This window comes from Pseudomonas sp. xss_4, assembly GCF_043104125.1.
In the GTDB taxonomy this organism is placed as follows: Bacteria; Pseudomonadota; Gammaproteobacteria; order Pseudomonadales; family Pseudomonadaceae; genus Aquipseudomonas; species Aquipseudomonas parafulva_B.
Genome location: NZ_JBICKJ010000091.1, coordinates 1 through 57,671, shown reverse-complemented (window position 1 = coordinate 57,671; position 57,671 = coordinate 1). Strand labels below are relative to the sequence as shown.

The 57,671-nt window shown below is 56.3% G+C and carries 39 protein-coding genes and 1 pseudogene (1 of these 40 running past the window's edge); 22 read left to right on the top strand and 18 right to left on the bottom strand.

The window, feature by feature from the left end; genetic code table 11:
- On the bottom strand, positions 1-2,259 hold the beginning of the coding sequence (locus ACF8GB_RS20275; protein ID WP_392527547.1) for a dermonecrotic toxin domain-containing protein. It extends 2,421 nt beyond the left edge of the window; 2,259 of the gene's 4,680 nt are visible here — the first part of the coding sequence; its start codon is at positions 2,257-2,259; its stop codon lies off the left edge, out of view.
- A gap of 250 nt (positions 2,260-2,509) precedes the next feature.
- Here ACF8GB_RS20275 and ihfB point away from each other — a divergent pair, with 250 nt between their 5' ends.
- The 12 genes from ihfB to ACF8GB_RS20215 all read left to right on the top strand — a co-directional run bounded on the left by ihfB (position 2,510) and on the right by ACF8GB_RS20215 (position 20,021).
- Positions 2,510-2,806 carry an integration host factor subunit beta gene (gene ihfB, locus ACF8GB_RS20270; RefSeq protein WP_056807345.1) on the top strand — a complete coding sequence of 99 codons (297 nt, stop codon included), beginning with the start codon at positions 2,510-2,512 and terminating at the stop codon, positions 2,804-2,806.
- A gap of 18 nt (positions 2,807-2,824) precedes the next feature.
- On the top strand, positions 2,825-3,088 hold the full coding sequence (locus ACF8GB_RS20265) for a lipopolysaccharide assembly protein LapA domain-containing protein (protein ID WP_078478149.1): 264 nt from the start codon (positions 2,825-2,827) through the stop codon (positions 3,086-3,088).
- A gap of 101 nt (positions 3,089-3,189) precedes the next feature.
- Positions 3,190-4,626: an MBL fold metallo-hydrolase RNA specificity domain-containing protein gene (locus tag ACF8GB_RS20260; protein ID WP_392527546.1), complete on the top strand. Its 1,437-nt coding sequence runs from the start codon at positions 3,190-3,192 to the stop codon at positions 4,624-4,626.
- Between the two features lie 255 nt (positions 4,627-4,881).
- A complete protein-coding gene (locus ACF8GB_RS20255; protein WP_392527545.1) occupies positions 4,882-7,446 on the top strand; it encodes an acyltransferase family protein in 2,565 nt (854 codons plus the stop codon).
- Positions 7,447-7,684: 238 nt separating this feature from the next.
- The gene (locus tag ACF8GB_RS20250) at positions 7,685-9,127 is read left to right on the top strand and encodes a mannose-1-phosphate guanylyltransferase/mannose-6-phosphate isomerase (RefSeq protein WP_058638473.1); all 1,443 of its coding nucleotides are present in this window, start codon (positions 7,685-7,687) and stop codon (positions 9,125-9,127) included.
- A gap of 123 nt (positions 9,128-9,250) precedes the next feature.
- A complete protein-coding gene (locus ACF8GB_RS20245) occupies positions 9,251-10,612 on the top strand; it encodes a phosphomannomutase (protein ID WP_392515651.1) in 1,362 nt (453 codons plus the stop codon).
- An 8-nt stretch (positions 10,613-10,620) separates the two neighbouring features.
- Positions 10,621-11,817 carry a glycosyltransferase family 4 protein gene (locus ACF8GB_RS20240; protein WP_392475495.1) on the top strand — a complete coding sequence of 399 codons (1,197 nt, stop codon included), beginning with the start codon at positions 10,621-10,623 and terminating at the stop codon, positions 11,815-11,817.
- 108 nt (positions 11,818-11,925) lie between these two features.
- Positions 11,926-12,726: an ABC transporter permease gene (locus ACF8GB_RS20235; RefSeq protein WP_144967191.1), complete on the top strand. Its 801-nt coding sequence runs from the start codon at positions 11,926-11,928 to the stop codon at positions 12,724-12,726.
- A gap of 1 nt (position 12,727) precedes the next feature.
- On the top strand, positions 12,728-13,936 hold the full coding sequence (locus ACF8GB_RS20230) for an ABC transporter ATP-binding protein (protein WP_392475494.1): 1,209 nt from the start codon (positions 12,728-12,730) through the stop codon (positions 13,934-13,936).
- Positions 13,937-14,115: 179 nt separating this feature from the next.
- Positions 14,116-15,501 (top strand): methyltransferase domain-containing protein, encoded by a 1,386-nt coding sequence (locus ACF8GB_RS20225; RefSeq protein ID WP_392527544.1) that lies wholly within the window; start codon positions 14,116-14,118, stop codon positions 15,499-15,501.
- Positions 15,502-15,519: 18 nt separating this feature from the next.
- Positions 15,520-18,405, top strand: a complete 2,886-nt coding sequence (locus ACF8GB_RS20220) for a glycosyltransferase family 4 protein (RefSeq protein WP_392527543.1) — start codon at positions 15,520-15,522, stop codon at positions 18,403-18,405.
- Entirely contained in the window at positions 18,402-20,021 is a 1,620-nt protein-coding gene (locus ACF8GB_RS20215; protein WP_392515649.1) for a glycosyltransferase family 4 protein, read from the top strand. Before ACF8GB_RS20220 ends, ACF8GB_RS20215 begins: the two co-directional genes overlap by 4 nt.
- Before the next feature lie 42 nt (positions 20,022-20,063).
- Here ACF8GB_RS20215 and ACF8GB_RS20210 read toward each other — a convergent pair whose 3' ends face one another.
- The 17 genes and pseudogenes from ACF8GB_RS20210 to ACF8GB_RS20130 form a co-directional block, all read right to left on the bottom strand.
- On the bottom strand, positions 20,064-21,008 hold the full coding sequence (locus tag ACF8GB_RS20210) for an NAD-dependent epimerase/dehydratase family protein (RefSeq protein WP_392475490.1): 945 nt from the start codon (positions 21,006-21,008) through the stop codon (positions 20,064-20,066).
- Between the two features lie 341 nt (positions 21,009-21,349).
- Positions 21,350-21,592 (bottom strand): DUF3077 domain-containing protein, encoded by a 243-nt coding sequence (locus ACF8GB_RS20205; protein WP_392527542.1) that lies wholly within the window; start codon positions 21,590-21,592, stop codon positions 21,350-21,352.
- Between the two features lie 32 nt (positions 21,593-21,624).
- A pseudogene (gene tnpC / locus ACF8GB_RS20200) lies at positions 21,625-23,176 on the bottom strand (IS66 family transposase).
- An 18-nt stretch (positions 23,177-23,194) separates the two neighbouring features.
- Positions 23,195-23,554, bottom strand: a complete 360-nt coding sequence (tnpB, locus tag ACF8GB_RS20195) for an IS66 family insertion sequence element accessory protein TnpB (protein WP_392527540.1) — start codon at positions 23,552-23,554, stop codon at positions 23,195-23,197.
- A gap of 304 nt (positions 23,555-23,858) precedes the next feature.
- The gene (rfbC, locus tag ACF8GB_RS20190) at positions 23,859-24,407 is read right to left on the bottom strand and encodes a dTDP-4-dehydrorhamnose 3,5-epimerase (protein WP_167339957.1); all 549 of its coding nucleotides are present in this window, start codon (positions 24,405-24,407) and stop codon (positions 23,859-23,861) included.
- Entirely contained in the window at positions 24,407-25,297 is an 891-nt protein-coding gene (gene rfbA / locus ACF8GB_RS20185; protein WP_392527539.1) for a glucose-1-phosphate thymidylyltransferase RfbA, read from the bottom strand. The genes rfbC and rfbA overlap by 1 nt, the downstream gene beginning before the upstream one ends.
- Positions 25,294-26,199, bottom strand: a complete 906-nt coding sequence (gene rfbD, locus ACF8GB_RS20180; RefSeq protein WP_392527538.1) for a dTDP-4-dehydrorhamnose reductase — start codon at positions 26,197-26,199, stop codon at positions 25,294-25,296. Before rfbD ends, rfbA begins: the two co-directional genes overlap by 4 nt.
- Entirely contained in the window at positions 26,196-27,302 is a 1,107-nt protein-coding gene (gene rfbB, locus ACF8GB_RS20175) for a dTDP-glucose 4,6-dehydratase (RefSeq protein ID WP_392527537.1), read from the bottom strand. Before rfbB ends, rfbD begins: the two co-directional genes overlap by 4 nt.
- Positions 27,303-27,343: 41 nt before the next feature.
- Positions 27,344-28,393 carry a glycosyltransferase gene (locus tag ACF8GB_RS20170; RefSeq protein ID WP_392527536.1) on the bottom strand — a complete coding sequence of 350 codons (1,050 nt, stop codon included), beginning with the start codon at positions 28,391-28,393 and terminating at the stop codon, positions 27,344-27,346.
- Between the two features lie 8 nt (positions 28,394-28,401).
- Positions 28,402-32,178 carry a glycosyltransferase gene (locus ACF8GB_RS20165; RefSeq protein WP_392527535.1) on the bottom strand — a complete coding sequence of 1,259 codons (3,777 nt, stop codon included), beginning with the start codon at positions 32,176-32,178 and terminating at the stop codon, positions 28,402-28,404.
- A complete protein-coding gene (locus ACF8GB_RS20160; protein WP_392527534.1) occupies positions 32,175-33,557 on the bottom strand; it encodes a BNR repeat-containing protein in 1,383 nt (460 codons plus the stop codon). Before ACF8GB_RS20160 ends, ACF8GB_RS20165 begins: the two co-directional genes overlap by 4 nt.
- An 88-nt stretch (positions 33,558-33,645) precedes the next feature.
- Positions 33,646-34,935 (bottom strand): hypothetical protein, encoded by a 1,290-nt coding sequence (locus tag ACF8GB_RS20155; protein WP_392527533.1) that lies wholly within the window; start codon positions 34,933-34,935, stop codon positions 33,646-33,648.
- Between the two features lie 69 nt (positions 34,936-35,004).
- Positions 35,005-36,171: a nucleotide sugar dehydrogenase gene (locus tag ACF8GB_RS20150; RefSeq protein ID WP_392527532.1), complete on the bottom strand. Its 1,167-nt coding sequence runs from the start codon at positions 36,169-36,171 to the stop codon at positions 35,005-35,007.
- Between the two features lie 33 nt (positions 36,172-36,204).
- Positions 36,205-38,595, bottom strand: coding sequence for a glycosyltransferase (locus ACF8GB_RS20145; RefSeq protein ID WP_392527531.1), 2,391 nt, complete (start codon positions 38,593-38,595; stop codon positions 36,205-36,207).
- On the bottom strand, positions 38,592-41,063 hold the full coding sequence (locus tag ACF8GB_RS20140; RefSeq protein WP_392527584.1) for a glycosyltransferase: 2,472 nt from the start codon (positions 41,061-41,063) through the stop codon (positions 38,592-38,594). The genes ACF8GB_RS20145 and ACF8GB_RS20140 overlap by 4 nt, the downstream gene beginning before the upstream one ends.
- A gap of 145 nt (positions 41,064-41,208) precedes the next feature.
- Complete coding sequence (locus ACF8GB_RS20135; protein WP_392527530.1) at positions 41,209-42,654, bottom strand: DUF4214 domain-containing protein; 1,446 nt, start codon at positions 42,652-42,654, stop codon at positions 41,209-41,211.
- A gap of 17 nt (positions 42,655-42,671) precedes the next feature.
- On the bottom strand, positions 42,672-43,553 hold the full coding sequence (locus ACF8GB_RS20130) for a hypothetical protein (RefSeq protein ID WP_392527583.1): 882 nt from the start codon (positions 43,551-43,553) through the stop codon (positions 42,672-42,674).
- 519 nt (positions 43,554-44,072) lie between these two features.
- On the opposite strand from ACF8GB_RS20130, the gene ACF8GB_RS20125 reads away from it, so the two are divergent.
- The 10 genes from ACF8GB_RS20125 to ACF8GB_RS20080 all read left to right on the top strand — a co-directional run bounded on the left by ACF8GB_RS20125 (position 44,073) and on the right by ACF8GB_RS20080 (position 57,519).
- A complete protein-coding gene (locus ACF8GB_RS20125) occupies positions 44,073-45,884 on the top strand; it encodes a type I secretion system permease/ATPase (protein WP_392527529.1) in 1,812 nt (603 codons plus the stop codon).
- A gap of 12 nt (positions 45,885-45,896) precedes the next feature.
- Entirely contained in the window at positions 45,897-47,222 is a 1,326-nt protein-coding gene (locus ACF8GB_RS20120) for an HlyD family type I secretion periplasmic adaptor subunit (RefSeq protein WP_392527527.1), read from the top strand.
- Complete coding sequence (locus ACF8GB_RS20115) at positions 47,219-48,634, top strand: TolC family outer membrane protein (protein WP_196121775.1); 1,416 nt, start codon at positions 47,219-47,221, stop codon at positions 48,632-48,634. The genes ACF8GB_RS20120 and ACF8GB_RS20115 overlap by 4 nt, the downstream gene beginning before the upstream one ends.
- 543 nt (positions 48,635-49,177) lie before the next feature.
- Positions 49,178-50,209, top strand: a complete 1,032-nt coding sequence (gene gmd, locus ACF8GB_RS20110) for a GDP-mannose 4,6-dehydratase (protein WP_058605499.1) — start codon at positions 49,178-49,180, stop codon at positions 50,207-50,209.
- Entirely contained in the window at positions 50,209-51,105 is an 897-nt protein-coding gene (locus ACF8GB_RS20105; protein ID WP_392527526.1) for a GDP-mannose 4,6-dehydratase, read from the top strand. Before gmd ends, ACF8GB_RS20105 begins: the two co-directional genes overlap by 1 nt.
- On the top strand, positions 51,102-52,244 hold the full coding sequence (locus tag ACF8GB_RS20100; protein WP_058638450.1) for a glycosyltransferase family 1 protein: 1,143 nt from the start codon (positions 51,102-51,104) through the stop codon (positions 52,242-52,244). The genes ACF8GB_RS20105 and ACF8GB_RS20100 overlap by 4 nt, the downstream gene beginning before the upstream one ends.
- Positions 52,241-53,350, top strand: a complete 1,110-nt coding sequence (locus ACF8GB_RS20095) for a glycosyltransferase family 4 protein (RefSeq protein ID WP_058638449.1) — start codon at positions 52,241-52,243, stop codon at positions 53,348-53,350. Before ACF8GB_RS20100 ends, ACF8GB_RS20095 begins: the two co-directional genes overlap by 4 nt.
- Positions 53,351-53,425: 75 nt before the next feature.
- Positions 53,426-54,397 (top strand): UDP-glucose 4-epimerase family protein, encoded by a 972-nt coding sequence (locus ACF8GB_RS20090; protein ID WP_392527525.1) that lies wholly within the window; start codon positions 53,426-53,428, stop codon positions 54,395-54,397.
- Entirely contained in the window at positions 54,394-55,398 is a 1,005-nt protein-coding gene (locus tag ACF8GB_RS20085; protein WP_078478171.1) for a glycosyltransferase family 4 protein, read from the top strand. The genes ACF8GB_RS20090 and ACF8GB_RS20085 overlap by 4 nt, the downstream gene beginning before the upstream one ends.
- 102 nt (positions 55,399-55,500) lie before the next feature.
- Positions 55,501-57,519, top strand: a complete 2,019-nt coding sequence (locus ACF8GB_RS20080) for a nucleoside-diphosphate sugar epimerase/dehydratase (RefSeq protein WP_078478172.1) — start codon at positions 55,501-55,503, stop codon at positions 57,517-57,519.
- Positions 57,520-57,671: the final 152 nt, after the last annotated feature.

Sequence of the window (57,671 nt, the reverse complement as noted above, 5' to 3'; positions counted from 1 at the left end):
CATCATCAATGTGTTGTTAAGCAGATCCACCACAGCTTGGGTTCGATCCGTAGCGCTGCCTTCAAGCAGCAATTTCAGGTCTTCGGCTACGGCACTTATACCGATGTACAGCAAGGCAATCGAAGAGATCGGCCCCGGTAGCACGGGGGCGGCGATGTTCAGCAACTGCCAGGCGAACGTCTTGATGGACTGCCAGCGTACCTCGCTGTTACTCATGGCACTGCGGTCGGCCAGTTCGAGCAGCATCGAGCGCTTGGCCTCGAACAGGTTCGCATCGATGTCATGCGTCCAGAACGTCAGTGCGAGCTCAACAGGGGCTGGTTTGTCCAGGGGAGCGTATGGGTCGAACACCCAGTGCGGCAGGTGAGGCTCCTTGAAACCACCGTTGTCGTACACGGCGCGGTGCGTTTGGTCGAGCCATGCCAGCACGCCTGCCTGCACGCGGCCGGGTTGGGCGATCTCCTGCATGAGGGCTTGCCGGTTCTTGAATTGTTTGAGCGCACCTTTGTACATCGGGCAATACAGCAACAGCTCGCCGCTATCGGCCACTTGAATGACGAAGAAACCGTGCGCCTTGTCGACCCACTGCGAGTCGGGCGAGCGCTTGAAGGCCAGGGGCGCGATGGCCAACGCTTGCTCATTGCTGGCTGGTACACGGCAAAAGCTGGCCACCGCCGCATAGCTACTTGGGTCAATATGCCCGATACAAAGCGCGTAGGCGGCATCGAGCATCAGGCCCATCCGCCATTGCGCCGCAAAGGCGTTGAGGTGGGAGGCTTTGTACTGTTCATCCCCAAGCAACCCATCGAGGTAGCGCGGATAGTTGCCGCCTATATCAACAATGGCAACCAATTGGCGCAAGTACTCGGGGTCAAGCCAGGCAGGGATCTCTTCATGAGTGCGATGGGCTACAGCTGCCACAGGGCTCGCGCCGGTTGCCTCAAGGCGACCGATGGCGTACTCGGTCAACGTCAGTGTCTTGCTTTCTATCAGCTGCCCGAAACCCAGCCCATGGCCGTCATTGGCATAGGTATTGACGGTAAGAATCAGGTCATCCGCGTCGTAGGCGCCGTCTGCAGGATGATCGGCCAGCATCTGTTCACGCAACGTGTGCCGTGCGTAGGTATGCAGGTCGTCCGGTTCTGTGGGGCACTGGGCATTGCCCTGGGAAGCTTGTAACACACAGACGTCCAGCAGCGCCTGCAGATAGCGGCTCTGCCCGTTGAAGTCGGCGTTCAAGAGCTTCTCAGGCAACTCTATGGCCAGCTTTTGAATGGGCAGATCGGCCAATTGGGCGAAGAACGGCGAGGGGTCGACCACGGCCTGGTAGGCCGAGGCCAACTCATCTACCGTGTTCAGATCGCTCAACCGTACGCGGTTCAATCGCGACAACAGGATTTCGAGCAGCACGCTGGACAACAAGGCAAACGCGTTGCCGTCGGCTTCGTAAAGCGCCCACGAAAAACCGTCGTCGGTCTCCGTCAGCCTGTGTTGCGTCTGCAGGTAGGCACCAAAAGCGTCTAGTGAACTGAAGCCTTTCACACCGCCTGCGCTCGTGCACCAGAGTGTCACGTTGGCCACTTCGCTACTGGCGCTCACCAGCAGCCCAGGCAGCAGTTCACGGGTGCTGCCTTGGTCGAGGCGCCGATGTATGCGTACGGCGTGCACAGCGAAACCTTCAGTTCTTTCGAGAAGCAGATCGTTCAAGCACCGGCGCTCATCGGCGGTCAATGTCTGATCGGTCAGCCCACTCAGAAGCCCAGCGCGAAGCACCTGTTGAACCCAAGTGTCGTGATCATTGCCGTTGCCTGCATTCCAGTAATCGATCTGAGCCTGTTCAAAGCACGTATGAAGGGTCGGTAGAAACGCGTTGAATGCGTCGTTCAGCGTGCCGGGGTCGACGAGGTCATCATCGGCTGTTTCGCACGCGTCGGGGATGGCAAAAAAACGAAGCGGTGGTTTAAGGCTGAAGCGGTCCTGGCTGGCAAAGTCCACCGGCGCATTATCAAGAAAGTGTTGCAGTACAACGTCGACAAGCGGGGTGACTGTCCAGTAGCCGTCAATGTGCCAGCGAAGAAATTTCAGTGGCTCAGCACACTTCATGTCGGGGCGGTGAACAGCCACCTTGGGGTAATGCGCGATGATAAGGTTCATCAGTTGCTCACCTACCACCTGGCGCAAGGTGGGGCGGCTTGCAAAGCGCAGGGCGACGGCACGATTGAGGTCATGTGCAGGTGGAGAGGGGAGGGCAGAGGGCATGCGTGGAGCTCCTTGTGGGTTCTTTCCACAATGTTCCAAGCGTGCCACGGCACTCGGTGCTATCTATATGCTGCACATCGGTCCCAGGCCTTTGGCTGCGCCCAGGCACGACGCGTTGCTGTCCACTCTTGCCCGGCAGGCTGGACCAACATTCTTCGAATAAGTCAAGAACCGACCTGTTCAAATCCCTCGCACCGTGCTACAAACTGGTTAAGCAATGATCTAGCTGCTTGATAACGAAGGGAAAATCATGACGAAGTCGGAGCTGATCGAACGTATTGTCACCCATCAAGGGCTACTCTCGTCCAAGGACGTAGAGCTGGCCATCAAGACCATGCTTGAACAGATGTCACAATGCCTTGCTACCGGTGATCGCATCGAGATCCGCGGTTTTGGCAGCTTCTCGCTGCATTATCGGGCACCACGGGTAGGTCGCAACCCCAAGACCGGCCAGTCGGTCAGCCTCGAAGGCAAGTTCGTTCCGCACTTCAAACCCGGCAAGGAATTGCGTGATCGGGTCAATGAAGAAGACGAGGCCCATACCTGATTCCCTAGGAGCAACCCGATGCGTAACCTCAAGCGTGCACTGGCAGCTGTCTTCGTCCTGCTGCTGGCGGCTGTAGTGCTGTTCTTCGTGCTGGAAAACCAGCAGACCGTAGCCTTGACCCTGTTTGGCTGGGTTGCGCCACAGGTGCCGGTGGCAGTGGTGGTGCTGGCCGCGTTGATCATTGGCCTGGCCGTTGGGCCTTTGCTGGGCGCCTATGGTGTGCAGCGCAGCAAGCGCAAAATCCGGGCTTCGGCCCGCGAAGCGGCGCTGAGCGGCAGGTGAGGATTTTTCTTATAGTGCTTTAGGAAATGTCTGCCTATTAAAGCCACGGTCACCATGGACTAATTGCCCACTTCGTTTTAGCCCCGGCGAGAGTGCGCAGCATGGATTACCCCGGCCTAACCCACCATGGCGCTGTACGCGGCGTGACGGGTTCCTGCCATCAGCTTCATCTTGGCCCTGGCGTCAGCCTGCTGGTCGACTGCGGTGCCGAGCAGGGCGCCGATGTAATGCCGGGTGCGCAGGGCAGCGCGCTTGGGTTCGACATCACCGGCATCCAGGCCCTGATCGTCACGCACGTGCACCTGGACCACGTAGGCCGCATTCCGGCATTGCTGGCCAAGGGGTACCGCGGCCCTATCTATTGCAGCGAGCCCTCTGCCAAATTACTGCCCCTGGTGCTCGAAGACGCCTTCAAACTCGGCATCGACAGCACACCTGCCCAGGTGGCCCGCTACATCACCCTGGTGCACAGCCTGATCGTGCCCCTGCCATTCGGGCATTGGCACGCCGTGGTTCAGCACCCGCAGGTGGCCTGCGCGATTCGCTTGCAGCGTGCCGGTCACCTTTTGGGTTCTGCCTACGTCGAATGCGACATCCAGCACGGGCCCAACAACACGCGCTATGTATTTTCAGGTGACCTGGGCCCCGGCAACGATCCCTTGCTGCGCCCCTTGCAGCCCCCGGAGCGTGCCGATGTGCTGGTGCTGGAAAGCACCTATGGCGACCGCCTTCACCCACCCACGGGTGATCGCATCCAGCGACTGGAAGCGGCCATCGACCGCGCGCTGGCCGATCACGGCACCTTGCTGATCCCGGCCTTCAGCCTGGGGCGCACCCAGGCACTGCTCCATGATCTTGAAGATGTCCTGCATCGCAAGGCCCTGCTGGGCAAGACGGGCCCCTCCCCACAAGGCGAGCCCGTGGATTGGTCGCAGCTGCCGATCATTCTCGATTCGCCCCTGGCTCAGCGCATCACCCAGGCCTACCGCGACCTGCACCCTTATTGGAACGAACAGGCCAGGGCGCGCTTGGCAGGTGGCCGCGACCCGCTCGCATTCGGCCAGCTGATCAGCGTAGACACCCACGCCCGTCACCAGCAGGTGGTCAACTACCTCAAAAGCACCGGCCGGCCCGCCATCGTCATTGCAGGCAATGGCATGTGCTCGGGCGGGCGCATCGTCAATTACCTCAAGGGCATGCTGGGCGACCCCAGGCATGAAGTGATGTTCGTAGGCCACCAGGCCAAGGGGACGCCTGGGGCGGTGATTCAGGCCAGCTATAGGGCGCCGGGTGTGGTGCAGGTGGAACTGGAGGGGCGGGGTTACGCTATCGCAGCCAAAGTCCTGAACGCGTCGGGGTACTCGGGGCATGCCGACCAGGCGGGGTTAGTGGCGTTTGCAACGGGGATGATGCAAGCACCCCATGCGGTGGTGCTGGTGCACGGCGAGCGCACAGCAAAGGTTGCCTTGTCCAAGGCACTGGCACGCTGCTATCGGCGCCTGCAATGGCCCACGAAGATCAGCATTCCGGAAGATTAGGCAGACAGGGGTGAATTATTTTCTGGGTTTGAACTCTGATGGCACGGTTTGCAGTCACGTCGCAGGTGAGTATTTGCGAGGGTTGCGCGCAGTCCACCTTAGCCGGTGCATCGTGCGGGGCTCATCCATGGGCCGTTGCCGTCCAAAAAACCAGCCCCCGTGCTATTTTAAGCACCGCTTGGGACCAGCCCGGCCGTATGAGAACAAGACGCCAATTTCTCTCCTCACAGACGATTCAGCAGTTTAGGACACAACATGATCCAGAAAGTGCCGGGGCAAAGCGCTCATGGTTCCTACTACCCCTATATAGACGGCTTACGTGCATTTGCCGTTTTGTCGGTAGTGATCTATCACCTGCATGCCGCATGGCTTCCCGGCGGTTTCGTCGGCGTTGACGTCTTTTTCGTCATTTCGGGCTTCATTGTAAGCGCTTCCATCGCGAATTACCGAAGTGGCTCGATTTTACAGTTTTTTGCGTTTTTCTATGCCCGTCGCATCAAGCGGATCTTCCCTGCACTGATTGTGTGTCTCTTGCTCACAGCGTATGTGTCCGCGTTGTTCATTCCATCTTCTTGGCTGAGCAATGTCAACCAACAAACTGGACTCTATGCTTTTCTAGGCATAAGTAATTTCATCTTAGCCGGCACCGGTCGCGACTATTTCGCACCTACCGCCGAGTTCAACCCCTACACCCATACCTGGTCATTGGCTGTGGAGGAACAGTTTTACTTAGTGTTTCCAGTCTTGTACTTGGCATGGATGGGCGGGGCTCACACGCGTTGGCGTTCTGTCGTGCTGTTCGGTATCGGGCTGGCGGCGTCCATAGGCTTTTCCGCCTGGCAAACTCAAGTCAGCCCGACGCAGGCATTTTTCTTGAGCCCTGGCCGTTTCTGGGAACTGGCAAGCGGTGTGCTGCTGTACCAGTACATCAGCCGGAACCCTTGTGATCACACAACCCACACGCCCGCTCAATGGTGGCGAACAGGATTAGCTGGGCTGTCTCTGTCCGCGCTACTGGTCGCGTTTTGGGTCTCTCGGCCTGAGCACTTTCCCATGCCGGGTGCGCTATTAGCGGTGCTAGGGACGCTTGGCTTGATCTATACCCTGCATAATCACCCAGAGATTCATGCAATACACCGCCTCATTGGTAGTGCACCATTGGTAATGATAGGGCGCATCTCCTATTCCCTTTACCTCTGGCATTGGCCAGTATTCGTGTTGTTCCGCTGGACCTATGGCCTTGATGCACCAGCCCAGTGGGTGAGCGCTGTTGTAGTAGCTGTGGCATTAGCATGGCTGTCATACCGCTTTGTGGAAACCCCTTTTCGCCGCTCCAAAGTGCTGCGTAAATTGCCTCCAACGGGCGTCGTTGTGGGTGGGCTGGCTGTCGTGGGGCTGTCCTGTTGGCTGGCCAGCGGCATCAACAATGCCGTACCGCAGCTTTCGTTGAGTCAAGTGACAAAGCATCCGGACTTCTGGTACCCAGACGGCTATTCGCTCGATCCTAACTACCCAGGTTGCGTTGCAGAACCGGATTGGCACCTTGTGGGCGGCGGCTGGATGTTCAGCTATAACCCTGTAGGGTGCAGGGACGACCGTCCGCGCAATGACGCAAGCCTTTATGTAATCGGCGACTCACATGCGCTTGCCTACGCGAGTATGTTCAAGCAATACGCCATTCGGCATGCAACGCAGATCAATGCTTACAACAACGGGGGTTGTCCTTTCATTAGCTTCCAGCCTGAACGCGATATGGACAACAGCGTCTGCAGACGTAACACCGACGCCGCGCTGGCTGATCTTCGGATGCGTATAAAAGGTGGCGATATCTTATTTCTGCCCTCCCTTAGAATGTGGCGCTTCGTGGATCAGTGGGCGTATATAGGTGATGCGACGGTAAGAAATAAAACGTTTGGCACGCAAGCGGATGCAGATCGCAAACGAACTGAAGACTATGCTGTGTCTGTGCTTAAGGAGTTCACAGACCGGGGAGTACGGGTTGTATTCGAGGCGCCAAAACCTTTGTACAAGGCGCCCCTATTCAGGTGTGCCGACTGGTTCGACCAGGACAATCCAATCTGCGCGCCCGGCTTCGAAATGCCGCGTAGCATGCTCGAGGCATTGAGGGCGCCCGTATTAACGAGCTACGCCAACATCGCTTCGCGTTTGTCCAATGTCGAGGTATGGGACCCGCTTCCCGTTCTGTGTTCAGATGAGGTCTGCAACGCCATGGACGGCAACAAGCCGCTGTTTTTTGACGGTGACCATTTGAGTGGGCATGGCAACATGGTGCTGCTGCCAAGCTTTACCGAGTTCCTCGAGCCGCGGCTAGGTAGATATCCAGCAACGCTGGAGCAGGGCATCGATTTGAACAAGGGTGGCATCCCGGACTTTCTAAAAAAGATTACCGGCTTCTCCCTCACTGAAAACTGGGGACGCTGGACCGACGCCCGCTTAGGACCTGCCAGTCTTGTCTTCGAGCACCCGTTGCCGCCGGCTTTTGTTCTCCAAATCAGCGCCTTGGCCTACGGTCCGAATGTAGGTGTGCCGGTCACGGTAGTAGCGGGTGGCGTCACGCGTCAAGCCGTGTTCAGCGACACTCAAAGCATCCGCAAGATCACCTTCGAGGGAGTCAAGGGGAACACCATTGAAATTATGCCATCGGCTCCGACCAGTCCTAGCGCGCTAGGGGCCAGCGCTGACGAGCGCCTTTTGGGCCTTGGTATTTCAAACGTCAGGTTGCAGCCGGCAGAGGAGCACTCAGCATCGCAGTCATCAAACGCAACTCTGCAGCGGGCGCCATCAAGTGAGCGACTCTGACAGCGCACTGTGGATGCCGATTGGCAGCCTGCTAGGCGGCACGCTGCGCGCAGGGCCGCAGCAGGCAAGACTGGTAGGGGGTTTCCTGATATTCTTTCGGCATATGGACTAGTGCTGGCTGATGCGCTCCGTTAATAGCAGAGCATGCAAAACATTAAGCGTGGTTATCGTCGTGATGAATCAAGCTTTTTCAGTAAATTGTCAGATGCCATGACCGTGGCAGTTAAGGATTAGATATATGGACCTGGTCCCAGTAATTCTTTCAGGTGGCGTCGGCAGCCGGCTATGGCCCGTGTCGCGAGAAGCGCACCCCAAGCCATTCATGACGCTGCCTGGTGGTCAGAACCTCATTCAAAAAACCTTCCTGCGCGCCTCGCGGCTGCCAGGAGTTTCCCAAGTGATGACGGTCACCAACCGTGAACTGTTGTTCAAGACTGAAGACGAATACCGCACGGTCAACCAGAGCGGCCATGCGCAAAGCTACATTCTGGAGCCTTTCGGCCGTAACACGGCAGCCGCTGTTGCCATGGCTGCGCTGCAGCTGCAGAAGGCCCAAGGTGACGACGCGCAGATGCTGGTGCTGGCCGCAGACCATCTGATCCAGGACGAGCAGGCATTTGCCCGCGCGGTTGCCACCGCACAACAGCTGGCCGCCGAGGGCTGGCTGGTGACGTTCGGTATTCAGCCTCAATACCCTGAAACAGGGTTTGGCTACATCGAGGCCTCCCACAGCTGTGGTGAGTCCGGCGGCCTCACCGTCGCCCGCTTCGTCGAAAAACCCGACCTGAAAACGGCCGAAGGCTATATCGCCGCCGGTAACTATTTCTGGAACTCGGGCATGTTCTGCTTCCGGGTTGGTACCGTACTGGCCGAGCTGCACCAGCACGCGCCAGAGGTGCTGGAAGTGGCTCAGCAAACACTGGCAGCCTCGCGCCTGGCCACCAGCGGTGCCGACAGTTGGCTCACGCTGGACACTGAGCAGTTTGCCAAGGCCCCGGACATCTCCATCGACTATGCGCTGATGGAGCGCTCCAGCAAGGTGGCGACAGTACCGTGCGACATCGGCTGGAACGACATCGGCTCCTGGAATGCGGTCAGCGAACTGACCTCGGTCGACCAGGACGGCAACCGTTTCGAAGGCGAAGTCCTCGCTCATGGCGCTAGCAATAACTACGTCAACAGCGAAGGTCGTCTGACGGCATTGGTTGGTGTAAAGGATCTGCTGGTCATCGATACACCCGATGCGGTGCTGGTCGCTCACAAGGATCACGCCCAGGACGTCAAGCACATCGTCGGGCAGCTCAAGGCACAATCCCATACGGCTCATCTCCTGCACCAGACGGTACACCGTCCGTGGGGCACCTACACCACGTTGGAAAACGGTGAGCGTTTCAAGATCAAGCGTATCGTCGTCAAGCCAGGGGCATCCCTGTCATTGCAAATGCATCACCACCGCAGTGAGCACTGGATCGTGGTCAGTGGCATGGCCGTCGTGGTCAACGACAACCAAGAGCTGATGCTCAACACCAATGAATCCACGTTCATCCGTGCTGGCCATAAGCACCGCCTGAAAAACCCTGGTGTCATCGATCTGGTGCTGATCGAAGTCCAGAGCGGTGACTACCTGGGCGAAGACGATATTGTCCGCTTCGAAGACAATTACGGCCGCTGCACTAACTAGCTGTCACTGAACCTGCGCCGATCTTTGTTGCCATACGGGCTCGCAACGGCGCGGGGACGGCTCGCGTTTCATTCTTCACCGGTGGCCACCCAAGGGTGGCCTCGGCACTTGAGTTGGAAGACAATGTTCGATCCCATCCAGACCCAATGCTTCAAGGCCTATGACATTCGAGGCCAGGTTCCTTCTCAACTGAACGACGATATTGCCTACCGCATCGGTCGAGCGCTAGTGCTGGAATTGAACGGCAAGGTCTTCGTCGTTGGTCGTGACATGCGCCTGGAAAGCCCCGGTTTGTCGCTGGCGCTGATCAAAGGCCTGACCGAAGGCGGCGCCGACGTGATCGACATCGGCCTGTGCGGTACTGAAGAAGTGTACTTTGCCACCAGCCACCACCAGGCCGACGGCGGCGTGATGATCACCGCCAGCCATAACCCCAAGGGTTACAACGGCATGAAGCTGGTGCGCGAGCAGTCGCGCCCGATCAGCGGCGACACGGGCCTGAACGACATCCGCCAGCGCGTCGAAGCCGGCAGCCTGAGTGAGCCTGCCGCTCAGCCGGGCCAGGTGCGCGAGGTGTTGGACAAGACCGCCTATATCGACCACCTGCTCACCTACGTCAACCTCGACACCCTCAAGCCGCTCAAGGTGCTGGCCGACCCCGGTAACGGCGCTGTAGGCCCGGTGATCGAGCTGCTCAAGGCACGCCTGCCCCTGGACATCACCCTGATCAACGGCGAGCCGGACGGCAACTTCCCCAACGGCATCCCCAACCCGCTGCTGCCAGAAAACCGCGACCTGACCCGTCAGGCCGTGCTCGACACCGGTGCCGACATGGGCATTGCCTTCGACGGCGACTTCGACCGCTGCTTCTTCTTCGACAACCAGGGCCGCTTCATCGAGGGCTACTACGTGGTCGGCCTGCTGGCCGAGATGCTGCTGGCCAAGCACCCTGGCAGCAAGATCATCCACGACCCGCGCCTGACCTGGAACACCATCGAACAGGTAGAAGCAGCCGGTGGCGTGGCCATCCAGAGCAAGACCGGCCATGCCTTCATCAAGGAGCGCATGCGCGCCGAAGACGCCGTATACGGCGGCGAAATGAGCGCCCACCACTACTTCCGCGACTTTGCCTACTGCGACAGCGGCAACATCCCGTGGCTGCTGGTGGCCGAGCTGATGAGCGTGACCGGCAAGACCCTGGCCCAGCTGGTGGACGAGCGTATCGCCAAGTTCCCGTGCAGCGGCGAGATCAACTACGAAGTGGCCGATGTGAAAGGCACCATCGACAAGATCCTGAACCACTACCTGCCGCAAAACCCCAGCGTCGACCGCACCGACGGCATCAGCGTGGCCTTCGCCGACTGGCGTTTCAGCCTGCGCGGCTCCAACACCGAGCCCCTGCTGCGCCTGAACGTGGAAAGCCGGGGTGACCATCCATTGATCGAGCATCGCGTCAATGAGATTGCGCGTTTGATCAGGGGCTGAATAGCCAGATGAAGCTGCTGCTCAATACAGAATCCCTAGTCCCGCCACTGACAGGAATCGGCAACTACACCTTTAATCTTCTGGAGCAGTTCCTGACGATGGAAGGGGTGGATGCCGAGTGCTTCCAAGGTGCAAATTTCTCCACCGCTGAGCATGCGTTGATGCGTTGTGCTGCTGACAGTGAGCGCTACGCAACGCCCTCGGTGGGCGCCCCCGGGCAAAGTGTCCCTAAACTACTCGAAGCCCAGGTGCGGAGCATTCTGAAGCGGTGGACGTTCACGTCTAGGGCCAGAGAGATGCTGCTTAATGCTCGCCGCTACGTGCGTGCGGGCGAGCGCCGGAACTACCTTTATCATGAGCCGAACTTCATCCTCAAGCCCCACGCAGGTCCTTGCGTAGCGACTATCCACGATCTTTCCTTCCTGCATTACCCGCAGTTCCATCCGCGTAAACGGGTGGAGTGGCTGACCTCTAAATTACCTGAGACGCTCAAGCGCGCCGATTACCTGATTACCGACTCAAATGTGATTCGAGACGAGCTGATGGGTGACTTCGGCATACAAGGTAACAAGATCCGAACGGTGTATCTGGGAGCATCCGAGGCTTACCGGCCGAGAACAGCAGATCTCACCCAGGCGACCTTGCAGCGTTATGGTCTGCACCACGGCCGCTATGTACTGTTTGTGGGAACACTCGAGCCACGCAAGGGTGTAGATACGCTGGTAGAGGCCTGGTGTGGGCTGCCCATTGCCATTCGTGCCGAGTACCCACTGGTACTTGCTGGTGCACCTGGGTGGCACAATCAGGCGCTTGGCAATCGTATCAAAGCGCTTGAGGCAAGCCATGGTGTGCGCCAGCTGTCGTTTGTACCTAGCTCAGATTTGCCAGCGCTCTATGCAGGTACGGCAGTCTTTGCCTATCCCTCAGTGTATGAAGGCTTTGGCTTGCCAGTCTTGGAAGCGATGCAAAGTGGGGTGCCGGTGATATGTACTACAGGCACCTCAATGGCAGAGTTCACCGCAGGAAGTGCTCTGCTGGTGCAGGCGGGTGCTATTGAGCAGATGAGTGAAAAGCTGAACCATCTCTTGAGCAACCCCATTGACCGCGCCACCTTGGCTGAGAGCGGCCTGCGCCGAGCTGCCGATTTTTCCTGGAGGCGCTGCGCCTCGGAGACGTTGGAGGTCTACCGTGCGGTTGGATCTTGACCGACAAGCAAAGACCACATTGTTTTTTTTCTATTGGGTAGGGCATTACCCACGGGCTTTTGGAGCCTTATTGACAGGAAACCTTATGACTACTGTGAGCCAAGTAATATGAAAACGCCGCTGTTTTTGGTGAGAGACGTTCTGCGCTACCGAGGGTTAATATTCGCGATCACGCTGCGTGAAATCAAGAGTCGTTACGCAGGCTCCACATTCGGCGCGTTATGGTTGGTCGTCCCGCCGATATTCATGGTCTTCATCTATACCGTGATTTTTTCGCGTTTGATGCAAGCCCGTATGCCTGGGATTGAACATCAATACGCCTACAGTATTTATCTCTGCGCCGGCCTGATTACGTGGAACTTGCTGCTGGAGCTGGTTCAGCGAGGCAAGGGCGTGTTCCTCGAACATGCAAACTTGATCAAGAAGTCCAGCTTCCCCAAGTTCATTCTCTTCATTCCCGTGATTGCCACGGCAGCCCTCAACAGCTTCATACTGTTGGTTCTGGTCGTCTTGTTCATGCTGTTTTCTGGCTTCCCGATCATGTCCACCGCCTGGGTGTTGCTTGCCGTGCTGGCGACTACCGTTTTGCTGGGGATTGCCGTAGGGGCTTTACTGGCGACCCTGAACGTATTCTTCCGGGATATCGGCCAACTGAGTGACGTCTTTTTTCAGGCGTTGTTCTGGGCAACGCCAATCGTGTATCCCTTGAGTATCCTGTCGGAACATACCCAGTCTGTGCTCTCGTGGAACCCGGTGTTTCCGACGGTGCTCACCGCTCAGAAAGCGTTGCTGGGCGAACCTGTAGGCTTGGCCCAGCTGGGCTACCCGTTCGTCTTCGCCGTCATCGTCCTTGTCCTTGCTGTTGTCTTGTATCAGCGCAGCTACAACGACCTCCTGGATCAGATCTGATATGACAATTCAAGTAAGCAATGTAGGCAAGGCCTACCCGAAACTCAAAGGCCGCTGGCACGCGCTTGGTACGTGGTTGGGCTTTTGTAAGCGTGACCAGAACTGGATCATCCGGAACGTCAGCTTCAATGTAGGTCAAGGCGAGTCAGTAGGCATTATCGGCGTTAACGGTGCTGGCAAAAGTACGCTGCTCAAGATGATCACCGGCACCGCCATGCCCACTGAGGGTTCGATCTCAACCACCGGACGCATCGCGGCGCTGTTGGAGCTGGGCATGGGTTTTCACCCAGAGTTCACTGGCCGTCAGAACGTGGCACTAGCCGGGCGTATGCAGGGGCTCGAGCGCGCAGAAATTGTCGCACTGATGCCAGAGATCGAAGCGTTCGCTGAAATTGGGCACTACTTTGACATGCCCGTGCGCACCTATTCTTCAGGGATGTTCGTGCGTCTTGCGTTCAGCGTGGCAACGGCAGTTCGCCCAGAGGTGCTGATCGTTGACGAGGCACTGGCGGTTGGCGATGCGTACTTCCAGCACAAATCGTTCGCGCGTATTCGTGAGTTCAGAGAACAGGGAACAACGTTGCTTTTCGTGTCCCATGATCCGGGTGCTATCAAAAGCTTGTGCGATCGCGCCATCTTGTTGGGTGACCACAAGATGCTCATGGACGGACGCCCTGATGAAGTGCTCGACTATTACAATGCACTCATCGCGCGCAAGGAAGAAGGCTCCTTGCAGGCGCAGGCGGTCAATGCACCTTATGCGGGGCGCTCAGGTAACGGGAAGGCACGAATTGAGGAGCTAACGCTCAGCAGTGATGGCCGTGCTGCAACCATGCTGGATGTAGGCGCGCCTCTGACATTGACCCTCAAGATCCGGGCAAACGAGCCCATCTACGATCTGTCCTTGGGTTTCATGTTCAAAGACCGTACAGGCTATGACATCTTCGGTACCAATACCTGGCTACGGGGAGAGCTGCGAGACCTGGGTGTCGAGGCTGGCATAGAGCAGACCGTGACCGTCACAATTCCTGCCTTCAATGTAGGGCCGGGCAGCTATAGCTTGACCTTGGCGCTGCATGGCGGTGCCGACCACATTGAGGACAACTTTGACTGGTGGGACAAGGCGGTTGTGTTCAACGTCATTGGAAACAGCAGCTACAAGCACTTTGCGGGCGTCTGCGCCCTCCAAGCAGAATTCAAGCTCGACTAGGGTGCAGCATACCGTGCAGCGCGTTTTTAAATCAGCGACGGTTTTCAGCTGTTATTGGCCTATGGGGGCTTGCTCGACGCTGGCAAGACGACCTGCGTAGAATGACCACCCATGGTGTTCCCGTAGCGTACTCATCAAGTGCCATACGCTGGCCACTCAACCAGTTTTGAACCCAAATAATGACTATCGATCTCAAAAAACTGCAAAAGACCATTGAAGCTGAGGTGACCCTTAGGGAGTACGAGCGGGTAACCGCCAGCGCCGAGGCCGCACAGCGCCCCAGTGACGTGCCCAACGATCTGGTGCATACGTTCGAACTGCTTGACCTGGAAGGCTTCCTCCCGCCCAGGCATGAAGCACCCGCGCCAGCCGAAGCGGTGGCTGCTTCTGTACCCGACGATGCACCACCTGCTCAAACACCACCGCCTAGTCTATATCGCCGTCTGAGGCAGTTGCCGGTGGTCGGTCGCTTGCTCAGCCATCCGCGGATCATGAACTTCCTCACCCGCGCACGGCAGCGGCCAGGCGGCGCCACCCTCAAAAATGTGTCGCTCACCCTGGCACATGCTGTTGCCGTACGGATACCAGGTGTACTGCGCTTGCGGCAGCAGCTTGCTGTCTTGGGCGAGTTGCCCCAACGGCTGAGCGCATTGGAGTGGCATATTGCTGACGGTCAGGCACGCCTGCGCAACATTGGCGTACAGGTTCAGAACCAGACGAACCAGAGCCTGTATACCCATGGCCTGGCCATTCAGCAGAACGAGCAGTACCTGATTGAACGCATGCGCCGCTTGGAGCACGTGCTCCGTGAGCAGGCGCTGACCATTGCGGGGCTTCAGGCGGCGCGTCCCGCTGTTGAGCGAGCGGTAGGAACCGTCCAGGCACCTGTAGAGGACATCGGCATGCCGGCCGATCTCTACCTGGAGTTTGAAGCAAGTTTCCGCGGGTCGCCCGATCTGGTGCGCGAACGCCTGAAGCGCAATCTCGATTACTTCCAATTCGACCCGGAACAACCTTCGCTGCCAGTACTGGACTTGGGTTGCGGTCGTGGCGAGTGGTTGCAACTTCTCAAGGAGGAGGGCATTCGAGCTATTGGCGTCGACTCCAACACTGCCATGATCGAGAGTTGCAAGCAGGCGGGGCTTGAAGTTCACATGGGTGATGCGCTGCAGTATCTAGCCGCTCTCCCTGCCAATAGCCTCGGGGGCTTGACTGCCTTCCATATCATTGAACACCTACCTTTGGGCGTGTTGGTACGGCTGATCGATGAAGCGCGTCGTGTGGTATGCCCAGGCGGCGTGGTGATTTTTGAGACACCCAACCCTGAAAACCTGATCACCGGCGCCTGCAACTTCTACGTCGACCCCACGCACCGCAATCCGTTGCCACCGGCATTGGTCGCCTTCCTGCTTAAAGCACGAGGTTTTGAGCGCGTCGAGATCGATCCAAGGCATCCGGGGGACCCGTCGCTTTTACTGCAAGGTACCGATGAGGCGATCAACGTCCCCTTGAACCGCTTGCTTTTCGGCCCGCAAGACTACGCTGCCATTGGTTATGCGCCCTGAACAGGTTGAGTTGATTCCATGCATTTGATTATCTGCAATGAGCGCCTGCTTTTTCGGTTTGGCGTTGATCGAGTATTGCTGTTGTTGGCACAAGGCCTCAAGGCAGCGGGATGGGACATAACATTCATCGCACACCGTGCTAATCACGATGTATTGCGCCGCATCACCGACCGTGTTCATACGCCGCCGGAGCACCTGGGCGCCTATACCGAACTCGATTTCATCACATCCCAATGGCTGCAAGACCACCGAAAGCTGTTTGTACCCGTAGGTACAGAGCCGTCGGGTACAGTAGCGCTGATCGGCGGCTGGCCGTTCTATTCGTCCATCGCGGTGTTCCGGCAATGGGGCGTTCCAACCGTAGCACTTGACTGCGGCGGTGTTCCCTACGAAGACATGCAAGGGCCAGCGCGACATGTTCAGGAGCGTTTGCGTGCCCAGCGTCGCGAATACCTTCCTGAAGCTCAGGTCGTCACGCCTATCAGCCATTTCATAGCCCGCAGCCAGAGTTTGCCCGATGCCGGGCCTGATGTAGAAATTGCCATGATTCACCTCGGTGCTGACCACCTGAATGGCGGCGTCGACCAAGGGCTTTGGCAGCATGGTCATCAGTTGCACGGTGATTCAGCGGCAGAGCGTGTGGCCGACGGGCCCACGATCATTAACTTGGGCCGATGGGAAACGGGCAACTACAAAAACAGCGAAGGGCTCTATCCTATAGCCCGGCGGATTATCGTCGAGCACCCCAATGCGCGCATCTGCGTCCTGGCCACTGCCGACGAATTGAATTTGCCAGCGGATTTAGCGGGCCACATAGTCCCTCTAGGCCACCCAAGCGATAGCGAACTCAACGCGTTGATGGCCAGCGCGCAGTTGGGCCTGAGTGTATCCCGATGGGAAGGCTTCAATCTCCCGCTTGCGGAAATGCAGCAATTACGCAAGCCAGTACTCGTGCTGAATATCGGTGCCCATCCCGAAGTCGTGGCTGATCGAAATCAGCTTTGCACCGATGAGCAGGAAATGAGCGACAAGGCACTGCGTGTGCTTGCGGGTGAATTATTGGCAGATGCTCAGTGGCAGGCCAATCTCGATACCTTCCAGCAGACCTTTACCTGGAAGCGCACCATCAAGGCTTATGCCGACCTCCTTGCAACCTTGAAGCCAGTAAGAGAGCTTCCGGCGCCCAAGCTGATCATCGATACCAGCGCATGCCTGCGCGACACCGCCAATACTGGGGTCGCCCGAGTTGTGCGAAGCCTTACCCGCAAACTGCAGGATCTAGGCGAACCGCTATTCGTTACGTGGGATGAAACGCTGCGCGATTATGTACTGCCCACCGAAGGCGAGTACCAGAACCTGGCGTTGTACGGCGGGCCTCAACCTCACCCGGCGCATTACGTTTTGCCACGGTCCACGCAGAGCCGCCGGCAAACCCTTTCCAGTCTGGGCGCGCGAGCACTAAGCGGTGGCTGGTTGCTGCAAAGCGAGATTGTCTTTGAACGACAGGGGCCGGCGCGCCGTGCTGCTGCACGACAACTTGGGTTGAACGTTGCCGCGATTTTCTACGACGCGATCCCGGTTACACACCCTGAATGGGTTGCCGATACTGTCATCCGTGACAATCATGCAGCCTACATGCGTGGTCTGGCAGAGGTAGATCGAGTGCTACCGATCTCGCCGGATGCAGGCAAGCAACTGCAAGCTTTCTGGGCCCGCGAAGAAATCACGCCGCATGCTCGCGTCAAGACTTGCTGGATTCCCGGGGAGTTGACCGCATCGGCCCGCGCTACAACGCCGGCTGATGCTCCGCGCTCCGGTGAAGCTCTGCGTATTCTCTGCGTATCGACTCTCGAACCCCGCAAGAACCATAAAGTGCTTCTTGAGGCAGTCTCACGTCTGGCCCGCGACTACCCTCAACTGGACTGGCAACTGGACCTGATCGGTAATCGTTATGCTGGCGCCGACTACATCGTTGACAGTGTTCGGGCAGCCAGCGCAATGGACCCGCGTATCGTCTGGCATGGTGTAGTCGATGATGCCACGCTCAATGACTATTACGCCAAAGCTCATGTCAGTGTGTATGCCTCGCTCGTTGAAGGCTATGGCATGCCTATCGTCGAGTCGCTGTGGCATGCCCGTCCCTGCATCTGCCATAACGGCGGTGTAATGGCCGAACTGGCAGCCGAAGGTGGTTGCCGCACGGTGGACATGAAAGACCCCGATGCCCTGGCTGCGCAAATTTACGCACTTGCCAATGAACCGCAGGCCTACCTGCAGCTTGCCAGCGAAGCCGTCAGCAGGCCGATTCTTACCTGGCGCAGCTACGCACGGGCGCTGTTGCGCCAACTGGCCGGCCATTCGTCGCGTTCGCTCGCCAAGCCTTTGCCGCGTCAGTGGCAACATCTGCTGATCAATCCCGAACTGCAGCTGGTGGATGATCCAGGTCAACTGGCCCTGGCCTGTCTGTTGCGCCACCAGCAACCACAATGTGCGCTGCTGCTGGGTGAGCATGCCCCATGGGTAGCCGAGCTGATCGGGGATCAGGCTCTGCGTACGTGGCAAGTGGTGGATGATGCGTCCACAGGCGATATCGTTCGCAATGGCGCAGTAAGTCGAATCGATGCTCCTGTAAACGTCGTCCTTCCGTTGTTGAGCAGTGAACTGCAGGACAACGAGGTCGCTGTCGACCTGGTCGTCTTATCGGCAGAGCACGCGAATTGCGACGTATCTATTCAAAGCTTGGCCCCTTTGCTATCCGGACAAACCACAGGCCTTCTGTTGCTAGCAGGTGCAGTCACAAGCGAGCAGGTGCAAAAAATTGGCCTGCCTTCGGAACCTGCTCTTCATCTGCCGGACTTTAACGCCTACCAGTACCCGCTGTCGGTACAAGGGCCTGAGCAATGAAGGTCCTCGTCATCTCCAATTTTTTCCCGCCGCATGTTATCGGAGGGGCTGAAATTATTGCCCACCATCAAGCCAGAGCGCTGTGCGCGCGTGGGCATGAGGTGAGGGTGCTGGCGGGGGACAACAGTCGCGGGTTGCCAGGCTATCCAATCGAAGAGGAAGTGTTCGATGGCATGCCGGTGACACGCGTGTCGTTGACCTACCTTGACTTCGCGCCGACCGGTAACAACGTCGCACACCCTGGAGTGGAGCGCATTTTCCGACAGCTCGTGGACAAATGGCAGCCTGATGTAATTCATGCGCACCACATGGCTGGCCTGTCGTTGGGTATCCTGCAGTTGGCCCGGGCACGCGGCATCCGCATTGCATTGACCCTGCACGATCACTGGGGCTTCTGCATGAACAGCACCCGGATCACCACACAGGACGTGCTTTGCCACGACAGCACCCAATGCCACAAATGCCATTCGCACATCTACAACGGTGCGTTGCGCCTGCCGCAGCGTATGCGTCAGGACTACCTGCGCTGGCAGTTGGATGCAGTCGATCATTTCATTTCGCCAAGCCGCTACCTTGCTGACACCTACATTGCCAATGGCCTGCCTGCTGAGCGCATGAACGTGATTGCCAATGGCATTGAACTCGAACGCTTCAGCACGACTTCACCACCCGCCCCAGGCAAGAAGCTTAACGTGCTTTTTACTGGGTACATGGGTGGCCACAAAGGCGTACCCACTCTGCTCGAAGCGCTGGCACTGCTGCCGGCAGAGCGCGTACACGTCGATATGGTTGGTGATGGGCACATGCTTGAGGCATACAAGGCACAGTTAAGTGCCAGGGCGCCCGGTGTATCAGCCAAATTCTGGGGGCGTCTGCCTAACAGTCGAATTGCCGAGCGGTTTGCCCAGGCACATGTATTCGTACTGCCTTCGGTGTGCCCTGAAAACCAGCCAGTGACCATTACCGAAGCCATGGCTTGCGGGTTGGCAGTGGTAGGCTCGCGTATCGGTGGCATACCCGAGCTGGTGGACGAGGGGGTATCCGGGCAACTGTTCGAGCATGGCGATGCACAGGCTTTGGCAGATTGCTTGCGCCGCTACATCGACCACCCCGAAATGCTGGTCGCGCATGGAGAAGCCGGGCGTAAACGCATTCAGGCCTTCGCCTTCGACTTGCAGATCGACCGTATCGAGGCGTTACTGCAGGGCCCTGGTGCCAAGCGTTCCGATACGCCACAACTGATCGCCTGCCACGGCGCCCCGTCCGCCAGCACGTTCGACACCGTGCTCCAGGCGCTGTGCCCAGTGCCTGCCAACCGGCCGCAACCCGTCAGCCAGCCATGCTGCATCCCAGCCAACTGGATTAGCCCTGAGCAAGCGGATGTACTCTGGATTGCAGGTCCCACCGAGCAAGACCCAGATGCTGCGATGAAACTGATCGAGGCTTATCGCGCTTTAGGTAAACAGGTGGTGGTCGATGAGCGGCATCTGTTGGTTGCGCGTAACACCGAGTCGGCTTTGTTGGTGCGCGGTGGGGCGCAGGTGGCCCTTGGGTTGGAATACCTGCTGGACTATGCAGCCAAACCAGCCGCTGACAACGTCATCATCCAGGCTTAGCCCTAAGCTGAACAGGCTTGCCAGCCTGTTCAGCTCAAGCCTTCAGCGACCCAGCAGTTGCGCCAACCCTACGTCAAGTGGGGTTACTTGGCAGACGTCAAAAAGCTCGATCAAGCGCTGATTGTCTGCTCGCGAATGGCGTATGTCGCCAGCTCGGGGCGGCTGGTAGGAGATGTCGGGCAAGCCATCCAGCACCCTGTTCAGCGAATCCAGGATATGGTTTAACGACGTAGCCTGGTTCAAGCCCACATTAATGGCCTCATCGACCACAGCCGACGTTTCCAAGCCCTGCACAAGCAGCTGCACCAAGTCGCTGACAAAGAAAAAGTCCCGGGTTTGCTCACCATCCCCGAACACTGTAATCGGCAGCCCTTTCTGGGCGCGCTCGGCAAAAATGCTGATGACACCTGAATAGGGTGACGATGGGTCTTGACGCGGGCCATAGATGTTGAAGAAGCGGAACACAATCGGCAACAAGCCGTGCTCGCGGCGATAGAAGTCAAAATAGTATTCACTGGCCAATTTATCTGACGCATACGGCGTCAGCGGTGCTTTGGCTGTGCATTCGCTGATTGCCGCGCCGGCGCCGTTGTTGCCATAGACAGCGGCGCTGGAAGCGAACACTACGCGTTTTACACCAGCCAAACGCATGGCCTCGCATACGTTAAGCGTGCCTACAAAGTTGCTTTGGTGTGTGCGCACAGGGTCTTCGACGGAGGCTTGCACGGAGGCGACTGCCGCCAGATGAACTACAGCCCCACAGCCCTGCATGGCCTGGTGAACCAGACTGGGGTCTGCCACGTCACCTTCCAACAGCTCAAGGTTAGGGTGAGACAGCTGAAGATTACTGCGTTTGCCCGTCGAAAGGTCATCAAGCACTCGCACTGCATAGCCTTTGGCGAGCAAGGTATCAGTCAAGTGAGAGCCAATGAAGCCGGCGCCACCCGTTACCAGTATGGGCGCCGTGGGCTTAGGAATTGTAGACATGTCGAGTTCCGAGATGAATGATCAAAAAGCGTGACAGAGGCGATGCATGATACGCACAGGTGCAGAAGTGGGAAATCGCAGAATCATACGGTGCGTCTGGCGGGAAGATAGTCAACGGTGTGCTTGTTCATTGAAATTGGCGGTTTAGCATGCTCACTGGTAAAAGTCGAACATCATATTGACGAGGGCACGCAGCGTAAAATTGGCCTCAGACCTGCCACTGAATAGAGGCCTGGTCTGCGCATGGCCCAGGCATGGATCGCAGACCGCTATGGCTTAGCCGTACACGTCAACATTCAACCGCTGCAAGTGCACACGATCTGCGATCACGGGTGTTTTGCTCAGTCTGCCATGCCGGCTTCTGCGTCATCCGTCAAGGTTTTGGCTAGCGCGTTTAAATAATAGGCCGCCCACAGCAGCTTGGGATTTTCATCCATCAAACCACTGATGGTCAGCTCCTGTGAGTAACCCATCAGCTCAGAGGCCTGAGTGCGGGCGTGCTCGCACGGTATGCCGGGGTCGATGCAGAACAATGGCTCGGTTTGCTGTTTGCCTTGATAGAACTTGGTTTGTAAGCGATCCATGAACCCCACCTACCGAGAATAGGAAGTCGCAGTTATCGTGGCATCTCCGGCGAGCAGTTCCACGGCAGTAGCGCTTCATAGTCTGCTACAGACTGCGCGTGGGGCAGTCGCTCCAGTACGTGGCGTAGCCACGTATAAGGCTCTTGGCCGTTGATCTTTGCAGTCTCGACCAAGCTGTAGATCTGGGCACTGGCCGTGGCGCCCTTGGGCGTGTCGCTGAACAGCCAGGCCTTGCGACCGATGACAAACGGCTTGAGCGAGCGCTCAGCCAGATTGTTGTCGATTGGTAGATAACCAGCCTCGACGTAACGCACCAACCGGCTCCAGTTATTCGCCAGATAATTCACGGCCTTGCCCAGCACGCTTTGCGGCGTCACTTGGGATTGGGCCTTGTCCAACCAACTTTTCAACTGGGTCAGGACTAGCAGGCTTTGCGCCTGTCGCGCTACATAACGCTGCTCGTCACTGGCGTCTTTCAGTTCGCACTCGATGCCATACAGCTTGTTGATCATTGCCAGTGCGACATCGGCCCGTCCGGTTTTGCCTTTAGGCTGCACTTTCTGAGCGTCGACGAATTTGCGCCGGGCATGCGCCATGCACGCCAACCGTTCGACGCCAGGCTGCAGCGCCAACGCGTTATAGCCGGCGTAATCGTCCGTCATGACATACCCGCGATAACTTTCCAGCAGGCGCAACGGCACTTCCTGCGCCCGACTGGAGCTGTAGTCGAACAGCACGATTTTTCGGTCAGGCGGTCCGCTGACTTGCACCCACATCCAGGATTGGCTGGTCGGGTCTCGATCCGGTTCTTTCAGGACCTGGACACGGGTTTCATCGCAATGGATGACCGGACTTTCCAGTAATCGCTCACGCATCAAATTCAGCAGCGGCTGGACATGTTCGCTGCATTGGATGATCCAGCGCGCCAGTGTCTGACGTGGAATGTCGATCCCGTGCCGGCTCAGGACACTTTCAAAACGGTGCAGCGGCAAGCCATCGACATACTTGGTGGTCAGCAACATCGCCAACGCTCGGGCTGGCCATGCTCTTCTCGATCAGTTGAGCCGGTTTGTCTGCCGTGATCGGGGCAACTTCACATCCCCGGCAGCCGTAGACCTTACGGACATGTTTGAGCACGCGGATCTGCATCGGCACGATATCCAGCTGCTCGCTGATTTCCTCACCGATCTCATGCTTGCGGCAACCGCATGCACAGGTCAGTTCGTGTTCAGGCAGTTCGTGGATGACTTCGATACGCGGCAGATCAGCCGAGAGTGGCTTGCGTTTTCCCCGGCGTGGCGCTGGTGTGACGAGTTCTTCATCCGGCGTCTCCACCGTCAACAGAGGCTCGCTCTCTGCCTCGTTGAACATCGCCAGTTGCGGCGTGTTGGGGTCGATGGCCTGCTCGGACTTGCGGCCGAAAAGACGATCACGCAGCAACTTGATCTGTTCTTTCAGATCAACGATGTGGGTGGCGTAGGCTTCTTTGACTTCCTGCTCACGCGTGCGTGCTGCGTAAGCCTCAAGGAGCATTTGCTTGAGCAGGACAGGGTCATCGGGAAGGTCATCGGGCATGGAATTCATGCCGAGGATTATACCGATTCAGGCAACGAAACGAGGGGTCAAAACCTGATGCGGACGGTTGCGCCAGAGGTCGAAGCCGTCGAGTAGCCAGTTCAGCTCCTGAACAGTCAGGACAATGGCTTCGTCAGTAATGTCGGGCGAGGTTTTGAAGCGTTCGGATTCCAGGCGCTTGAGCCAGAGACAGAAACCGTTGCGCTCCCAATAGAGGATCTTCACGCGATTGCGCGGTTTGTTGAAGAACACGAAAAGAACCGGGTCGAACACGGCCACCTTGATATCCAGTTCAACCAAGGCTGCGAGGCCATCGATGGATTTTCGAAAGTCGACGGGCTTGGGGTAGAGATAGACTTTTTCGACTTTGGCGTCGGGGCGCATCATCGTCGGCAGGCTCCAGAAAGAAATCGGGAGCACAGCATCGGGGATCAGGTAAGCGCTTTGAATGTGGGGTTCATGGAGCGCTTACCTTGGTTTTAATCTTTTTGCTTTCTAAACCTAAGCCTGCGGGCTCAAAAGCAGACTCAGTCGTTTACCGAGAAAACCGGTGAGGCCTCGATGATTAAAGCGGCTGAAATCACTTATAGCGTTTCTTGCTAGGGGTAGCCCAGGTGCTAGGCAATCAGAACTGCTTAGACTGCAATTGCTGACAAGGCCAAGCCTCAAGCGGCTTGGCCCCGTTGCAGGATTACTCGAACACTTCAGCGTTAGCCAACGCCATGCCGAGTTGATCCTTACCAGACAAGCTCGGGCTGAAATCAATCGGCCACTCGATACCGATTTCCGGATCATCCCACGCGATGCAACGCTCACTGGCAGGCGAGTAGAAATCTGTGGTCTTGTACAGGAACTCAGCGGTTTCACTCAGGGTGACAAACCCGTGAGCGAACCCTGGCGGGACCCACAGCTGATTCTTGTTTTCCGCAGAAAGCACCGCACCGACCCATTTGCCGAAAGTGGGGGAGGAGCGACGGATATCAACGGCTACGTCAAAGACCTCACCCTGGACCACGCGTACAAGCTTGCCTTGAGCATGAGGCGCGAGCTGGTAATGCAAGCCCCGAAGCACCCCTCTTGCCGATTTCGAATGGTTATCCTGAACGAAGTCAGGCTGTAGTCCGGTCACTTCCTTGAAGACGTTAGCGTTGAAGCTCTCATAGAAGAAGCCACGCTCGTCGCCGAACACCTTCGGGGTAAACAGGAAGACTCCCGGAATAGCCAAAGCTGTAGCGTGCATCAGAACACCTTCTCGTTAAGCAGATTACGTAGGTATTGGCCGTAACCGTTCTTGAGCAGAGGCTGAGCCAGGCGCTCTAGCTGCTCGGCGTTGATCCAGCCAGCGCGGAAGCAGATCTCTTCAGGGCAAGCAACCTTCAAGCCTTGGCGGCGTTCCATGGTCGCGATGTACTGGCTAGCTTCGAGCAAGCTGTCGTGTGTGCCCGTATCCAGCCATGCGTAGCCGCGGCCCATGATTTCCACATGCAGCTGTTCTTGTTGCAGGTACAGGTTGTTGAGGTCGGTAATTTCTAACTCACCGCGCGCGGAAGGCTTGAGGTTGCGCGCCAAGTCCACTACCTGGTTGTCATAGAAGTAGAGCCCGGTTACTGCGTAACTAGATTTCGGCGCGGTCGGCTTTTCCTCTAGTGAGAGCACACGACCGGTATCATCAAATTCGGCCACACCGTAACGCTCAGGATCGTGCACATGATAGGCGAAGACGGACGCGCCAGCATCGCGGGTGTTTGCGTTGAGCAGCAGCGACTGGAAGTCATGACCGTAAAAAATGTTGTCGCCCAGTACCAGTGCAGAAGGGTTATTACCTATGAAATCGGCACCAATGGTAAATGCCTGTGCTAAACCGTCTGGGCTCGGTTGCACTGAGTAGCTTAAGTTGATGCCCCATTGTCTACCGTCTCCGAGGAGCTGCTCGAAGCGCGGTGTGTCCTGAGGAGTGGAGATGACCAGTATGTCTTGGATGCCAGCCAGTAACAACGTCCCTAGCGGGTAGTAGATCATAGGCTTATCGTAAACAGGCAATAGCTGTTTGGAGACAGAAAGCGTTGCTGGGTGGAGGCGCGTCCCGGAACCACCAGCCAGAATGATTCCTTTGCGATTGGTTGTGTTCATTTATTAAAAGCTTCCATGAGCATGCGAGCGACACCACTCTGCCAGTGAGGCAGATGCAGCTTGAAGGAGTTGCGAATCTTGGCTGTATCCAAGCGTGAATTCAACGGACGGCGTGCCGGTGTCGGATACTCGGTGGTGGCGATCGGGTTGACACATTCGACAGCCAAGCACTCGCCCTGACTCCGTGCAAATTCAATAACAAAGCGGGCGTAGGCATGCCACGTGGTTTCGCCCGCCGGCGCTAGGTGGTAGATACCACCCAGCTCCGGTTTACGACAAGCTTGCTGTACTGCAGCGACTGCTACATCGGCAAGCAGGTCCGCACCGGTGGGTACACCAACCTGATCAGCGATGACGTTAAGAGTGGAGCGCTCCTTAGCTAGCCGCAGCATGGTTTTGGCGAAGTTATTGCCCCGTGCAGCATACACCCAACTGGTACGGAAAATCAGATGGTTGCAACCCGTCGCCCGTATAAACTGCTCGGCTTGGAGCTTAGTCTCGCCATAATAATTGATGGGCGCAACACTGTCGGTTTCTTTCCATAGGGTATTGCCGGAGCCGTCGAAAACATAATCAGTAGAATAATGCACCAACCATGCATTTAGGCGTTTGGCTTCTTCGGCGATTACTTGGCTAGCAAGAGCATTGACGGTGTAAGCCAGATCGCGTTCACTTTCGGCCATGTCAACGGCTGTATAGGCGGCTGCGTTGACGATGAGCTGCGGCGCGACGCTTCTGATAGCCTCGCGCAAACTTGACAAATCTGATAGATCGCCCTTCAGATCGCCATAATTCGTTTTCGCCAAATGTCGGTCAAGAGCGGTAACTTCGCCCAAAATGCCAAGAGCTCTCTGAAGTTCCCAGCCCACCTGACCGTTTTTTCCTAACAAAAGGATTTTCATGGTTTGCTCGTGCGGACAGAGTAGTTTTTATCAATCCATTGCTGGTAGCTGCCGCTTTTTACGTGCTCAACCCAACTAGGATTTTCAAGGTACCACATTACTGTTTTCCGAATACCAGACTCGAATGTTTCTTCCGGCTTCCAGCCTAATTCGCGTTGGATTTTAGTAGCATCAATTGCATACCGAAGATCGTGACCCGGACGGTCGTGTACATAAGTGATGAGTTCGGCATGAGGACAGTGCTCGGATTCTGGGCGCAACTCATCGAGCAGTGCGCAAACAGTTCGGACTACCTCAATGTTTTGTTTTTCGTTGTGGCCGCCGATATTATAAGTCTCTCCGACTTCACCTTCTGTGACAACCTGATAAAGAGCTCGAGCATGATCCTCCACATATAGCCAGTCGCGGATTTGATCACCTTTACCATAGATCGGCAGAGGTTTGCCTTCGAGCGCGTTCAGAATTACTAGCGGAATGAGTTTTTCCGGAAAATGGTAAGGCCCATAATTGTTAGAACAGTTAGTAACAAGAGTGGGAAGGCCAAATGTGCGAGCCCACGCACGGACCAAATGGTCTGAGCTCGCTTTGCTGGCTGAATACGGAGAGCTAGGCTGATAAGGCGTCGTTTCAGTGAAAAGATCCTCTGGCCCTTCTAGATCTCCGTAAACTTCATCGGTAGAAATGTGATGGAAGCGGAAGTTCGCTTTTTTTGCGCCATCTAGTTCAGACCAGTACGCTCGAGAAGCTTCTAATAAGTTGTATGTACCGATTATATTAGTGTGAATGAATTCTGATGGTCCGGTAATTGATCGATCGACGTGAGACTCGGCGGCTAAATGCATCACTGCATCCGGTTGATGATCGCGGAATACCCGGTCCAGCTCGACACGGTTACAAATGTCGACATGCTCGAATTCGTATCGCGAATTCGCAGCAACAGGTTGTAAAGATTCAAGATTTCCAGCGTACGTAAGTTTGTCAAGATTGACAACTGAGTCTTTGCTGTTACTTATAATATGCCGAATCACTGCAGAACCGATGAAGCCTGCTCCACCAGTGACCAACAGCTTCCTACTAGTAACGGGCACATCAATATTAGTCATCTTATCTTCTCGATCGGATATGGAAGTCACACATGTGGTCCTTATTCTGGGAAAAGTGTATTTCTGAGCTTCATGCTGGCAGTTTCCCAGCAGTAGGCTTTAGCAGTGGTCTCGGCTGCACGTACCATCTTAGCAACTCGAGCGGAATTGTGATTTGCTCTGATAAATTTCAGATGTTCTACTAAGGTGTCTAAGTCGTCTGGTACGTAGATCAGTGAATTCGCATTAGTTAAATACTCTGTCGGGGCAGTATTATAGCTATGGATGACAGGAATTCGTAGTGACATAGCCTCCATCGTAGGCATGCTCCAACCCTCAACTGAGTTTTTTAGGAAAGCGTGGGAAGTCATATACAGCTGGACCATTTGGCTTTCAGAAAGTTGAGGGTCGGCAATGATTCGCATAGCGATTTTCGTCGAGGGCTCATAGCTCGGAGGTAGTTCATTTGTTTTGACTAACCATTCAACTGATGGATCGTGCTCAAACGCTATTTCTAAAGCTTGTTGTAATAATTTCCAATTTTCTCTCGATGAGTTGTTGCCTAAGCCGTTGAAGACGGATAGGAACGTGAACTTTGAGGTCCGCTCAGAGGAACAGGTTTTGGAGTGAGTTAAAAGTTTATCGCGATCGACGCCGCATGGAGATACATAGATAGGGCTGGTAACCCCTCCTGCAATCCAAACAGACTTGTTCCACTGGGTCGGTGTGATTATGTTGAGTTTTGGTGAATTAAGTTTTTCGAGCCAGTTCTTATTCGAGTATCTATCTGCCCAGTTATTTCTTTCAGTCATTGTGTAGAGGTACTCAATTCCCCCTACCGATTCGAATACATGAGGCACAGATATTTGTAAGCTGGTGGTGATTGACAGATCATCGGGCTTAGAGCGAATTTCTTCCCATATGCTTGATTCTTCGGCGGTCAACTGCAAGCCGGAGCGCGCTGCAAACCTGGAATAATCGGTATTAGGAATTCGAACATCAACTCCTAAGCGAACGAGGCCCCCTATCAATCCCCGGGTAACAGCACCATATCCATTAGCTTCGAAATATCGAAATGGAAAAGGTAGTCTCAATAAGTGATCAGCTTTCATGAATAGCCCTAGCTCCGCTGCTTAATAATAATGTCGCGATGCAGTGAAGCAGGTTCACTATCGCTGAAAGCTGTATTTACTGGCGTATTATCAGCATAGCCTCCACTCGAAAGGTGGTTGGTCAGCACCCACTCGCGGTTTCGGTTACCTAGTGCTTCTAGCTCAGTTCGTTTAGATATGCATTCAGTTATGGCCTGCGCCCATGAGGCAGTGTCATTAGGGATTGTATAAATAGCCGGCGCCGCTCGGCTGATGTGTTCATAAATCCCACATTTTGAGGCGATGACAGGGAGAGCCAGTGCGGCGTATTCCAGCGCCTTTAGGTTAGACTTGTACGCATTGAATGGTGTGTGCTCAAGTGGGGCGATCCCAATATCTGCAGTTTTGGCTATTTCTTTTAGCCACTCTACAAAATCCGGATACTTTCTATTGGGTAAAGGGACTGTAAAGTTCTCGATCCAGTCCGGTACATCATATCCATCCTCAAGAATATCGATTAATAATACCTTCAGTTCAGGAAATGCGGACTTTACGTTCTTTAATGCAGGGTAGATCATCTCAAAATCTTGTCTGTGAGACTTTGTTCCAAAGTAAATTACTGTGAAGTCAACGCTTTTAGCTTTGATCAACGGTCGTCGCCATAGACGCCGGCTGAGAGTGTTAGGAATAATTTCTACCGAGGCATGACGCTTTGATAGCTCATGCAGTAGAGGTGCAGTGGAAACGGTGACAACTGCCGCATTACTGATGACTTTATTTAGTGTGTTAGCATATTTTTTATACGTTCCGTTTCTATCGATATGATCTGGAACGGCTAGCAAATTATCGTCTAAGTCAAACGTATAACTAAAATCACCAGATTTTACAAACGGTATCAATGCATTGATGTGTTTTTCGCTGAGCGCAGTTCTTTGAATAATTGCTTTAGAAACTTCCTTTGATTGCACCGCTACTACAAGTTGGTCCGGAGTCATTTTGCAATGTACGAAGGAACTGTCTGGAGTATTATGTGCGTGCTCCCAGATACGCACGTAAGTGGAGCCTGGGGCATCTGTCTGCGCCTGGTTACTAGGGCATACAACCGCGAGCATTCTCGTGTTGGGTTTAGAACTATGAAGCGCCGGTACTGAATCCGAACAGCGGGGTTTCGTATAGATATCGTGGTAACGCGCTGCCATCCAACGAGTATTTCTGAATAAGCCTTCAGTTTTTTGCCAAGTGGAAACGTGGGATAGGACAGTTGCGTACTCAGACACGACATCGCTAACGATGTATTTGCAAGCGAAGGCTGCGTCGCCTCTAGGTAAAACCCATCCTGCTTGTGACTTCCTTACTCGCTCAGCAACTGTTGGGAAGTCCAATACCAAAGCAGGTATGCCTGAAGCCCAAAGCTCAGTGAGAGTATGGCACCAAGTTTCGTCCCAAATTGAGAAGATGCCACCGACGTGTGGGGCTATTGAAGCCACATGCTTTGAAAAGTCATCCCGCTGATAGGCCCCATGGCAAATTATCCTATCTTGCCAGTGGGTAGAGAACTGATTGGTCATTGCGCCGTCAACAGCGCCTAGGATATGGAACTCTATTTTTTGGTGTACGTCATGACGGAGAATTTCTTGAATGAAGTCCCCCCCCTTAGCGCTATTTATATTGCCAGGAATCAGGACTCGAATTTTATCCCCATCAGCGAGGGGTTTCAAAACCGGGCTCGCAAAACCATCAAAATTGCGCCCGTGATTGATCACGTGAAAACGAGAAGCTGGGACTGCTGGAAGATGATTTAAGATGGTATTCTTGGCGTGTTCGGATGTAGTGATAAATTGATCTACATCCGCTAAAGCGTTTTGAAATCTTTCTCTCCAAATGTTAATCCATCCAGACTTGAGTGCCGGTTGCTCTTGTTTCCAAAGAGGATTAGAACAATTGCGTGCCGACTTCGATTTAGTGCAATCGCCGCCGCAGTAGTAGTCATCACCATCTAAGAGTTTGACAGTAGGGCAGAGCGAATAAAAGTCGTGGAATGAATTAATCACGCGTGCGCCAGATCGCTTCGCTAAGCTGGGTAAAGAAAGTGAATGCCAAGCCAAATGTCTAATGTGAACAATCTCGAAGTCAGTTTCCAGCAGCCAACGACTTACTACCCTGTCATATTCAAAAGATGTATGTGTGAGCAAATCTACAGGTTCGTTCAAATGATGCCGGTAAACTATCTCGTCATCCTCATTTAAGTGAACTCTATATAGTGTCAGAGTATTGGAGTCGCAGTGTAGTAGCCAAGGCTCCCATGAATCGTACAACGCAAGCATCAAGTCGCGGTTCGTCTGCGGTGTTCCACCAGTACTGGTAGCTACAACGAATAGCGCACGAGGTTTGATACCATCAAGGGATAGGCAATCATTTACTGCTTGCTTGGCTGCAAAGCGAGCTAGTGCGATGAGCGGGCTTTCACTGAAGACCTTAATGGCATTTTTGTAATCGGGATATCGGCGGTCTACTTCTTTACGTCCAGCTTGAATTAGTACTGTCTTCTCGCCGCCAAAGCTTTTGGATCTATCATGAAATACGTAAGTCGCATCATCGATAATGTTTATCCAGCCGCGCGATCTAGCGCGCATGCAAAAATCGTTCTCTTCTCCATAACCGCGGGGAAAGGCCGCTTCGTCTAGGTTGCCAATTTCATCAATTGCTTCTCGGCGAATGTACATACAGAACCCATTACCTGTAGGCACTACAGGGTAGATCCGCCGCGACCGTCTCCTAAAAGCGACGGCATAATCGGATTCAGAAACCCCTTGAGGTAAGTCGTTTGAATTACCGATGTTGGGAGCCGAGAAAGCGCCTGCACGATCAGACATCGCTGTAACCGTTGCAATACGATCATCGCGGACTAATGCATACTGCAAACCTTGAATCCACCTTGGTGTAACGCGGGCATCTGAGTTCAATAGAATAACATCGTTGCTTTGAGCCAGCTCTATTCCTTTATTTACAGTTCGAGTGAAACCAAGATTTTCTTCGTTGTGCACCACTATGAATCGCTGTTGTACTAGTTTAGTGGACAGAAAATTCGAAATTTCGGGGTCCGAACTGAAGTCATTGATAAGAATAACCTCTACATTCGGGTCCGTATAGGCAGTTAAACGATCAATGCACACCCTCACATCATCGATGGCATTATATATAGGTACGATGACGGTAACGCGTCGCTTGCTCGGCGAGCTGTGTGTGTCATACGACACGGTGGGCTGATTTATGTCAAACGACTTTATAGGGAAAACTTTACCGTTGGGCATCTTCGCCGTAAGCGAATGATGACCTTTAACAAATAAAGCAGGGGGGAATCGGAATGCTACTCCACCTTTCCCCGTTGATTTTTTGTGCCGCTTAAGATCAGGTCGATTTCCGTCATTGCGAATGGTTATATAAGGTAGGTCGTTGATCAGAATATCAATATCAAAAATATCCTCAGCGACCTTGGTGTTTACCGCCCAACCCTTTAAATTGCTCTCATCAACTGCTTCAACTCGGAATTGATATTCATAAACAGGTCGTGGCTTCTGACTAGAGTTATCTTTGGCCAGTGGGGATGCCCTGAGCTTAATAATTTCACTAGGATCAATAAAGCGCTGGGCGTACGCGATATTGAAATTAATGTGCTCAGCCAGCTTAGGGTTAGCGGCTTTGGCCAACTCGAAGAGTTCGATAGCATCAGCGAACCGCTTTTGCCGTAGCGCTTCATTGCCTCGCGCTAGAACGGACGGTTTAGAGTCGAGAGACGGCTTGGTCATGATTTATTCCGAAGTTTTAGATCTAGTATTCGAATGCTGCTAAGTGTTTCAGCTTTAGGTTCGTCATGGTTAGGCTGTTGGCATTTTTGAATCACTATGCTCAATATGCCTTCGGTACTCCACCTAGAGCGATCTATTATCGGTTCAGATCGTCCCAGTGGTTCTGGATCTATCAAAGCAATTCTAGAGCTATTGTACTTGTAATCGGGAGATTCCAACGATAGGATTGCCATCCTATCCCCTGTCAAATCGCCTCTGAATATGACATGCGCATCGTTATTGTCACTTATTATAATATCTGGTCTGCTGATGGGTATCTCAAGCGTTCCACCACCCTGTAAACTGAAGCTTTCAAGGCGACTAGATATTATCTGCGTACGCCAAGTTATCCCGTCAAACCAAAGGTGTTGGTACTGCGGAATGTTATTTTCATCATTAGCATAAAAAACGATGTGAGGAAGATTGTTGCTATCGAGCGCCATACCGCATTGGTTGATTAAATTTGAGCCTGGAGATATTGCGCATATTACTTCTGAATTTACCGGAGTTATAGGGGTTTGATATTGAAGCCCTTTGCTTGTGAACCATGTTAAGCCATTGTCCACTGATTTCGCATAACAAACATTAATGTTATTGATCAATTGGTTCGGCGGTAGGCTGTGAGTGCGCCACACGTATGAAACATGAAGTGAGCCGTCACGACCGACGCATGGATGGTTCCAGTAAGCATTGGCCGTCCAAGGACGTAAGTCAGCGCCCGACAGCACTGGCTCCTTTAAATCAGACCATGAATCTGTCTGTTCATCGAAGTATTTAAGACGAGCCTTGCCCTTGTTCCATGAGCCATCTCTATATAGAAATGTCAGAGGGAAATCCATTCTAGGGAGTATAAATGACGGGTAAGTTACATTATCTTCATGTGCATCGGTCATTGACCGGCTTTCAGTCCAGTCATTAATGGCGTGCGGCTTCCGAGAAATGCGATATTGAAGCCGGGATGCGTGATGGTCGTAAGTTATATGAAGCCTACCTTTTCTGTCGAAACCCAGGCTGATTCCATTATGGGCATCATGCAGATTGAAAGTACCTGATATGTCGTGGCTTTCTAGGCGGTCTGTCGCCAGATCTCTCTTGATAATCCGTAAAGTTGTGGTGTTTACATAGAAAGCCGTGTACTGCGCGTTATTCAGCGTAAGAATAGCATGATGCCGAAAGATGGTCGTATTAATAGTATTCGATGCCCATCCCTCGCCAATTTCCAATTCAGCGATATGTAATGCTGGCATTTCCTGATATGGCTTTTCTGTTTGCGTATCTTTTGAGCTAGCCTGATCTAAAACTTTGCATTTCCTGAGGAGCTTCTTGAGTGTGTTAAGCATTGTTTAATACTTGCATTCGGCTTGAGTTTAGAATTGATGCGCAGTAGTGACCATTGCATGTTTTTTACTTACTGCGTTTCGGCAATCATCAAGTCCGGTGTCCATTTTTTATTCGACTTTGCAGGGTATAGTCTCCTAACGCTTTTCGCATAGTCCTCGCTACCTCGTGCCAGGCTGCGGTGTCCAAGTTGCTCAGTTCAGGTGTAATTTCCAGCTCGGAAAGTTGCCGCTCTGCTCCACTGAGTATGGTTGCTACCAGGATTTGATCCCTCTCACTGAGTTTATGCCACACGTCGATGTCCAAAGCATTGGGATGAGCAAATCTAAGTTCGAGCCGAGCGCCACGATCATCTTGTGTCTCAGCATACCAGTTCTCGATTAAGTGCTGACATAGTTCCGAAAACTCTAGCCGAGGATGCTCTTGGGTCAGTTCTTCGCTGGTATAGGTAGTAGCCATCGTGTATGGAAATCTTTCAATAACTTTGTTGCCTATCAATGCATTGTGTAAACAAATATTCAATGCATTGTAGTTGTCGAAGTCAGTTGAGTCCTCTAGCGATACTTGATCATAGCGTAATATTTTCGGCCAATTATCAAGAATAGTATTAGTGTTATTGAGTGCCCGCGATATTTGAATGGTAATTTCATCGCTAAGCGGGATAGTGTCTAAGTTATTCTCAAAGAAGTGCCCGAGTTTCTTGAATAGATCTTTGACCCTAAGCCAGTCAGTGGTGCCTAGACTCATTAACGTAGCGTTGGCATTTTCAAAGCTGGATCCTTGGGCCGGCATGCAACATAGTTCTTGCGTGCTTAGCTGCTCACGTGGCCATTTTTTGATCATCGTAGGCTCGCCAGGCTTAGCGGCTTGGAAAATTAATCCGGCCGTGCCGTTATCGATTGCCAATCTAAATTTCGTTTCGTCGAATCGCTCATCATTGATATACGTATCTTTAAGGTGTATATCAATTTCGATCCTTGATTTGGTTGGGGTCAGCTCTACTGAGATCGTTTTGTAGAGCCAAAAGTCTGAATTCTTTGATAGGGTGTAGAAGAAAAGCTCTCTAAATTGCTCGCGCTCAATATTTACACGCTCATGCTCATTCCAAATGGCCTCAAGTTGCTCTTGCGTGCTATGTAACTGAGAGAGCAGCGATTGGCATATTTCGTCAAGTCTTATACGTTCTTCGGCTGCAAGATGCTCCATTTTCTTTACTTCAAGCTTCAGCCGATTTACATCCGCTTCAAGGTTTGCTTCCTCGATTATCGGAGATTCTATCCCCGTCGGCTGCTTCGAAGCCTGAGTGATATTTGCAGTCTGGCTCGCAGAACGCTTTGCTGAATGCGATTTAGGTTGCATTTTCTTAGTGGCTCTGGGCATTGTCAGTTATCCGAAATCTTCATAAAGTTAATTGGTTTGAGGAAAGATTGAGATGCAAACTCATCGTCTTTAATCGTTTCCAAAAAGATCTCGCGTGTAAACTTTTTCGAGTGCACCCTCAAGTCTACTATCCAATCTGTTGGCAAGTATTATTTCCGAGCGTAACTTGAATTCTTCCAGGTCCTTGATTACATGACTCCCTTCGAACTCGGTGTCGTCCAAGTTGGGTTCATAAATATAAAGTTTGATTCCGCTGCACGCTAGTCTTTTCATTATCCCCTGAATTGAGGACGAGCGGAAATTATCCGACCCTGACTTCATTATAAGGCGATATATGCCCACAGCTGTCGGCTTTTTCTTGATTATCTCATCGGCAATTATATCTTTTCTTGTCCGGTTGGATGATACAATTGCTCCGATCAAATCATTTGGAACGCTAGAGAAGTTTGCGAGTAACTGCTTGGTGTCTTTGGGTAAGCAATAGCCTCCGTAACCAAAAGACGGATTATTATAATGCTGCCCAATGCGCGGATCCAAGCTTACTCCATCAATGATCTGGCGGGCATTCAAGTTGTGATATATAGCATAGCTGTCCAGCTCGTTGAAATATGCAATTCGCATTGCCAAATATGTATTTGAAAAAAGCTTGATGGCTTCAGCTTCTGTGGAGTCAGTAAGTATTAACTTCGCGTCGGGTTTGTGAGCGGCGTCTAAAAATAGCTGTCCGATTGATTTACCCATTTCTGAGTCGTCACCGATGATCACTCTTGACGGATAGAGGTTATCATGCAGTGCTCGGCCTTCTCGGAGAAATTCGGGAGAAAAAAAGATGTTGGAATGTTGGAATTTCTTTCTTGCCTCTTCGGTGAATCCTACGGGGATAGTGGACTTAATCAAAAAAACAGCATTGGAGTTTATTTCTAGTGCGTCCGCTATAACCGTCTCTACCGAACCGGTGTCGAATTTATTTGTGTGGCTGTCATAATCCGTGGGCGTAGCGATGATAATTAGTTCAGCTTCTGAATAAGCCTCGCGCTTGTCAGTGGTCCCGCGAAGCCTGAGCTCCTCATTTGCCAGGAAATGCTCCAGCTCTACATCAGCTACCGTAGATAATCTATTGTTAATCCTTTCTACTTTTTCAGGAAGGATGTCAATTGCTAGAACGTCGTTATGCTGCGCTAATAGAACTGCGTTCGACAGCCCGACGTATCCAGTACCCGCCACAGTAATCTTCATAATTCTTTTGCTCGTTCCCGTGAGTCAATGCTGTCAATTAGAGTATCTCGTCGCTGCTTCTCTAGGGGGAAAGGCCAAGCCCCCGTAAGGCCCAGATAGATAGTCAATACTTAGGTTTGGATGATAATAAGGATCAGACTTCTCAGGACTAGACCAAGTGCTCCTGAAGTGATTCTGCTCACGAGTAGCTCTTGCCTGTTTTTCTGGGCTGAGATCTTTTCCTCGGCTTGCTGATTCCGCATGAATCAACTTGGCGGACGCACACCAGAGTACATGCAGTCCTTGTTGCTGAATCTTTAAACATAAGTCAACGTCATTAAACGCGACAGGATATGCACGTTCGTTCAACCCGCCTACGGAGTCGAAGACCGATTTTCTCAGCAGTAAACATGCCGCTGTGACCGCGCTTTGTCGACGCGTTATTTGATTAGTGCCTAAGTACCCACTATCCCGCTGTTCTAATGAGTTGCCTGTATGGGCGGCAAGCCCATTAACTCCAACAACTACACCACCGTGCTGCACCATCATGTTCGGCCATAATAGCTTAGCACCTACCGCGCCCACATCAGGCCGGAGAACTTGAGCGACCATTTCGTTTAGCCAGTTGGGCTCTATGATTTCGATATCGTTATTTACTAGGCCAATCAACTCCCCTGTTGCGTAGCTTGCAGCGCGGTTGTTAATCGTCGAGTAGTTAAAAGGGTAGGGATGGCGTACCACTTTTACACCGCGTTTACTAAGTTCGCTAAGGTAGTCTAGTGTTAGTCGATCACTAGATTGGTTATCGACAACAATGATCTCTAGATTGGGGTAATCGGTTTCGTTAAGCAGTCCCTCGACACAAGCATGCAGCAGCTTGTAGTTATCTCTCGTTGGGACGATAAGACTCACGCGGGGCAGTTCTGGCGGTAATGGCCAGTGTGCTCTGAACAGTGCTGGATAATCCACCAATTGGCTCACCGTCGCACCAGGTGCTAGATTCTTGCACAACCACTTCATTGCTTGCAGTCGCTGCGGGCACGGCTGGGTCTGCTCTGGGCTTGCTGGTCTTTGAACAGAGCGGTGGTATAGCACACGGGGCAGATGAGCTACCCTAGCTCGGGCTTGTTGCGTAGCTAGTGCGATGCCGGCAGTAAGGTCATTGACGTTTACTTCTGCGTTATTTTTGTAGCTCATCAGCAGGGACAAGGCATTCCTGATGATGTTGGCGCTGTAAATCGCTCCAGGGGTGAAAATGTCGGCGCCAATGAAAAGGTCTATATCCCACACTGGCTTCAGCCAGGGTAGGCTGCGCTCGCCTTGTGGACCATCCCGGTCGCAGTCCGCGTATGCCCATACGCTACCATCATCAAGCAAGGCACTCAGATGCGGTAGCGCGCTCGGGGCGAGGCGGTCTCCTGCTGTAATCGGCAGAACCCGATCACAACCGGCTTCAAGCAGCTCAGCCAAAGCTGGCAACACGTTGCTAGGTCCTGCGATAGACACTGGATGCGCAGAAACATGCCTTACCCCTAAACTGTTAAGGCTAATTTTTTCATGAAGGGTATTCCCGTCGCTCAGCATCAACACGCCCAGCTTACCCTGTAGTTGCGGTGGTTGCTGCTCATCTAACCCCTGGAACGCTTCGAACCAATGGGGGTAATGCTGCCATCCAGCGCTTTTGGGCAAACGCAAACTTTGCTCTTTAGCAACTTCGGTCATTAAGGCCAATGCTGCTCCGTTGTGCGCAGAGCTCAGTTGCCGGAGCAACCCTTCAATCCCCTCAGGCAGACAGCACAAACGAATAGGACTACCTGCCAAAGCTTGGCCTAGATCATTTACGATCTCTAGAACATGCAATTTGCCATCAGCCAATTCCCAAGGCAGATCAATGCCAAACCCATGGTCACTTGTAGCGCGGTAGACCAATGCTTGATGGTGTTCATTACATGTGGTTTGGGCGACTATTCGGTCGCCTTCCCGTACCGTTATATCTACGTGTCGATTGGGTGCTTTCGGATCCCAACACCAACCTCCCACACGCAGGCCACCCGTATGCCAAACCTGGGACGCGACCGAAGCGCTCTCTCCACTAGAGACTGGAGGTACTGTTGGAAGCAACAATTGACCGCCCAACACAAACGACTGATTAGCTATCCGAGCAGTGATCAACCGCGCCTCATCAAGCCACCGCTGGCGTAATTGCACTGCAAAACCATGGAACCGGTCGCCTGCAGGCACACTCGGCTCATACTGGTCAGCCCGTATGAGTGCCACGCTAGCGCCATCAATGAGTACCTCAACAACGGGACGGTGTTCTTCCTGCGTGTTATCCATCGCCCAGCCGTGCAGCACATCGCCTTGAAGACCGAGTATGGCCCCGCTGAAGTGAGGTTGAATGGCGGACACTTCCGTCTGCGGTTGTTCCATAAGGTGTTCGGTCATTGGGCCAGGCTCAAGGTAAAAGGCAATTTGTTAAAATTAGTGGCCCCATTGTCGCTTTTCAGCGGGGTAGGGCAGGCGAACAGTGCTAGGCCAAGTTGGGTCGCTAGGCTATGCGCTATTAAGTCACTGCCAGAATTCTTGGCCAGGCTCAGCACAGCCTCACAGCCAGCGGATTGGGCACGCTCGGCCAAACTGAAGCCTTCCACTTCTGGTAAAAGCTGGACACTCCCGATGGCCTGCAACTGATTCAGCCAAGGGCTATCGGCGTGCGCAAGCAAACGGATGTGTAGCCCGGCCTGGCTGATGTGACGAGCGGCATTCAGCCAGGCCATGGCAGTTCCCTCATCGCGCAGGCTGTCACCGATCATCAGCGACTGCGGCGCATGCGTAGGAGTCTCGTTAGCAACCGGGGTTGCCCCCACCATTAAGTTGGCGCCAGGCAACGCATCGCTATAAATGGGCTTGAGTGCCGGCCACGGCACCATGACGCTTACAGCCTCACGGGCAAACCGTTGCCAGTCGTAGTCGCTCTGTTGATCGAGCAAGCGGTCATCAAGGCACTGGATGCTATACGGAATGTCCAGCATTTCCGGCAGATCACATAATTCCACTGGGCATCGCGCCAAGTGCTCATACAAGATTGTCTGCAATGGGAGATTGCTTAGGCACTCGGCCAAGCGGATGAAATCGTTCGGCAGCTCGAATTCAAGATTCAGCGGTAGAGGTGTCAATGGAGCGGTCAACAGCACCCTGGTACTGTGGCTGCTCTGGTGATAACTCAAGCTGAAGTCGGCTTCTGGTATCGTGCCATCGTGGATGCGGAGCGTGTGGTCTGCACCCGTTTGCCAGCATGCACTCTGCAGATTTGCAGGCTTACGCGCCAAGTGCTCAAGGCGAGCTTGCTGCAAGGCTTGGCGTGCAGGTTTGATGGGGTCACGTAGGCAAAATGCTTTATAGCGCGCCGACGCGTCGGGGTAGCGTTTGCGCAATGTGGCGTTGTTCATCGCTACACGCAGTACCTTCTCGGCCCCGAACGAAATACCGCCCTGGTGCGCCACAAACACGTTAGGCGCCCCCATATGGCGCCAACCGTGACTACGGGCGCGCAGGCACCAGTCGGTTTCTTCACCATAACCGCGGGCCAGGTGCACCTCGTCGAGGTAGCCCACCTCATCGAGTGCCTCCCGCTTGATGTACAAGCAAAAGCCGCAGCCCGTCTCGATTTCCACCGGCGGGCTGGCTACTTGGCGGGCCAGTTCATCCAGTTCGGCCTGCGCCTTGGCGCTAGGCATGTCGTGGCAAATCTGGCTGCGTGGGAAGCTCATCAACTCGCCGTTGTTGGTGAGCGGCGTCACCGATGCAATGCGTTCATCGCTATAGGCCACTTCACGCAAGCGATCCAGCCAAGCACCGTGTACGCGGGTATCGGCGTTTAGCCACACCACATCTTTGTTCGGGCTCAGGGCCATGGCGCGATTCATCGTGCGGATGAACCCAAGGTTTACTGCGTTTTGAATCAGCGTGATCTTCCCTTTGGCAGCCAGCACTTTAAGCGCCTTGGCCAGCGCCGGGACGGGTGTCTTGTCTTCGATGACCACCAGGCGATGCGCAGTGCGGTTCAATTTGCGGGCGTCCAGCGCGCTATTGATGCACTCCAGTGTTTCGTCCAGCCCGTTATAGACCGGAATAAGCACATCTACCGGGTTGTTTTCGCCACCACCCGCACTGGCGGGTGGGACGAAGACTGGCATGGCGTAAACCGGGCTGCCGAGTAGGGGGGTGCCATTGGCGAATTGCAGAGTAACCGCAGCCGTAGGATTGGGCACGCTCACCCGTACCCCGCCATGGCTTGCTGGCAAGCCTGCTGCGCTGAGCAGCGGATGGCTGACGCTTGCGGTCGCGTTGATGCGCCCGCCATTGGCTTCAATTTGAATAGAGACGGGCACTTGCAGGTTGTGCAGATCGACTGCCCAGCCCTGGATTTCCTTCTGATCAGGTAGATAGCGTACAACCCCGACAGTACCGGGCGCATCGCTTTGTGCGGCAAGCAGCTTCAGCACAACCGCCAGCTCTTTCCCTGTATGGATATCGGGCAGGTGAGCCAGAATCATCCGACGCAAGTCCGCAGGTGTCTCCGAAAGGCTGCGGGCCTCCCACAGGGTCAGGCGCAGGCCAAGGTCATTAGGCTGAAGTTTCCAGGCGTTGGTCAGGTAGCGCGTGGCCAATGAGGGTTGGCCTTGCCCCAGCAGGCTACGCCCCACCAGGGCGTGGATATCTGCCCGGTCGGGCAGGGCCCTGGCGGCCTCGGCAAAAAATAAAAAAGCCAGCTTCGGCGTCTGCGGCAAGGCCGCGATGCCTTTCCATACGAGTGCTTCGGCCCGGTACTCGGGAATCTGCAACGCACATTCGAGTGCAGTTGCCGCCGCGTCGTGCTCGTTGGCCTGACGGTGGCGGTGGAAGATATCCATGAGCGTTTCTCGCCCATGGTCGAGTTGTCTGGACATAAGCTTGGCTTGGCTACAAAAAATAAAAAGAAGGGCGACTCGAAAGCCGCCCCCTTTGGCATACGCCCGGCCTTGCGGCCGGGTGTACGTTTCGCTACGACAGGGCTAGTTACACCTGGCCGTGCAGTACAACGACGTTGTCGATGTGTGCAACAGCTTCGTTGGAACCAACGATGCCCAGGGCGACGTCTGCTTGCGAAGCACCGGCTTCGATCTGAGCAGCCCAGAAGGCCTTGCCAGCGTCATCGGCGCTGCGGTCCAGCGAGGACTGGTACAGCGAATCGATAAAGTCGGCGTTGGCTTTGGAAGCTGCTTCAGTCGAACCGACGATTGCCTGAGCAACTTCGGCACGGCTAGCGCCGTTGAACAGCTGCGATACCCAGTCCTGCAGGCCAACTTCGTCGGCGTTGCGGCCCAAGGCAGCGGCGTACAGGCTTTCAACGAAGGTGCCGTTGGAGGCATCCAGAGCCTGAGCTTCGGCCGAAACCGAAATTGCAGCAGCTACTTCGGCAAGGGTGCCGCCGTTGGCCAGCAGCGAGGTCCAGCCTTCAGCGCCAGTGTCACCGTCGGTGCCACGGCCCAGCAGGGCCTGGTACAGATCGTTGACGTCAGCAGCGTTGTTGCCACCAGCGAACTCGTTGGAGTTCAGGAAGGTGTTGGCAACGTCGGTCAGCGAAGTACCGTTGTTGACGGCGGCGGTGAAGAACTTGGCGCCGTCGACGTCAGCATCACGACCCAGAACACCTTGGTACAGGCGCAGGGCTGCTGCTTCTGCTTCGTTGTGTGCCAGGGCGATGGATTGCTCTTCGCCGTCTTCACCAACGAACTTCAGGAACTCAGCGTCTTTGATTGCGGCAGTTTGGTTGCCGGTCAGGCTGACGTTGAAGCTGTTACCAACGGTCAGCTCGTAGTCATCGCGCGAGCCGTCCAGCTGCACAACGTCGAAGCCAGCGCCAGCGTTGACGACATCGTTGGTGCCGCTCAGGATGATGGTGTCATCGCCCGAGCCGGTGGTGATGTTGTTGTTGCCGTTGCCAGCAATAACGGTGTTGTTGCCGTTGCCGGTAACGATAGTGTCGTCACCGTCACCAGCATCGATCAGGGTGTTTTGGTCGCCATTGACCGTGATAACGTCGTTGCCGTTACCGGTAGCAACTACCATCTCGATGCCAGAGGTATCAACGGCAGCTGGTGCAACAGCAGCTGCAAGCAGTTGAACGTCAGCAGCTGTAGCGGCTTGACCTTGCAGGTCAACAACCAGGTTGGCGTCGCTTTGCAGAACATAAGCGCTAACGCCAGCGGCTTCGGCAGCAGCCAGGTCAACAACAACTTGGTCACCTTTGGCGCCTTCGACTTTGCCGAGGACGATGTCAGCTTGGCCCGAAGTTGGCAGTGCAACGGCAGCGCCTTCGATGCCAGCAATGTTTACGGTTTCGACATTGTCCAGGTTCAGCAGGCTGCTGATGGCAGCGATGGTGTTCTCGGACAGGTTGGCGCTATCGGCGTTCAGGGTGTCTTGCAGAGCGCTGCTCGACTGAGGGCTATCGTATTGCATGATGTATTCCTGTTACTTCAGGCCATATGGCCCGCTGCAATCGTATTCTGCTCGGACGCAGAGTTTTCCCACGGAGACTTAAGGCGGGCAGCGTTCATCTTCGTTACGGGTGTTAGGGCGAGGTGCAAGGCCTCCAGCGGCTCGTTGCCGGTGGGGCCGTGCATCATCTGATTCGCGACCAGGCGTTGTGGTTCCGTATTTTTGAAAACAACAAGGCCTGTCAATTCGTAATGCTTGCGCAGCGGGCCTACCAGGCTGAAACCGACACAGATCAGCGGCAGTCCCTGGCCACGCGCGCCAACTATGGTGCCTGTCGAGACATTACGGCATGGACCGGAGCCGGCCACCATGCAGGTATAAAGAAGGTCGACGCCGACAGGCTTTTCGGCCCAGTCGATGGCGAAGGAATCGATGAACTCATCAGCACCAGGTTCGCCCACCCAGCCTTCGCTGGACACGACTTCACCGCTCTGGCTCAGGTGAGCGGTCAGAGTGATGGGCAGTGGCTGGGTGCTGGCTGCAATGGCTTGCGAAGGGTCCGTGCTGGCCACGACGGCGAAGGTGCGCATGATGGCAGGGGAGGTGTCGATTCGGTCGATCCGAAGGTCTACAGGCTCGATTACCTCGTCGAACATATGGTACTCGGTGATCAACACTGTGGTAACGCCGCCCTTAACACGGGCGACGATAGTATCGCCCAGCTTGGTCAGCATGTTCTTGCTGACACCTTCGGCTGGAAAGAAGTCGATGGAGCCTTTGCCTAGCGGCGCTTGTTGCAAAGCAATGCAAACCGGCTTGTCCGCTGGAGGCTGCGAGGCGTACCTGAAGATGTACATCCCTGGTTCTAGCAGGGTGACCCGTGAGGTGATTTTCAGGCCGTCAAGGGTCTGCGAAGGCATAGACATGGCGTTGTTAAGCTCCTTTTAAGCAGTATCACTGGTAGCTAACTTGCTCAGACCCGTGCATACACTAACCGGCCATTGAAGGCTCCTTGCGAGTGGCGAAGATGCCGCCCGCGGCCGGGGATGTCAACAAAGAAATCTAAAAAAAATTTCATATCTATAGGGAACTTAGCTATATGCCGCGAGTTCGTACTGGGCGTTTTTTGTATAACCTAGTATTCCAGTAGGAGGAATGGATCCAAAAAAAACCCAGTAAAATCAATATCTTGATCATGTGAGACTTTTAATTTTCAGAAAATGCTGGTTTTATGGCATCATTTTTTCTGGGCCACAAGCTGTACGCCATTGGTCGCTTGGCTGCCTATCTGCTATGCACTGCGACTTGCTATGCGTAAATTTCGTGAAATCTAAAGGTTCGTCGGTGAACAAAGCGGGTGGTGAAGCAATCTGACACGCTGCCATCTTTTGTGGGTGTTACACTGCCCGCCGCTTTCGCCACTCTTCAGTACGGACACCATGAGTTATCAATCCGACAACAATCTGCAAGCCGCCCTCAGAGCCTGCAAAAGCAGCTTCCTCTCGGTAGGGTTTTTCAGCTTCTTCGTCAACGCACTCATGCTGGTGCCTACCTTCTTCATGATTCAGGTATCCGGCCGCGTTGTGCCCTCAGGCAGCACTTCAACGCTGCTTATGTTGACGTTGATCATGACCGTATTGGTTGCGACTATGGGGGCCTTGGAGTGGGTGCGCTCGCGCATCATGGTGCGTATCAGTAATCGCCTGGATGTGATGCTCAGCCGCGACGTATATAGGGCTAGCTTCAAACGTGCGCTGAACAGCGGCGGCTCTGACGCAACGGCGCAGTCGCTTAACGACCTCACCTCACTCCGCCAGTTCTTTACAGGGCCAGGGCTTTTTGCATTTTTCGATGCCCCATGGTTCCCCATCTACACCATTGTGATGTTCCTCTTCCACCCATGGTTTGGCTGGATGACCCTGTTTTGTGGCGCAGTGTTGACTGTGCTGGCTTTCGTCAACCATCGGTTTACTGGCGGTGCGTTAGCCGAAGCGAACAAGGAAAACGTAGCGTCCAACGTAGTAACGAACAGGACTCTGCGCAATGCAGAGGTCATCGAGTCGATGGGCATGCTCGACACCTTGATGGACCGGTGGGCCAAACGCCAGCGCAACATCATGCTGCTACAGTCCAATGCTAGTGATAAAGGCGGCGCAATCAGCTCCACTTCTAAAACGTTCCGTATCTGGTCGCAGTCCATCATGTTGGCGATGGGTGGCTATCTTGTCGTGACGCACGAAATCAATCCTGGTCTTCTGATGGCCGGCTCCCTGCTGCTGGGCCGCGCGCTGTCCCCTATCGACCAGATGATCAGTAGCTGGAAAGGCTTCGTCGCCGCAAAGGTGCAATACGACCGCCTAAGCAAAGTCATGGATGACCTGAAAAACGAACCTGAGCGCATGCCGCTTCCTGCTCCGGAAGGTCACATCCAGGTCGAAAACCTCATCGTGGCCCCGCCGGGCGCCAAGGCTCCGGTCATCCGCAGCATCAGCTTCGTAGCGCCCGCCGGCTCCATCGTCGGTATCGTCGGCCCAAGTGCCGCCGGTAAATCCACGCTGGTGCGTGCCCTGATGGGCATCTGGCCCCCTCAGCACGGTGTGGTTCGCCTCGACGGCGCCGACATCGCCAGCTGGGATAAGCATGCCTTGGGCCCTTACGTCGGCTACCTGCCGCAAGACATCGAGTTGTTCGAAGGCAGCATCAGCGAAAATATTGCCCGCTTCGACAAAGTGGACCCGGAGAAGGTGGTGGAAGCTGCCCAGATGGCCGGCGTGCACGAAATGATCCTCATGCTGCCCGACGGTTACGACACGGTCATTGGCAGCGATGGCGTCAACCTCTCCGGTGGCCAGCGTCAGCGCATTGGCCTGGCCCGTGCCATTTATGGCAACCCGCGCCTGATCGTGCTGGATGAGCCCAACTCCAACCTCGACGATGTTGGTGAGCGTGCACTGGGCGTCGCCTTGCAAAAACTCAAGGAAACCGGTGCCACGGTGTTCATCGTGTCCCACCGCCCCAACATCCTTACCCGCCTGGACCGTATCTTGGTCATGGCAGGGGGCACCATCTCGCTGTATGGCGAGCGGGATCGCGTCATTGCCGAGCTGGCCGCACAGCAGGCCAAGGCGCAGCAGCGGGTTGCTCAGCCCGCTGCTGCCCAGCCCCCAGCCGCTTCACCGGCTGCACCTAACGCAGCGCCGCCTGCGGCCCCGGCAGCTTCGCCTGCCGCCACCACCAGCCCCGGCGTTTGAAAGGATTTGTAGATGAGCAGTAAAGCGATCACCGAGTTCGATCACAATTTCGACGACATGCCCACGTCCGACCGCGGCATTCGCCGCATCGGCCTGACTATTGTCTTCATTACATTCGGCATTTTCGGCAGCTGGGCGGCGTTCGCCCCGCTCAGCAACGCCGTGCACGGTTCCGGTGTGGTTACCGTGCAGAACTACCGCAAGACCGTGCAGCATCTTGAAGGCGGCATCGTCAAGGAACTGCTGGCCCGTGACGGCGACCTGGTCAAGAAGGGCGACCCGCTGATTGTGCTGGATGAATCCCAGCTTAGCGCTGAATACGAGTCCACCCGCAACCAGCTGATCGTGGCGCGCTATAAAGAAGCACGTCTGCGGGCAGAGCGCGACGGGCTGAACGAGATCCCACCGGTCAAGATGGACGGCACCGATTCGGTCCGTGCTCAGGAGGCCATGGCGGGTGAGTTGCAGGTGTTCAACGCGCGGCGCAACTCGTTGCAGGGTGAAATCTCGGTCAACCGCGAGCGCATCCAGCAGATGAAGCAGCAGATCGCTGGTTTGAACGACATGATCGGGACCAAGAGCGGGCTGGAGAAGTCGTACACCGGTGAAATCAAGCAGCTCAAGGAGTTGCTGGCCGAGGGCTTTGTGGACAACCAGCGCCTGCTGGAGCAGGAGCGCAAGCTGGACATGCTCAAGACCGAAGTGGCGGACCACCGCTCCAACATCACCAAAACCAATTTGCAGATCGGTGAGACCGAGTTGCAGATCGTGCAGTTGAAGAAGAAATTCGACTCGGATGTGGCAAACGAGCTTTCGGACGTTCAGGCCCAGGTCTTCGACCTTCAGGAAAAAGAAGCAGCGCTGCGTGACCGCTTGTCGCGTGTGGTGATCCGCGCACCCGAAAGCGGCATGGTGCTGGACATGAAGGTGCACACCATTGGCGGTGTGATCAGTGCGGCGACGCCGATTCTGGATATCGTGCCTGCCCAGTCGGAACTGGTGGTGGAAGCCAAGGTGGCCACGCGGGATATCGACCGTCTGGAATTGGGTAAAACCGCAGACATTCGTTTCCCGGCATTCAACCAGGCCACCACGCCGGTCATCGAGGGCAAGCTGGTGCGCATTTCGGCGGACAGCCTGACCGACGAGCGCAGCGGCGATACCTACTACCTAGTGCGTGTGCAGGTGACTGAAGATGGCATGAAGAAGCTGGGTAGCCGCAAGCTGCACCCCGGCATGCCTGCCGACGTGCTGATCAACGCCGGCGACCGCACCATGCTGCAATACCTGCTCAAACCGGCCCGCAACATGTTCGCCGAATCGCTGATCGAGGAATGATTGTGCTGCGTTTGCTACCTGGAATGCTGATGTGCATGGTCGCCTGCCAGGCGGTGGCCGTTGAAGGGAAGGGCGCGCCGGCTGAGGTGCCCAAGGCGGTGTCGGCGTCAACCTACACACTGGACTTGGCCGGCCTGTACCGTGAGGCCAGGCTGGAAGACCCTCGGGTGCTCGCCGCCTATGCCCGCGCCCGTTCTGCCGAAGCCCAGCAGCGTGAAGCCTTGGGTGGCTTGCTGCCGCAGGTGTCGGCCAACGCCAACACCAGCCGCGTGCTGCGCAAGAACGAGATCGACCGCGACATCTATAACAACGAAAGCTATTCGTTGAGCCTGACCCAGTACCTGTACAACAAGCCGGCCTGGGAGCGGTACCAGAAGTCCAAAAGCGTCAAGGACCAGAAAGGCCAGCAGGCTGAGGACACCCTGGCCGAAGCCACAGTAGACCTGGCCAAGCGCTACTTCGTGGCCCTGGCTGCCGACGACGAGCTGGCGCTGGTGCAGGCTGAGCGCCGTGCCACGCAGAAGAACCTGGACCGGGTCACCAGCATGTTCGACCGGCAGATGGCCAAGATCACCGACAAGCTGGACATGCAGGCGCGTGTCGACTTTCTGGCCGCTCAGGAGGTGGAAGCCCGCAACCAGGTGCAGGTCAGCCGTGAGGCGCTGGCCGAGATCGTCGGCCGGCCGATCACCGAGCCCTTGAGCCGGGTGCGTAACGATGTAGCGCTGCAGGCGCCCACCCGGCCTTTGCAGGAGTGGTTGACCCAGGCCGTGGAAACCAACCCGCAGCTCAAGGCCTCGCGTAGCGGTGCCGAGGCGGCTATGGCGGCCGTGCGTGAAGGCAAGGGCGAGCACTACCCGCAGCTGTCCCTGAGCCTGAGCGCCCAGCAGAGTGACCAGGGTTACGACAACACCCAGGCGCCGCGCAGCGACAGCTATGTGGCAAGCCTTGGGGTGAAGATCCCGATCTACAGCGGTGGCTCTACCTCGGCCCGGGTACGTGGGTTGTATGACGAGCAGTTGGCGGCCGAAGAACAGCTCGAAGGCATTCGCCGCCAGGTGGTGAAGGAAACCACCACGGCCTTCCTCACGGCCCAGGCGGCGGTGGACAAGATCCGCGCCAACCGCAACGCCTTGTCCTCGGCCCAGCAGTCCAGCGTGGCGGCGCAGAAGGCGTTCAGTTACGGGGTCGTCAACGCGGTGGACGTGCTGACCAGCGTGCAAAACGAGTTCAAGGCGCGTCGTGATTTGCTCAAGACCCAGTACGACTTCATCACCAATCTGTTCCTGCTCAATCGTTGGGCAGGTCAGCTCAACCAGGACAGCGTGGACAACGTGAATGTGTGGCTGAGCCCCGTGCCTGAGCCGACCTTGCCGGGTGGTGACGTGGCGCGGCTTGATGCGCGTCGCTGATTGGACGTGTGGGGTGTAGGGCGGTTGAAAGGCGTCGCTTGGCAGACGCCTGATACTATTCCTAAGAGCCTTACGCGTTCCCCGTGTGGGAGCGGCCTTGCCGGGGCGCCGGACCGGCCGCGATGGGCCGCGCAGCGGCCCCGGGGGTATCTGCTGCAAGGCTGCAATCGCGGGGCCGCTTCGCGCCCCATCGCGGCGCAAGGCCGCTCCCACACGGGCTTGAGCCAGCCTCCCACACGGGGTATGGCCAGCCTCCCACACGGGCTATGGCCAGCCTTCAGAACTCAGCCAAAATCAGACCATTCCTACAGGCCAATCACTGGCCATTCTCCCCCCTGGAACTTATTCTCCCGCGCCGGTTCCTAACCCCCTCAATAAGGCCTGACCGGCAGCTGGCCGCGCGCCAATACTTTGTGAGTCGAGTACTCCCCCCGACCTATGTATACTGCCGCATGCAAGCGAGTACGCGCGGCTCGGAGCTGCTGCGTCAAGCCCCAATAATCACACATGCCCGCACGGCACTATCGGAGTTGGTTAAGTCGCATGAAAGCAATCGTTACTGGGATCACTGGTCAAGACGGCGCCTACCTGGCGGAACTGCTGCTGGAAAAGGGCTATACGGTCTACGGCACCTACCGTCGTACCAGCTCGGTTAACTTCTGGCGCATCGAGGAGTTGGGTATCCACACCAACCCTAACCTGCACTTGGTCGAGTACGACCTCACCGACCTGTCGGCCAGCATCCGCCTGTTGCAAACCACCGAAGCCACCGAGGTGTACAACCTCGCCGCACAAAGCTTCGTGGGTGTGTCCTTCGAGCAACCCTTGACCACCGCCGAAATCACCGGCCTGGGCGCTGTCAACCTGCTCGAAGCCATCCGCATCGTCAACCCGAAGGTACGCTTCTACCAGGCATCCACCTCCGAAATGTTCGGCAAGGTGCAGGAAATCCCGCAGGTCGAAACCACCCCGTTCTACCCGCGTAGCCCCTACGGTGTGGCCAAGCTGTACGCCCACTGGATGACCATCAACTACCGCGAGTCGTACAACATCTTCGCCACCAGCGGCATCCTGTTCAACCACGAGTCGCCCCTGCGTGGCCGTGAGTTCGTGACCCGCAAGATCACCGACTCGGTCGCCAAGATCAAGCTGGGCCTGCTGGACAAGCTGGAGCTGGGCAACCTCGACGCCAAGCGCGACTGGGGCTTTGCCAAGGAGTACGTCGAAGGCATGTGGCGCATGCTGCAGGCTGACGAGCCGGACACCTTCGTGTTGGCCACCAACCGCACCGAAACCGTGCGTGACTTCGTCACCATGGCCTTCAAGGCCGCTGGTATCGAGATCAACTGGAGCGGCAAGGAAGAAGCCGAGCAAGGCACCTGCGCTGCAACCGGCAAGGTCCTGGTCGTCATCAACCCCAAATTCTACCGCCCTGCAGAAGTCGAGCTGCTCATCGGCAACCCGGCCAAGGCCAAGCAGGTACTGGGTTGGGAGCCAAAAACCAGCCTCGAAGAGCTGTGCCGCATGATGGTCGAAGCCGACCTGCGTCGTAACGAAAAAGGGTTCTCGTTCTGATGCAAATGGCCAGCAAACGCGCACTCGTCACCGGGATCCATGGTTTCACAGGTCGCTACATGGCGGCCGAATTGCGGGCCAATGGTTATGAAGTGATCGGTATCGGGAGCCAGCCCTCGGCGGCGCCCGACTACCACCAGGTCGACCTGGCCGATGGGCCGGGCCTGCGTGCGTTGCTGGCTGAACTGCAGCCGGATGTGATCGTGCATCTGGCTGCCATTGCGTTTGTCGGGCACGGCGCTGCCGATGCCTTCTATCAGGTCAACCTGATCGGCACGCGCAACCTGCTCGAAGCCATTGCGGCCTGCGGCAAGGCGCCAGAGTGCGTGCTCATTGCCAGCAGTGCCAATGTCTACGGCAATGTTTCCGAAGGGATGCTGGACGAGCACACCCCGCCTGCACCGGCCAACGACTACGCCGTCAGCAAGCTGGCGATGGAGTACATGGCAAGGCTGTGGTGCGACCGGCTGCCGATCGTCATCACGCGTCCGTTCAACTACACAGGTGTTGGGCAGGCCGAGAACTTTCTGCTGCCCAAGATCGTTTCGCACTTCCAGCGCAAGGCCCCAGCCATCGAGCTGGGCAACCTGGATGTGTGGCGTGACTTCAGCGACGTGCGCGCCGTGGTGCGTGCCTACCGCGGCCTGATCGAGGCGCGGGCAGTGGGCCAGACCGTGAACGTGAGTTCCGGCATCACCCATTCGCTGCGCGAAGTTATTGCCAAGTGCTCGGCCATCACCGGGCACACGCTTGAGGTGCAGGTAAACCCTGCATTCGTGCGCGCCAACGAGGTCAAGACCTTGTGCGGCGACAACGCCCGCCTGCGGGCATTGGTGCCAGGCTGGCACACGCCTGACCTGGATGAAACGCTGGGTTGGATGCTCGCCGCTCAATGAAGGTCATTCTTTCCGTCGAATCGGTCCGCTTTCCACTGACCGGTATCGGGCGTTACACCTACGAGCTGGCCTCGCGGCTGCAGCAGTGCGATGACATCGACGACCTGCGGCTGTTTGCCGGGCGCAGCTTCGTGCCGGAGCTCCTCAAGCCTGCAGACCAGTCCGATGCCGTGCATGGGCTCAAGCGTTTCGTCCAGAAAAACGCCTTGGCCGTCGAAGCCTACCGGCGCCTGATGCCGTTTCTGCGTAAGCGTGCACTGCGTGGGCATGATGACTTCATCTACCACAGCACCAACTTTTACCTGCCGCCCTTCGCAGGCCGGAGCGTCGCCACGTTCCACGACTTGTCGCCGTTCACCTGGGCTCATTGCCACACCCCGCAGATCGCCCGGTACTTGCAAAAGGAGCTCATGCTGACGCTTGAGCGGGCCGATGCGCTGATCACGGTGTCCCATTACATTCGCCAGGAGCTGGCGGATTACTTCAACTGGCCGTTGGACCGCATTCATGCGGTTCCCCTGGCCAGCTCGCCGCAGTTTCACCCCCGCAGCCCGCAGGCGCTCACACAAACGCTGGCGCGTCATGGTCTGGAACCTGGCGGCTACAGCCTGTTCGTGGGCACCATCGAGCCGCGCAAGAACATCGAGAACCTGCTCGACGCTTATGGTCGCCTACCGCTTGCCCTGCGCCAACGCTGGCCGCTGATCCTCACCGGCTACCAAGGCTGGCGCAGCGAGGCCATCCACGCCCGCATCGCCCAGGCGCAGCAGCAGGGCTGGGCCCGCTACCTGGGCTTCGCCCCCAGCGAAGACTTGCCGTTGCTGTTCGCCGGCGCCCGCCTGTTCACCTTCCCGTCGCACTACGAAGGCTTTGGCCTGCCCGTGCTCGAAGCCATGAGCTCCGGCGTGCCGGTGGTGTGCTCCAACAGCTCTTCGCTGCCGGAAGTCGCTGGCAATGCAGCGCTCATGTGCGCGCCCGACGACGTCGATGGCCTGACCGCACTGCTGCAACGCGGCCTGGAAGACGAAGCCTGGCGCGCCACGGCCATCGCCCAGGGCTTGCAGCATGCCGGTGGTTTCTCGTGGGAGCGGTGTGCCCAAGGCACCCTTAAGGTGTATCAAGCGGTCAAGCAACGATGATCAAGGTCCTGCATTTTTTCAAAACCTATTACCCCGATTCCATGGGCGGTATCGAGCAGGTGATTTTCCAGATCGCCGAAGGCACCCAGGCCCACGGTATCGAGCCCGAGGTGCTGTACCTGAGCTCACGCGGCGCTGCCCGCAACGAGCCGGTGGCCAACCACCTCACGCACCGCGCCAAGCTCGACCTGCATGTCGCCTCCACCGGCTTTTCGCTGTCGGCGTTCAAGGACTTTGCCGAACTGGCCCGCAAGGCCGATATCGTGCATTTCCACTTTCCCTGGCCGTACATGGACCTGGTGCACTTCGCTACCCGGCTGAACAAGCCGACCGTAGTCAGCTACCACTCCGACATCGTCAAGCAGAAGTGGCTGCTCAAGCTGTACCAGCCGCTGATGAACCGCTTTTTCTCCAGCGTCGACCGGGTTGTGGCGTCCTCGCCCAACTATGCGGCGCACAGCCCGGTATTGACCCAGTTCAAGGACAAGGTGTCGATCATCCCGTATGGTCTGGACCGGTCCACGTACCCAAAGGCCAGTGCCGAAAAGCTGGCGTACTGGCGGCAACGGTTAGGCGAACGGTTCTTCCTGTTCGTCGGGGCGCTGCGTTATTACAAGGGGCTGGACTACCTGCTGGAGGCCGCACGCATCAGCGGCTTGCCCGTGGTCATCATGGGTGGGGGTTTTCTGGAGCAGCAGCTGCGCCAGCAGGCCAGCGACGCGGGCCTGAGCCAGGTGCAGTTCCTGGGTGGCTTGCCAGACGAAGACAAGGTGGCGCTGCTGGAACTGTGCTATGCCTTTACCTTCCCGTCGCACCTGCGCTCGGAGTCCTTCGGCATCTCGCTGCTGGAAGCGGCCATGTACGGCAAGCCGCTGATCTCCTGCGAAATGGGCTCCGGCACCACCTTCATCAACCTGGCCGACCAGACCGGGCTGGTGGTACCGCCGCGCGACGCACCGGCACTGGCCCAGGCCATGCAGCGGCTGTGGGACGACCCGGCCCAGGCCCAGGCCATGGGTGCCGCCGCCCAGCAGCGCTTCGAGCATGTCTTTACCGCATCGGCCATGGCCAATGCCTACGCCGAGCTTTATCGCGGCCTTTTGTAGCCCGGTCAGTCAGGCACAACGAGGGCGAAGATCGCCGCATGCCGGCCCTGCCGGCGTGAACCGAGAACGGATTTCATGGAACGACGCACACTATTGATCACTGGGGCCTCGGGCTTTGTCGGCAGCGCCCTGTGCCAGCGCCTGGCGACGGTCGAAGGCCTTACGCCGCGCGCCGCCTTGCGCCGCGGAAGCTCATTGCCTTTGGCGGGCATTGACGCGGCCACCGTTGCGGACCTTGGCGCCGATACTGACTGGCAAGCGGCCCTTATCGATGTAGACGTCGTGGTGCACGCGGCGGCGCGCGTGCACGTGATGAAGGAAACCGCCACCGACAGCCTGGCCGAATTTCGCCGTGTGAACGTGCAGGGTACGCTCAACCTGGCCCGCCAGGCGGCGGCTGCGGGCGTGCGCCGTTTCATTTTCATCAGCTCGGTCAAGGTCAATGGCGAAACCAGCCAGCCGGGCCAGCCCCTGCATGCCGACGATACCCCCGCGCCCCAGGACGCCTATGGCGTTTCCAAGCACGAGGCCGAGCAGGGGTTGCAGGCGGTAGCCGCCGAAACGGGCATGGAAGTCGTCGTCATCCGCCCAGTGCTGGTCTACGGCCCAGGCGTCAAGGCCAACTTCCTCAGCATGATGCGCTGGCTGGAGCGCGGCGTGCCCCTGCCGCTGGGGGCGGTACACAACCGTCGCAGCCTGGTCTCGCTGGGCAACCTGGTCGACTTGATCATCACCTGCGTGGATCACCCTGCGGCCGCGGGCCAGACGTTCCTGGCCAGCGATGGCGAGGATGTATCACTCAGCGAGTTGCTGCGGGCCCTTGGCCAGGCATTGGGCCGTCCCGCCCGCCTGGTGCCGGTGCCAGGCGCGCTGTTGCAAACGGGCGCCGCGCTGCTGGGGCGCCGTGACCTGGCCCAGCGCCTGCTGGGCTCGCTGCAAGTGGACATCACCAAGAACCACCAACTGCTGGGCTGCCGACCGCCCTACACCCTGGAGCAAGGCCTGGCCGCCACCGCCCGCGCCTTCAAGGAGAACCCCCGCCCATGACCGCCATCCTCATCGTGGCAGGCATCGCCACCTGGCTGATGACGGCCGCACTGCGCCGCTACGCGCTGTCGCGCAGCCTGCTGGACATTCCCAATGCCCGCAGCTCACACACCTTGCCCACACCCCGTGGCGGCGGCGTCGCCTTCGTCGTGGCCTTCATGGCCGGCGTGCTGGTGTTGGGCTGGGCAGGGTATGTGGCGCCGTCGGTGCTGGTGGGCATTCTCGGGGCAGGGGGCTTGGTGGCCGTGATCGGGTTCATGGACGACCACGGGCACATCGCCGCGCGCTGGCGCCTGCTGGGCCACTTTGCTGCAGCCGCCTGGGGGCTGGCCTGGCTGGGCGGCCTGCCGCCAATCAGCGTGTTCGGCTGGCCGTTGCATGCCCTGTGGCTAGCTGCGCCGCTGGGGCTGCTGTACCTGGTCTGGCTGCTGAACCTCTACAATTTCATGGACGGCATCGATGGCATTGCCAGCATCGAAGCCATTTGTGTGTGCCTGGGTGGCACCGTGCTGTTCTGGCTGGCGGGTGCGCCGGGTGCTGCGTGGCTGCCGCTGCTGCTGGCCGCCACCGTCACCGGTTTCCTGATCTGGAACTTCCCGCCGGCGCGTATCTTCATGGGTGATGCCGGCAGCGGTTTTCTCGGCATCGTGCTGGGTTTGCTGGCAATCGTGGCAGGTTGGATAGATCCGCTACTCTTCTGGGGGTGGTTAATACTTCTGGGTGTGTTCGTGGTGGACGCTACCTTCACCTTGGCGCGCCGTTTGCTACGCGGTGAAAGGGTCTACGAAGCACATCGCAGCCATGCCTACCAGTACGCCTCGCGGCGCCACGGTCGCCACCGGCCGGTAAGCCTGGCGGTGGCGGCCATCAACCTGGGCTGGCTGCTGCCCGTCGCGTTGGTCGTGGTGGTGCTCAAACTGGATGGGGCAACCGGAACCTTGGTGGCCTATGCCCCTCTGATACTGTTGGCAATTGCCTACCGGGCAGGGGAGAAGGAATAGCATGCTCCAGCAAGGCAGGCGCAATCAGGGTTGTACAGGGCTGTATGTTCGGCAGTCGCTCTGGTCATTTTCACAATTTGGCGTAGCCATGAGGAAAACCGGATGAGCAACGCAAAGAACGACAGGCTACGGCAGTTTCTGGTCACCCTGTCACGCCGGCAGAAACGCCTCATCCAGGTCTGCACGGACATTGTCCTTATCTGGTTCGCCTTGTGGTTGTCGTTCATCGTGCGGCTGGGCGTGGAGGAAATGTACAACCCCATCGTCGAGCACACCTGGCTGTTCATGGCCGCGCCGTGCGTGGCTATTCCCTTGTTCATCCGCTTTGGCATGTACCGGGCGGTGATGCGCTACTTCGGCAACGATGCGCTGGTGGCGATCATCAAGGCGGTGACCCTGTCTTCGCTCATCCTGGCAGTGGTGGTGTACTGGTACAGCAACCACGAGGCCGTGGTACCGCGCTCGACCATCTTCAACTACTGGTGGTTGAGCATGGTGATCATCGGTGGCTTGCGCCTGATCATGCGCCAGTATTTTCTGGGCGACTGGTTCACCGGCGCCCATCAGATCCCTTTCGCCAACCGCGACGACGGGCAAATCAAGGTAGCCATTTATGGCGCAGGCACCGCCGGCAACCAGCTGCTGGCGGCGCTGCGCATGGGCCGGGTGATGCGCCCAGTGGCCTTCCTCGACGATGACGGCGACCTGGCCAACCGGGTCATTTCCGGGTTGCAGGTGTACAAGCCCAAGCACTTGCAGCAGATGCTCAAAGAAACCGGCGCCCAGGAGGTGTTGCTGGCACTGCCCTCGGCCACCCGCGCGCGGCGCCGGGAAATTCTCGCCCTGCTCGAACCGTACCCGCTGCACGTGCGAAGCGTGCCGGCCTTTGCCGACCTGGCCACTGGCCGGGTGAAGGTGGACGATATCCAGGACGTGGACATTGCCGACTTGCTGGGCCGCGACCCGGTCCCCGCGCAGGAAGGCTTGCTGGAGCGCTGCATTCACAAGCAGGTGGTGCTGGTGACCGGTGCCGGTGGCTCCATTGGCGCCGAGCTGTGCCGGCAGATCATCGGCCTTGGGCCCAAGACCTTGCTGCTGCTGGACCATGCCGAGTTCAACCTGTACAGCATTCTCAGCGAGCTGGAGCAGCGCGTGGCCCGGGAGTCGCTGTCGGTGCAGCTGCTGCCGATCCTGGGCTCGGTGCGCAACCAGCAGCATCTAGTCGATGTGATGAGCACCTGGCGTGTGGATACCGTCTACCATGCCGCCGCCTACAAGCATGTGCCCATGGTCGAGCACAACATCGCCGAAGGCATTCTCAACAACGTCTACGGCACTTTGTGCACGGCCCAGGCGGCGTTGCAGACCGGGGTGGCCAACTTCGTGTTGATCTCCACCGACAAGGCCGTGCGCCCGACCAATGTGATGGGCAGCACCAAGCGTTTGTCCGAGTTGATCCTGCAGGCGCTTAGCCGGGAAGCGGCGCCGGTGCTGTATGGCGATTGCAACAAGATCGCGCGGGTGAACAAGACCCGCTTCACCATGGTGCGTTTCGGCAATGTGCTGGGCTCGTCCGGTTCGGTGATCCCGTTGTTCCACCAGCAGATCAAGACGGGTGGCCCGCTGACCGTTACCCACCCGAAGATCACGCGTTACTTCATGACCATCCCGGAGGCGGCGCAACTGGTGGTGCAGGCCGGGGCCATGGGGCAGGGTGGGGATGTGTTCGTGCTGGACATGGGCGAGCCGGTGCGCATCGTCGAGCTGGCGGAGAAGATGATTCACCTGTCGGGTTTGAGCGTGCGCAGCTCCTCCAACCCCCAGGGCGACATCGCCATCGAATTTACGGGGTTGCGGCCGGGTGAGAAGTTGTACGAGGAGCTGCTGATCGGCGACGACGTATCGCCCACCGCGCACCCGATGATCATGGCGGCCAATGAGGACTATCTGGCGTGGGAGCGGTTGCGCGAAGGGCTGACGCTGTTGTTGGCGGCGGTGGCCGAAGACGACTTCACCCGCGTGCGGCAGTTGCTGCGCGAGATGGTGAACGGCTATTCGCCCCAGGGCGATATCGTGGACTGGGTTTACTTGCAGCGTCGCCAGGGGCCGGTGGAGCGGTAAGTGCTTGGCCTGCCTATTGGGTTTGGCGCTCGAGGGGGTGGTCGTGCCTTTGCAGCCATCGCTATTGATGTGCGGACTGATACCCTGGGGCCGCTTTGCGGCCCATCGCGGCGCGAGGCCGCTCCCACAGGTGCGATTAGGCCTGTGCTTCA

Excerpts from the sequence above, each read along its gene's own strand:
- ihfB (WP_056807345.1), top strand. The coding sequence starts at position 2,510 with ATGACGAAGTCGGAGCTGATCGAACGTATTGTCACCCATCAAGGGCTA.
- ACF8GB_RS20265 (WP_078478149.1), top strand. The coding sequence starts at position 2,825 with ATGCGTAACCTCAAGCGTGCACTGGCAGCTGTCTTCGTCCTGCTGCTG.
- ACF8GB_RS20260 (WP_392527546.1), top strand. The coding sequence starts at position 3,190 with ATGGATTACCCCGGCCTAACCCACCATGGCGCTGTACGCGGCGTGACG.
- ACF8GB_RS20255 (WP_392527545.1), top strand. The coding sequence starts at position 4,882 with ATGATCCAGAAAGTGCCGGGGCAAAGCGCTCATGGTTCCTACTACCCC.
- ACF8GB_RS20250 (WP_058638473.1), top strand. The coding sequence starts at position 7,685 with ATGGACCTGGTCCCAGTAATTCTTTCAGGTGGCGTCGGCAGCCGGCTA.
- ACF8GB_RS20245 (WP_392515651.1), top strand. The coding sequence starts at position 9,251 with ATGTTCGATCCCATCCAGACCCAATGCTTCAAGGCCTATGACATTCGA.
- ACF8GB_RS20240 (WP_392475495.1), top strand. The coding sequence starts at position 10,621 with ATGAAGCTGCTGCTCAATACAGAATCCCTAGTCCCGCCACTGACAGGA.
- ACF8GB_RS20235 (WP_144967191.1), top strand. The coding sequence starts at position 11,926 with ATGAAAACGCCGCTGTTTTTGGTGAGAGACGTTCTGCGCTACCGAGGG.
- ACF8GB_RS20230 (WP_392475494.1), top strand. The coding sequence starts at position 12,728 with ATGACAATTCAAGTAAGCAATGTAGGCAAGGCCTACCCGAAACTCAAA.
- ACF8GB_RS20225 (WP_392527544.1), top strand. The coding sequence starts at position 14,116 with ATGACTATCGATCTCAAAAAACTGCAAAAGACCATTGAAGCTGAGGTG.
- ACF8GB_RS20220 (WP_392527543.1), top strand. The coding sequence starts at position 15,520 with ATGCATTTGATTATCTGCAATGAGCGCCTGCTTTTTCGGTTTGGCGTT.
- ACF8GB_RS20215 (WP_392515649.1), top strand. The coding sequence starts at position 18,402 with ATGAAGGTCCTCGTCATCTCCAATTTTTTCCCGCCGCATGTTATCGGA.
- ACF8GB_RS20210 (WP_392475490.1), bottom strand. The coding sequence starts at position 21,008 with ATGTCTACAATTCCTAAGCCCACGGCGCCCATACTGGTAACGGGTGGC.
- ACF8GB_RS20205 (WP_392527542.1), bottom strand. The coding sequence starts at position 21,592 with ATGGATCGCTTACAAACCAAGTTCTATCAAGGCAAACAGCAAACCGAG.
- tnpB (WP_392527540.1), bottom strand. The coding sequence starts at position 23,554 with ATGATGCGCCCCGACGCCAAAGTCGAAAAAGTCTATCTCTACCCCAAG.
- rfbC (WP_167339957.1), bottom strand. The coding sequence starts at position 24,407 with ATGCACGCTACAGCTTTGGCTATTCCGGGAGTCTTCCTGTTTACCCCG.
- rfbA (WP_392527539.1), bottom strand. The coding sequence starts at position 25,297 with ATGAACACAACCAATCGCAAAGGAATCATTCTGGCTGGTGGTTCCGGG.
- rfbD (WP_392527538.1), bottom strand. The coding sequence starts at position 26,199 with ATGAAAATCCTTTTGTTAGGAAAAAACGGTCAGGTGGGCTGGGAACTT.
- rfbB (WP_392527537.1), bottom strand. The coding sequence starts at position 27,302 with ATGACTAATATTGATGTGCCCGTTACTAGTAGGAAGCTGTTGGTCACT.
- ACF8GB_RS20170 (WP_392527536.1), bottom strand. The coding sequence starts at position 28,393 with ATGAAAGCTGATCACTTATTGAGACTACCTTTTCCATTTCGATATTTC.
- ACF8GB_RS20165 (WP_392527535.1), bottom strand. The coding sequence starts at position 32,178 with ATGACCAAGCCGTCTCTCGACTCTAAACCGTCCGTTCTAGCGCGAGGC.
- ACF8GB_RS20160 (WP_392527534.1), bottom strand. The coding sequence starts at position 33,557 with ATGCTTAACACACTCAAGAAGCTCCTCAGGAAATGCAAAGTTTTAGAT.
- ACF8GB_RS20155 (WP_392527533.1), bottom strand. The coding sequence starts at position 34,935 with ATGCCCAGAGCCACTAAGAAAATGCAACCTAAATCGCATTCAGCAAAG.
- ACF8GB_RS20150 (WP_392527532.1), bottom strand. The coding sequence starts at position 36,171 with ATGAAGATTACTGTGGCGGGTACTGGATACGTCGGGCTGTCGAACGCA.
- ACF8GB_RS20145 (WP_392527531.1), bottom strand. The coding sequence starts at position 38,595 with ATGACCGAACACCTTATGGAACAACCGCAGACGGAAGTGTCCGCCATT.
- ACF8GB_RS20140 (WP_392527584.1), bottom strand. The coding sequence starts at position 41,063 with ATGGATATCTTCCACCGCCACCGTCAGGCCAACGAGCACGACGCGGCG.
- ACF8GB_RS20135 (WP_392527530.1), bottom strand. The coding sequence starts at position 42,654 with ATGCAATACGATAGCCCTCAGTCGAGCAGCGCTCTGCAAGACACCCTG.
- ACF8GB_RS20130 (WP_392527583.1), bottom strand. The coding sequence starts at position 43,553 with ATGCCTTCGCAGACCCTTGACGGCCTGAAAATCACCTCACGGGTCACC.
- ACF8GB_RS20125 (WP_392527529.1), top strand. The coding sequence starts at position 44,073 with ATGAGTTATCAATCCGACAACAATCTGCAAGCCGCCCTCAGAGCCTGC.
- ACF8GB_RS20120 (WP_392527527.1), top strand. The coding sequence starts at position 45,897 with ATGAGCAGTAAAGCGATCACCGAGTTCGATCACAATTTCGACGACATG.
- ACF8GB_RS20115 (WP_196121775.1), top strand. The coding sequence starts at position 47,219 with ATGATTGTGCTGCGTTTGCTACCTGGAATGCTGATGTGCATGGTCGCC.
- gmd (WP_058605499.1), top strand. The coding sequence starts at position 49,178 with ATGAAAGCAATCGTTACTGGGATCACTGGTCAAGACGGCGCCTACCTG.
- ACF8GB_RS20105 (WP_392527526.1), top strand. The coding sequence starts at position 50,209 with ATGCAAATGGCCAGCAAACGCGCACTCGTCACCGGGATCCATGGTTTC.
- ACF8GB_RS20100 (WP_058638450.1), top strand. The coding sequence starts at position 51,102 with ATGAAGGTCATTCTTTCCGTCGAATCGGTCCGCTTTCCACTGACCGGT.
- ACF8GB_RS20095 (WP_058638449.1), top strand. The coding sequence starts at position 52,241 with ATGATCAAGGTCCTGCATTTTTTCAAAACCTATTACCCCGATTCCATG.
- ACF8GB_RS20090 (WP_392527525.1), top strand. The coding sequence starts at position 53,426 with ATGGAACGACGCACACTATTGATCACTGGGGCCTCGGGCTTTGTCGGC.
- ACF8GB_RS20085 (WP_078478171.1), top strand. The coding sequence starts at position 54,394 with ATGACCGCCATCCTCATCGTGGCAGGCATCGCCACCTGGCTGATGACG.
- ACF8GB_RS20080 (WP_078478172.1), top strand. The coding sequence starts at position 55,501 with ATGAGCAACGCAAAGAACGACAGGCTACGGCAGTTTCTGGTCACCCTG.